This window comes from Paenibacillus sp. J45TS6, assembly GCF_018403285.1.
Lineage (GTDB): Bacteria > Bacillota > Bacilli > Paenibacillales > Paenibacillaceae > Paenibacillus.
The window spans coordinates 1-57,671 of sequence record NZ_BOSJ01000013.1; the positions used below are offsets into that span (position 1 = coordinate 1).

At 36.8% G+C, this 57,671-nt stretch carries 52 protein-coding genes and 4 pseudogenes (1 of these 56 running past the window's edge); 41 read left to right on the forward strand and 15 right to left on the reverse strand.

What is annotated here, in order from left to right:
• Positions 1-120: 120 nt before the first annotated feature.
• A complete protein-coding gene (locus KJS58_RS17605) occupies positions 121-369 on the reverse strand; it encodes a hypothetical protein (protein ID WP_213534414.1) in 249 nt (82 codons plus the stop codon).
• A gap of 737 nt (positions 370-1,106) precedes the next feature.
• On the opposite strand from KJS58_RS17605, the gene KJS58_RS17610 reads away from it, so the two are divergent.
• Positions 1,107-1,754 (forward strand): hypothetical protein, encoded by a 648-nt coding sequence (locus KJS58_RS17610; protein WP_213534416.1) that lies wholly within the window; start codon positions 1,107-1,109, stop codon positions 1,752-1,754.
• A gap of 674 nt (positions 1,755-2,428) precedes the next feature.
• On the opposite strand, the gene KJS58_RS17615 is transcribed toward KJS58_RS17610, so the two are convergent.
• Positions 2,429-3,613, reverse strand: a complete 1,185-nt coding sequence (locus KJS58_RS17615; RefSeq protein WP_213534418.1) for an IS256 family transposase — start codon at positions 3,611-3,613, stop codon at positions 2,429-2,431.
• Positions 3,614-5,150: 1,537 nt separating this feature from the next.
• On the opposite strand from KJS58_RS17615, the gene KJS58_RS17620 reads away from it, so the two are divergent.
• The 7 genes and pseudogenes from KJS58_RS17620 to KJS58_RS17650 form a co-directional block, all read left to right on the forward strand.
• Entirely contained in the window at positions 5,151-9,302 is a 4,152-nt protein-coding gene (locus tag KJS58_RS17620; RefSeq protein ID WP_213534420.1) for an Ig-like domain-containing protein, read from the forward strand.
• Entirely contained in the window at positions 9,262-10,197 is a 936-nt protein-coding gene (locus tag KJS58_RS17625) for an S-layer homology domain-containing protein (protein ID WP_213534422.1), read from the forward strand. Before KJS58_RS17620 ends, KJS58_RS17625 begins: the two co-directional genes overlap by 41 nt.
• Before the next feature lie 1,677 nt (positions 10,198-11,874).
• Positions 11,875-12,327 (forward strand): hypothetical protein, encoded by a 453-nt coding sequence (locus KJS58_RS17630; RefSeq protein WP_213534424.1) that lies wholly within the window; start codon positions 11,875-11,877, stop codon positions 12,325-12,327.
• A 171-nt stretch (positions 12,328-12,498) separates the two neighbouring features.
• Positions 12,499-12,726 carry a hypothetical protein gene (locus KJS58_RS17635; protein ID WP_213534425.1) on the forward strand — a complete coding sequence of 76 codons (228 nt, stop codon included), beginning with the start codon at positions 12,499-12,501 and terminating at the stop codon, positions 12,724-12,726.
• A gap of 1,111 nt (positions 12,727-13,837) precedes the next feature.
• Positions 13,838-14,080, forward strand: a complete 243-nt coding sequence (locus tag KJS58_RS17640; protein ID WP_213534427.1) for a hypothetical protein — start codon at positions 13,838-13,840, stop codon at positions 14,078-14,080.
• A complete protein-coding gene (locus KJS58_RS17645; protein ID WP_213534429.1) occupies positions 14,080-14,460 on the forward strand; it encodes a retropepsin-like aspartic protease in 381 nt (126 codons plus the stop codon). Before KJS58_RS17640 ends, KJS58_RS17645 begins: the two co-directional genes overlap by 1 nt.
• Positions 14,461-14,514: 54 nt before the next feature.
• A pseudogene (locus KJS58_RS17650) lies at positions 14,515-14,753 on the forward strand (IS30 family transposase); the annotation flags it as partial.
• A 226-nt stretch (positions 14,754-14,979) separates the two neighbouring features.
• On the opposite strand, the gene KJS58_RS17655 reads toward KJS58_RS17650, so the two are convergent.
• Both KJS58_RS17655 and KJS58_RS17660 read right to left on the reverse strand, forming a co-directional pair.
• Complete coding sequence (locus KJS58_RS17655) at positions 14,980-16,842, reverse strand: Z1 domain-containing protein (protein ID WP_213534431.1); 1,863 nt, start codon at positions 16,840-16,842, stop codon at positions 14,980-14,982.
• Positions 16,839-17,996 (reverse strand): restriction endonuclease PLD domain-containing protein, encoded by a 1,158-nt coding sequence (locus KJS58_RS17660; RefSeq protein ID WP_249717564.1) that lies wholly within the window; start codon positions 17,994-17,996, stop codon positions 16,839-16,841. Before KJS58_RS17660 ends, KJS58_RS17655 begins: the two co-directional genes overlap by 4 nt.
• 755 nt (positions 17,997-18,751) lie before the next feature.
• Between KJS58_RS17660 and KJS58_RS17665 the strand changes: the two genes are divergently transcribed.
• Together KJS58_RS17665 and KJS58_RS17670 are read left to right on the forward strand one after the other, a co-directional pair.
• Positions 18,752-19,852 carry a DNA cytosine methyltransferase gene (locus tag KJS58_RS17665; RefSeq protein WP_213534433.1) on the forward strand — a complete coding sequence of 367 codons (1,101 nt, stop codon included), beginning with the start codon at positions 18,752-18,754 and terminating at the stop codon, positions 19,850-19,852.
• Positions 19,853-20,166: 314 nt separating this feature from the next.
• A complete protein-coding gene (locus tag KJS58_RS17670) occupies positions 20,167-20,346 on the forward strand; it encodes a hypothetical protein (RefSeq protein WP_213534435.1) in 180 nt (59 codons plus the stop codon).
• A gap of 527 nt (positions 20,347-20,873) precedes the next feature.
• Here the strand turns inward: KJS58_RS17670 and KJS58_RS17675 are convergent.
• Complete coding sequence (locus tag KJS58_RS17675; RefSeq protein WP_213534437.1) at positions 20,874-21,743, reverse strand: hypothetical protein; 870 nt, start codon at positions 21,741-21,743, stop codon at positions 20,874-20,876.
• 354 nt (positions 21,744-22,097) lie between these two features.
• On the opposite strand from KJS58_RS17675, the gene KJS58_RS17680 reads away from it, so the two are divergent.
• Both KJS58_RS17680 and KJS58_RS17685 read left to right on the forward strand, forming a co-directional pair.
• A complete protein-coding gene (locus tag KJS58_RS17680) occupies positions 22,098-23,096 on the forward strand; it encodes a site-specific integrase (protein ID WP_249717566.1) in 999 nt (332 codons plus the stop codon).
• 300 nt (positions 23,097-23,396) lie between these two features.
• On the forward strand, positions 23,397-23,894 hold the full coding sequence (locus KJS58_RS17685) for a group II intron maturase-specific domain-containing protein (protein WP_249717569.1): 498 nt from the start codon (positions 23,397-23,399) through the stop codon (positions 23,892-23,894).
• A gap of 209 nt (positions 23,895-24,103) precedes the next feature.
• Here KJS58_RS17685 and KJS58_RS17690 read toward each other — a convergent pair whose 3' ends face one another.
• Positions 24,104-24,556 (reverse strand): replication/maintenance protein RepL, encoded by a 453-nt coding sequence (locus tag KJS58_RS17690; protein ID WP_213534438.1) that lies wholly within the window; start codon positions 24,554-24,556, stop codon positions 24,104-24,106.
• 235 nt (positions 24,557-24,791) lie between these two features.
• Here KJS58_RS17690 and KJS58_RS17695 point away from each other — a divergent pair, with 235 nt between their 5' ends.
• Positions 24,792-25,001, forward strand: coding sequence for a hypothetical protein (locus KJS58_RS17695; protein WP_213534440.1), 210 nt, complete (start codon positions 24,792-24,794; stop codon positions 24,999-25,001).
• 92 nt (positions 25,002-25,093) lie between these two features.
• Here KJS58_RS17695 and KJS58_RS17700 read toward each other — a convergent pair whose 3' ends face one another.
• Positions 25,094-26,152 (reverse strand): hypothetical protein, encoded by a 1,059-nt coding sequence (locus KJS58_RS17700; protein ID WP_213534442.1) that lies wholly within the window; start codon positions 26,150-26,152, stop codon positions 25,094-25,096.
• A gap of 593 nt (positions 26,153-26,745) precedes the next feature.
• Here KJS58_RS17700 and KJS58_RS17705 point away from each other — a divergent pair.
• From KJS58_RS17705 to KJS58_RS17765, 13 genes and pseudogenes are all read left to right on the forward strand, one after another.
• Positions 26,746-27,105: a hypothetical protein gene (locus KJS58_RS17705; RefSeq protein ID WP_213534444.1), complete on the forward strand. Its 360-nt coding sequence runs from the start codon at positions 26,746-26,748 to the stop codon at positions 27,103-27,105.
• A gap of 261 nt (positions 27,106-27,366) precedes the next feature.
• Positions 27,367-27,546 carry a hypothetical protein gene (locus KJS58_RS17710; protein ID WP_213534446.1) on the forward strand — a complete coding sequence of 60 codons (180 nt, stop codon included), beginning with the start codon at positions 27,367-27,369 and terminating at the stop codon, positions 27,544-27,546.
• Between the two features lie 1,127 nt (positions 27,547-28,673).
• On the forward strand, positions 28,674-30,029 hold the full coding sequence (locus KJS58_RS17715; protein ID WP_213534448.1) for a hypothetical protein: 1,356 nt from the start codon (positions 28,674-28,676) through the stop codon (positions 30,027-30,029).
• Positions 30,030-31,199: 1,170 nt separating this feature from the next.
• A pseudogene (locus tag KJS58_RS17720) lies at positions 31,200-31,298 on the forward strand (type I restriction enzyme endonuclease domain-containing protein); the annotation flags it as partial.
• Between the two features lie 101 nt (positions 31,299-31,399).
• Positions 31,400-31,993, forward strand: coding sequence for a TIR domain-containing protein (locus tag KJS58_RS17725; RefSeq protein ID WP_213534452.1), 594 nt, complete (start codon positions 31,400-31,402; stop codon positions 31,991-31,993).
• A gap of 261 nt (positions 31,994-32,254) precedes the next feature.
• Positions 32,255-32,473 (forward strand): hypothetical protein, encoded by a 219-nt coding sequence (locus KJS58_RS17730; protein WP_213534454.1) that lies wholly within the window; start codon positions 32,255-32,257, stop codon positions 32,471-32,473.
• A gap of 267 nt (positions 32,474-32,740) precedes the next feature.
• Positions 32,741-33,127 carry a hypothetical protein gene (locus KJS58_RS17735; RefSeq protein WP_213534456.1) on the forward strand — a complete coding sequence of 129 codons (387 nt, stop codon included), beginning with the start codon at positions 32,741-32,743 and terminating at the stop codon, positions 33,125-33,127.
• 513 nt (positions 33,128-33,640) lie between these two features.
• Positions 33,641-34,837, forward strand: a complete 1,197-nt coding sequence (locus KJS58_RS17740) for a toll/interleukin-1 receptor domain-containing protein (protein WP_213534464.1) — start codon at positions 33,641-33,643, stop codon at positions 34,835-34,837.
• A 154-nt stretch (positions 34,838-34,991) separates the two neighbouring features.
• On the forward strand, positions 34,992-35,162 hold the full coding sequence (locus tag KJS58_RS17745) for a hypothetical protein (RefSeq protein WP_213534598.1): 171 nt from the start codon (positions 34,992-34,994) through the stop codon (positions 35,160-35,162).
• 25 nt (positions 35,163-35,187) lie between these two features.
• The gene (locus tag KJS58_RS17750) at positions 35,188-35,367 is read left to right on the forward strand and encodes a restriction endonuclease (RefSeq protein WP_249717573.1); all 180 of its coding nucleotides are present in this window, start codon (positions 35,188-35,190) and stop codon (positions 35,365-35,367) included.
• On the forward strand, positions 35,364-35,912 hold the full coding sequence (locus KJS58_RS17755; protein WP_213534468.1) for a hypothetical protein: 549 nt from the start codon (positions 35,364-35,366) through the stop codon (positions 35,910-35,912). The genes KJS58_RS17750 and KJS58_RS17755 overlap by 4 nt, the downstream gene beginning before the upstream one ends.
• A 75-nt stretch (positions 35,913-35,987) precedes the next feature.
• Complete coding sequence (locus KJS58_RS17760; RefSeq protein ID WP_213534470.1) at positions 35,988-36,308, forward strand: hypothetical protein; 321 nt, start codon at positions 35,988-35,990, stop codon at positions 36,306-36,308.
• 209 nt (positions 36,309-36,517) lie between these two features.
• Positions 36,518-36,688 (forward strand): hypothetical protein, encoded by a 171-nt coding sequence (locus tag KJS58_RS17765; protein ID WP_213534471.1) that lies wholly within the window; start codon positions 36,518-36,520, stop codon positions 36,686-36,688.
• Between the two features lie 1,030 nt (positions 36,689-37,718).
• Here KJS58_RS17765 and KJS58_RS17770 read toward each other — a convergent pair.
• Positions 37,719-38,486 (reverse strand): toll/interleukin-1 receptor domain-containing protein, encoded by a 768-nt coding sequence (locus tag KJS58_RS17770; RefSeq protein ID WP_483874591.1) that lies wholly within the window; start codon positions 38,484-38,486, stop codon positions 37,719-37,721.
• A 687-nt stretch (positions 38,487-39,173) separates the two neighbouring features.
• On the opposite strand from KJS58_RS17770, the gene KJS58_RS17775 reads away from it, so the two are divergent.
• The 3 genes from KJS58_RS17775 to KJS58_RS17790 all read left to right on the forward strand — a co-directional run bounded on the left by KJS58_RS17775 (position 39,174) and on the right by KJS58_RS17790 (position 42,930).
• Positions 39,174-39,686 carry a toll/interleukin-1 receptor domain-containing protein gene (locus KJS58_RS17775; RefSeq protein WP_213534475.1) on the forward strand — a complete coding sequence of 171 codons (513 nt, stop codon included), beginning with the start codon at positions 39,174-39,176 and terminating at the stop codon, positions 39,684-39,686.
• 19 nt (positions 39,687-39,705) lie between these two features.
• Positions 39,706-41,154, forward strand: a complete 1,449-nt coding sequence (locus KJS58_RS17780; protein ID WP_249717577.1) for an SIR2 family protein — start codon at positions 39,706-39,708, stop codon at positions 41,152-41,154.
• Positions 41,155-42,489: 1,335 nt separating this feature from the next.
• Complete coding sequence (locus KJS58_RS17790) at positions 42,490-42,930, forward strand: hypothetical protein (protein ID WP_160036954.1); 441 nt, start codon at positions 42,490-42,492, stop codon at positions 42,928-42,930.
• A gap of 511 nt (positions 42,931-43,441) precedes the next feature.
• On the opposite strand, the gene KJS58_RS17795 is transcribed toward KJS58_RS17790, so the two are convergent.
• On the reverse strand, positions 43,442-43,816 hold the full coding sequence (locus KJS58_RS17795) for an EGFR-like transmembrane domain-containing protein (protein WP_213534477.1): 375 nt from the start codon (positions 43,814-43,816) through the stop codon (positions 43,442-43,444).
• 567 nt (positions 43,817-44,383) lie between these two features.
• Positions 44,384-44,722, reverse strand: coding sequence for a hypothetical protein (locus tag KJS58_RS17800; protein ID WP_160036956.1), 339 nt, complete (start codon positions 44,720-44,722; stop codon positions 44,384-44,386).
• Between the two features lie 493 nt (positions 44,723-45,215).
• On the opposite strand from KJS58_RS17800, the gene KJS58_RS17805 reads away from it, so the two are divergent.
• Both KJS58_RS17805 and KJS58_RS17810 read left to right on the forward strand, forming a co-directional pair.
• Entirely contained in the window at positions 45,216-46,160 is a 945-nt protein-coding gene (locus tag KJS58_RS17805) for an alpha/beta fold hydrolase (protein WP_213534479.1), read from the forward strand.
• Between the two features lie 41 nt (positions 46,161-46,201).
• Positions 46,202-46,314 (forward strand): annotated as a pseudogene (locus tag KJS58_RS17810) (IS3 family transposase); the annotation flags it as partial.
• 162 nt (positions 46,315-46,476) lie between these two features.
• On the opposite strand, the gene KJS58_RS17815 reads toward KJS58_RS17810, so the two are convergent.
• Both KJS58_RS17815 and aroD read right to left on the reverse strand, forming a co-directional pair.
• The gene (locus KJS58_RS17815; RefSeq protein WP_213534481.1) at positions 46,477-47,259 is read right to left on the reverse strand and encodes a copper amine oxidase N-terminal domain-containing protein; all 783 of its coding nucleotides are present in this window, start codon (positions 47,257-47,259) and stop codon (positions 46,477-46,479) included.
• 250 nt (positions 47,260-47,509) lie between these two features.
• Positions 47,510-48,118 (reverse strand): annotated as a pseudogene (aroD, locus tag KJS58_RS17820) (type I 3-dehydroquinate dehydratase); the annotation flags it as partial.
• A 130-nt stretch (positions 48,119-48,248) separates the two neighbouring features.
• On the opposite strand from aroD, the gene KJS58_RS17825 reads away from it, so the two are divergent.
• Positions 48,249-48,614, forward strand: a complete 366-nt coding sequence (locus KJS58_RS17825) for a hypothetical protein (RefSeq protein WP_213534483.1) — start codon at positions 48,249-48,251, stop codon at positions 48,612-48,614.
• Between the two features lie 159 nt (positions 48,615-48,773).
• On the opposite strand, the gene KJS58_RS17830 is transcribed toward KJS58_RS17825, so the two are convergent.
• The gene (locus KJS58_RS17830) at positions 48,774-49,211 is read right to left on the reverse strand and encodes a hypothetical protein (RefSeq protein WP_213534485.1); all 438 of its coding nucleotides are present in this window, start codon (positions 49,209-49,211) and stop codon (positions 48,774-48,776) included.
• A 484-nt stretch (positions 49,212-49,695) separates the two neighbouring features.
• On the opposite strand from KJS58_RS17830, the gene KJS58_RS17835 reads away from it, so the two are divergent.
• The 6 genes from KJS58_RS17835 (at position 49,696) to KJS58_RS25815 (ending at position 53,896) form a co-directional block, all read left to right on the forward strand.
• Entirely contained in the window at positions 49,696-50,019 is a 324-nt protein-coding gene (locus KJS58_RS17835) for a hypothetical protein (protein ID WP_213534486.1), read from the forward strand.
• A gap of 156 nt (positions 50,020-50,175) precedes the next feature.
• Positions 50,176-50,379 (forward strand): hypothetical protein, encoded by a 204-nt coding sequence (locus tag KJS58_RS17840; protein ID WP_213534488.1) that lies wholly within the window; start codon positions 50,176-50,178, stop codon positions 50,377-50,379.
• 682 nt (positions 50,380-51,061) lie between these two features.
• On the forward strand, positions 51,062-51,388 hold the full coding sequence (locus tag KJS58_RS17845; protein WP_213534490.1) for a hypothetical protein: 327 nt from the start codon (positions 51,062-51,064) through the stop codon (positions 51,386-51,388).
• A 262-nt stretch (positions 51,389-51,650) separates the two neighbouring features.
• Entirely contained in the window at positions 51,651-51,827 is a 177-nt protein-coding gene (locus tag KJS58_RS17850) for a hypothetical protein (protein WP_213534492.1), read from the forward strand.
• 436 nt (positions 51,828-52,263) lie between these two features.
• Entirely contained in the window at positions 52,264-52,920 is a 657-nt protein-coding gene (locus KJS58_RS17855; protein ID WP_213534494.1) for a DUF4085 family protein, read from the forward strand.
• 844 nt (positions 52,921-53,764) lie between these two features.
• Positions 53,765-53,896 (forward strand): IS3 family transposase, encoded by a 132-nt coding sequence (locus KJS58_RS25815; RefSeq protein ID WP_160037121.1) that lies wholly within the window; start codon positions 53,765-53,767, stop codon positions 53,894-53,896.
• Positions 53,897-54,063: 167 nt separating this feature from the next.
• On the opposite strand, the gene KJS58_RS17865 is transcribed toward KJS58_RS25815, so the two are convergent.
• A complete protein-coding gene (locus KJS58_RS17865) occupies positions 54,064-54,522 on the reverse strand; it encodes a hypothetical protein (RefSeq protein ID WP_160037120.1) in 459 nt (152 codons plus the stop codon).
• A gap of 236 nt (positions 54,523-54,758) precedes the next feature.
• Between KJS58_RS17865 and KJS58_RS17870 the strand changes: the two genes are divergently transcribed.
• Together KJS58_RS17870 and KJS58_RS17875 are read left to right on the forward strand one after the other, a co-directional pair.
• A complete protein-coding gene (locus KJS58_RS17870) occupies positions 54,759-55,292 on the forward strand; it encodes a hypothetical protein (protein WP_160037119.1) in 534 nt (177 codons plus the stop codon).
• A 12-nt stretch (positions 55,293-55,304) separates the two neighbouring features.
• A complete protein-coding gene (locus KJS58_RS17875) occupies positions 55,305-55,955 on the forward strand; it encodes a SurA N-terminal domain-containing protein (protein ID WP_160037118.1) in 651 nt (216 codons plus the stop codon).
• Positions 55,956-57,193: 1,238 nt separating this feature from the next.
• Here the strand turns inward: KJS58_RS17875 and KJS58_RS17880 are convergent.
• Entirely contained in the window at positions 57,194-57,394 is a 201-nt protein-coding gene (locus tag KJS58_RS17880) for a hypothetical protein (protein ID WP_160037117.1), read from the reverse strand.
• 160 nt (positions 57,395-57,554) lie between these two features.
• Between KJS58_RS17880 and KJS58_RS17885 the strand changes: the two genes are divergently transcribed.
• On the forward strand, positions 57,555-57,671 hold the beginning of the coding sequence (locus tag KJS58_RS17885; RefSeq protein ID WP_160037116.1) for a stalk domain-containing protein. Its footprint extends 537 nt past the window's final position; 117 of the gene's 654 nt are visible here — the first part of the coding sequence; the start codon lies at positions 57,555-57,557; its stop codon lies off the right edge, out of view.

Below are 57,671 nucleotides of genomic sequence, written 5' to 3' on the forward strand. Positions count from 1 at the left end.
GCTAAGATGTGAATAGCTCATGGACTGATTCTCCTGTGTGAATTTGGTGTGGTAACTTAATTCTACACGAATCAGGCCATGGGCCATTTTTATTTTTTGAGTAAGGTGTCGCACTTCATATTACAATTCGTCATATGATAAACCATTCATAAGATGACTATATCCAAAATAATAAACGATATGATCTTTAAAGGAATGAGTAGTAGTCCCCGTTTCAACAAGTTCTTTGTGAATTTTTTTTGCTAAAGTCATTAGCTCATCTGACAAGGATAAAACCATTTCCCAGTTTTCTACTGCATAATTTATTTGCATCAAATTCACAATAGTGTCCAAGTCTAAGGGCTCTTTATAGGGATGATGTACATTCATTAATGTCTCTCCTCGTCAATTTTATAGAAATATTTACTATATTTTACAGTGAAAACTGATAGATGGTCAATAAATTATAGAAAGGACTATGAAATTGTGACGAAATGGTTATAAGGAGCTACTATCCACGGGTCTGAAGTTAGTGTATTCAACCTCCGAAACATATGATTTATACAATATGTGAAAAATTCATAATAGAAAATATACATATCGCATACTATTTGAACATAATCACCTTTTTTCTAATCTCACCATACTTCAGACTGGAAAAAAGGTCCCTAATACGACAGTAAAAGCACATGGGTGGTCTTTACATTGGTTATAAAATGTAAGACCAACATTGTCTTTAATTCAAAGTATCAGCTATTACTTTCAGAACCGGGATGGTTGGGAAGTACTGTTACATTTCTTAGTGCACGATCAAGCAATATAATCGACTTACAAAGAAGATTAGTAAAAGCGATTTTTCATTACTAGAACTTTTAGAATCGTTAATATGAAGTGAATATAATTCTCATATCGACCTTGGGGCATACCTATTAAGGCTTGAACCAGATAAAAATATTCAATTAAAACTAGTAACTAAAGGGAATCAACTAATGATAGATGGTAGCTTAATAGTTAAACTGCAGTTTTTATGCCGCAAGTTGTCTGTTATAAAATTTTATAAAATAGAATATAAAAATTGTTATAATAGAAGCTTGCTTGTTAAATATTCTGTATGAAGGAGAAAAATAATGGGGTCTTTTTGGAGAAAATTCATATTTTATTTAGCCGTGTTTGTTTTTGTCTTATTCATGACAGTCAATGGATATTCTGAACTCCTCACATTTGGGATTGTTGCTGTTGTCTTACTATCATTTTTACTGCTCTATTATTATCCTCTACTCTTGGAAAAGCGCATAGATCGCTTAGAATCTTTTTTATTAAAACAGAAAAAAACGCCTGCAATTTACATCAACTATGTCCTTGCTAACAGGCTAGAGGATGAAGCAAGGTTGGTTATAGAGCAGCTTATGAGTAAATATAAGCAGCCAGAGACACAGGCTCCGTTCAAGGCGGCATTTGGTGTTTACCAAAAGGATATGGCTATTGTTCGGGAGGCTGTTCCGTATATCCGACAATCCGATTACCGCGCGTATTACGAAACGATCCTTCATATACAGAATGGGGAAAGAGATCAGGCGCAAATAAGACTTGAATCAATCAAGAAACAATGGATGAAATTAGCATTGCTTGTTGAAATGGAGAGTAGTGCAGGCAACCATGAAGCAGCCATTCAGTATGCTAGGAAAGCAATAAACTCTTCTAGGGGCGTTCACTGTTATGTGCTATATAAAGAATACGAAAGAGAGTTACCGCAAGCTGTTGAAGCCATATCGTAAACTCACTTGACACATTTAGCTAGGCATATTTTATGCATCAGATTCGCCACCAAACGGGTCGCGTGAATTAATTTTTCAGGCCTTCACCTTTTGATTAACCTAATATGACATGACAACAAACAAGAAGAGAGGGTTACCAAAATAATGGGCTCCGTCTCTTCAGGGTAACGAGTAGAATAGGTTTGGTAGGTGATATGCATTTTAAGATGTTTATTCAATAACATCCAATCATGATGCAGCAATCGTTTACAATCTTCTATTCGTAATAAGTAGCCGTATAGAATTACATTTCACTAAATAATTGAACAATATTGTACAGTAGCATTAAGAAAAGCGTTGTCATAAAGCAACGCTAAGTTCGAGGGTGTCTATATAAAGCTACAACACTAGAAACAAAGCCTATCAATCCAGTTATAAAGAATATATATGATACTACTAATGACATACCTTCTATGTTGTTAGTAAAGATTCTATATCCTCCTACTGTGCATATCCCAAAACAACTAATCAAACCAATGAATATGTTAAATTTACGTTTGTCTGCCAAAAAAACACCTCCGAATAATAATGTATTTATTTTGTTAACACAAAACTAATTGTTAGTTAACTTTCTCCTCAAGGTAGCGTCAAGAATTTTGTGTAAATGAAAATAACCTTCTCTTGTAGAAGTGATGTTAGTCTCTAGTGATGAACATCGCTTGGAGTTCGGCACGTGCTTGATCAAAGCCAATGTGACAACGAGTAGTAAATCGCTGGTTATAGATTTCAAACTGTGAAACCAGAAACTTCTCAAGAGCTTCTTCATGTGGGAATTGCTCTTTGCGCTTAGTATATCTCTTAATTTGTTTATTGAAAGATTCAATTAAATTGGTTGAATAAATGCTTCTCCATATGGACTTTGGAAAACTGTAGAATGTGAAGATATATGGATTTTCTCGTAGAGATGTAACGACCTTGGGATAGATGGGTTTCCATTTGTCACAGAACGATTCTAGAGCAGCTTTGCCAGCTTGTTCATGGTCAGCTCTGTACACCGATTTAAAGTCTCCACAGATCTCTGCACGGTCAGATACACGTACTTTATGAGCGATATTACGTGCCAGATGAACACAACACGTTTGGTATTTGGCTTGTGGATAGACTTGCTGAGTGGCATCTACTATACCTTTTAATCCGTCTGAGATAAAGAGGAGTACTTCATGCGCACCACGTTCGCGAATATCTTGCAGGAGTTCTTTCCATACATAGGCCGATTCGGTGGGCGCAATGGCGTACGTTAAGACTTCTTTTGAGCCATCTTCACGAATCCCCACTGCAAGATATACAGCTTCCTTAGACACCGTTTCGCGTTTAACCGCAATGTAAGTCGCATCTAAATAGACGCAAACATAACGTTTTGTTAGCGTACGCTTCATGAAGGCTTCTACATGCTCCACCATAACCTTGGTCATGTTAGATATCGTTTGAGGTGTGTAATGATGACCGTACATTTTCTCGATAAGCTCAGCAATTTCTGTCATTGTCACACCCTTTTGGAACATGTGAATGACGAAGGATTCAAGCGTATCATTGGTCCGCTTGTACGGAGCTACCGTCTGTTGTTTAAACTCTCCGTTGCGATCACGTGGGATGTTAAGCTGCAGTTCACCATACTCAGTGCGAAGTGTACGCGTGTAAACTCCATTGCGAGAATTTCCAGAATTCAATCCCAGCCGGTCGTACTTTTCATAGTCTAGGAATGCCGTTAATTCTGTTTCTAACAAGCGATTCATAGCTATTTCTAAGTGGCAACGAAAAACTTCGGTTATATCCTGTTTTGTGACTAGAGCTTGAACTAAATCTGTTGTAAAATGATTCATAGGGAAGACCTCTTTTCTGTGAATTGTGGTGTGGTAACTTCATTCTACAAGAAAAGGTCTTCCTTTTTGCTATTTATCTATTTACACATAATATTTTAAGCTCTCCTCCTCAACCTATAGTTTGATAATAATATTACACATAAATACAATAAAAAGGTATTACATCATTAAAATGTAATACCTTTTTATTAGTTTAATTTTAAATATTTCATTTTTACGTCTTTCTCAATTAAAACTCTTAAGATGGAAGCCCGGGGTGTAAATTTTATTAAATAAAATTACACAAAGACGATATTTAGCCCTTATTTTATTTGCCTTATTGTTGGGAAAACCTTTAATGAATCATTTTATTGCATTAAGGTGTGGATTTGTTAATACTGAACATATTTTTTCTTCGTTTGTGTTCGAGATACCAGCGGAAATTTTTCCTAAAATTTCGTAAAGAATCGCTGATGGTAGGTTTTCCTTCAACTGATTTTTTTACTTTTTTTGCTTCCAAGTGGTGCTAGCTTGTTATCTATTTATAAGAACCTGCTGAAGGGCTATCTTTGAAATTCATATGAATTTCAAAGATAGCTTTTTTTCGTAGTCAGGCGATCCTGGCCATTTCTTTTACGTGACCCAGCAATCGTAAAGGGCAAGAGTACTTTTTTATATCAAACTGTTAGATGTTGTACCCTAACCCCCGTTCCATTGAGTATTTTAAGACTACCACTCAAACTCTGTTTTGTAGCGGTAAAAAAAATACCAGCTCAAATACTTTATCAATGTACGAAATTCATTGCGATTCAAAGAGGAAATTGTCTTTCATAATAGGTTTACTTATGAATATGAAATATTTCTAGAAAAAAAGCAGGAATAATGTCGAATTATAGAAAAATAAGTCTATATTTCTGGATAAAATTGTCTTACAATAAAGTCTGAAAGTGACAAATTCCACTAAGTTAAAGAAGTAACTAGCACTTTTGACTTATTGTATGAGTTTGACACATACATCATATGATTTTAGGAGGATGGATGCAGATGTAAGTAAAAGTGAGTTGAAGCAAGTTGATATAGAAGTTTAGCGAAATTTTTTTATTCATCTTACCGTTGGAAGTTAATTTTAACATACGATCATTCTCCAACAGGGTATTTAGGCTGGATTACTGAGCCTACTATTATGAGAATCATTTTTAATTGGGGATATAGTTATTAACACATCAGAAGCCCCACTTATTGATGAAAAAAATTTCGAATATACTCTCACCGGTCATTCAACATTCCTAGATACATATGGCTAAAGGTTTGACTGTGTACACAAGAGTCATTTGTGTAAAAGGATTAGCCGAATTATGCCTGGTTTATCGTCCGTGCTTATCCATCGAGGTTCCTTTTATCAGGTAGCAGGCAGCTCGCAGCCGCATAATAACATGCATCCTTATACAGCATTAAATCTTATTATTGCACTCCGTCTTCCCACCAAAGAAATAATTGTTAAAGTAGATTTGCGATACTTAATACTAGCTGCAAATTTTCTACGAGAAAGGACAAACTGATGTTCAAGTTCTATGCTAAGAGTAAGGTTGCCGGAAAACTTTTTTTAGTTTTCACGCTTACCACCAGTTCGCTACTGTCAGGTCCGTGGACTGTAAATGCAGCAAGCCAAGATTCTCTTTTTGATACTCTTTTTAATGGCAGCTTGGATACTGAGGCAGAGTATTTTAGACCTCAGATGCCGGGCGATGTATCGTATGATGATGAAAATGAAGATAACTTTGATCCATATCTACTTGAAAAAACATGGTATTTTCTAGAGGGAGAGCATAAATGGTTTGACAATCCAGAATATATGGGTGCTGGAGAGCCATTTACAGACACAGTAAGAAAAGATGATCCTGATGGTTACAAGCGAAATTATTTCTATAGAATGATTACTCCCATACAAACTGGAGATTACAGTATTAGTGTCACCGAATCAACCCTAGAAGATACGGTCCTGTACTTATACAAAGATGATTTTGACTATGAACATCCATTACATAATTTGATAGCAGGTAATGATGATATCTCGGAAGACGACGATAATTATTTATCTCAGATCAGCAACATCTCACTTGAAGCTGGCGCAACATATTTTATGGTTATGACTGGATTTTCTAAGGGAGAGACAGGTAACGTAGCTTTTCGGGTAACTGGTCCTGATGAAGTTGGTTATAGTGATCCGGATATTTCTGGAGTTACTAATGTTTCGATAGATCTGAGCAATGCTGAAATGGTACAAGGAGAAGAACGCCAACTCACAGCTACAGTTATGGTGGTAGGTGATGCTGCACAGACAGTGGATTGGACAAGCAATGATACTTCTGGAAAAGTCTTGGTCGATAAAAACGGCAAGGTATCAGTAGCTTCGGATACAATGCCAGGTGATTACAAGATCACTGCAACTTCGACAGTAGATAACAGCAAGTATGCAACGACAAATATTACAGTGACAGCTGCACCGAATGAACCGGCAATTACGAATGTAAGCGTTGATCCGAGCAGGGTTGTAGTAGTGCCAGGAGAAGAGCAACAGCTCACAGCTACAGTTACGGTGGTAGGTGAAGCTGCACAGACAGTGGATTGGACAAGCGACGATACTTCCGGAAAAGTCTTGGTCGATGAAACCGGTAAAGTAACGGTAGCTTCCGATGCAACACCGGGTGACTACTCAATCACAGCCACTTCGACGGTAGATAGTAGTAAATATGCAACGTCCATTGTTACCGTAACACGAGCATCTGCGGTAACAAGTGTAAGCATTGATCCGAGCACGGCAGAAGTAGTGCAAGGAGGAAATCAACAGCTCACAGCTACAGTAACTGTGGTAGGCAATGCTGCACAAACAGTAAACTGGACGAAAAGTGATATATCTGGAAAAATCTCGGTTGATAAAAATGGCCTCGTTACCGTAGCTCCTGATACGAACCCAGGCTATTATACGATCATTGCAACTTCAACAGCAGATAGCAGCAAGTATGCAACGTCCATTATTACCGTAAGACCCGCTCCTGCAGTTAAAAGTGTGAGCGTAGATCCGAATGGCTTTGAAGTGAAGCAAGGAGAAAATAGACAGCTTACTGCTACAGTAGATGTGGTAGGCGGTGCTGCACAGACAGTGCATTGGACAAGCGACGATACTTCCGGAAAAGTCTTGGTCGATGAAACCGGTAAAGTAACGGTAGCTTCCGATGCAACACCAGGTGACTATATAATCACAGCCACTTCGACGGTAGATAGTAGTAAATATGCAACGTCCGTTGTTACCGTAACACGAGCATCTTTGGTAACTAGTGTAAGCATAGACCCGAGCAGGGCAGAAGTAGTGCAAGGAGGAAATCAACAGCTCACAGCTACAGTAACTGTAGTAGGCGATGCGGCTCAGACAGTAAACTGGACGAAAAGTGATATATCTGGAAAAATCTCGGTTGATAAAAATGGCCTCGTAACCGTAGCTCCTGATACGAACCCAGGCTATTATACGATCATTGCAACTTCAACAGCAGATAGCAGCAAGTATGCAACGTCCATTATTACCGTAAGACCCGCTCCTGCAGTTAAAAGTGTGAGCGTAGATCCGAATGGCTTTGAAGTAAAGCAAGGAGAAAATCGACAGCTTACTGCTACAGTAGATGTGGTAGGCGGTGCTACGCAGACAGTGGATTGGACAAGCGACGATACTTCTGGAAAAGTCATGGTCGATGAAAAGGGTAAAGTAACGGTAGCTTCTGATGCAACACCGGGTGACTATATAATCACAGCCACATCAACAGCAGACAGTAGTAAATATGCAACGTCTGTTGTTACCGTGACACCAGCTCCTGCGGTTACAAGTGTAACAGTAGATCCGAGCAGTGCTGAGTTGGTACAAGGAGAAAACCGCCAACTTTTTGCTAAAGTTACAGTGGTAGGCGGTGCAGTTCAGACAGTGAACTGGACGAGCAGTGATACTACTGGAAAAGTCTCGGTCGATAAAACCGGTAAAGTGACGGTAGCTTCCGATGCAATACCAGGGGACTACACGATTACAGCCACTTCGACGGCAGATAGTAGTAAATTCAGTACTTCTACGATTAGCGTAACACCAGCACCTGCGGTCACAAATATAAGCGTAGATCCGAGCGAAGCTGAAGTGAAGCAAGGAGAAAATCGACAGCTCACTGCTACAGTAGCTGTGGTAGGCGGTGCTGCGAAAACGGTGAATTGGACAAGCGACGATACTTCTAAAAAAGTCTCGGTCGACGAAAAGGGCAAAGTAACGGTAGCTTCCGATGCAACACCAGGAGAGTACACGATCACAGCCACTTCGACGGTAGATAGTAGTAAATATGCAACGTCCGTTGTTACTGTAAGACCAGCTCCTGGGGTTACAAGTGTAACAGTAGATCCGAGCAGTGCTGAAGTGAAGCAAGGAGAAAATCGTCAGCTTACTGCTACAGTAGCTGTGGTAGGCGGAGCTGCGAAAACGGTGAATTGGACAAGCGACGATACTTCTAAAAAAGTCTCGGTCGACGAAAAGGGCAAAGTAACGGTAGCTTCCGATGCAATACCAGGGGACTACACAATTACAGCCACTTCGGCGGTAGATAGTAGTAAGTATGCAACGTCCGTTGTTACCGTAACACAAGCATCTGCGGTTACAAGTGTAACAGTAGATCCGAGCAGTGCTGAGTTAGTACAAGGAGAAAACCGTCAACTCACTGCTAAAGTTACAGTGGTAGGCGGTGCAGGGGAGACTGTAAACTGGACGAGCAGTGATCCTACTGGAAAAGTCTCGGTCGATAAAACCGGCAAAGTAATGGTATCTCCCGATGCAATACCAGGCGACTACACGATTACTGCCACTTCGGTTGTAGATAATAGCAAGCATGCAACCACCAATATTACAGTGATAGCTGCACCAGCTGAACTAACGTACAAGATTGCTACAATTACTGATCAAAAAGTAATGTCTCTGATTGAAGGATACAATTCAGGAACTCAAGAAACAAAGAACGTTATCGTTTCAAACATTGGAACTGGGAATTTAACGAACTTGAAAGCAGAACTAACTGCTGGAGAAGTTAGCGCTTTTGAAATAACTTCAGTACAGGACACGTTAAAAAGTGGAGATACAAACAGCTTTGTTTTGAAAGCAAAAAATGGTTTAACAGCAGGAACCTATACGGCAATAGTAACCTTATCTGCAGATAACATGTCTTCGGTTACGTTCCAAGTCACACAAGTTGTGAACTTGCCGAGTGTTCCAGAAATTCCTCAAACGCCAGTTTCAACAACTCCTGTATCCACAACACCTTCTCAACAACCTGCAGATACAGAAGTTGAAGTTTTGGTAAACGGTGAAATCGAGAGAGCAGGAAAACTGGTTAATTCTATTTTAAATAACCAAACTGTCTCGATGGTTATAGTAGATCCAAATAAGCTTAATGAGAAGTTGGCGCAAGAAGGTGATCATGCTGTGGTGACGATCCCTGTTATTAATGGATCTGACGTTGTAATCGGGGAATTAGATGGACAGATGATCAAAAATTTGGAACAGAAGCAAGCAGTAGTGAAAATTCAGACAAATAATGCTACTTATACATTACCTGCTCAGGAAATTGATATTGACGCAATCTCTAAACAGATTGGACAGACTGTTCCTCTCAGATATCAAGGTTCAGATTAAAATTGCTTTAACTGAACCAGCGATAAACCAGGCTGTTCAACGTGCAGCAGACAAAGCTGGCCTGAGTATTGTCGCTCCACCAGTTGATTTCTCAATTGTAGGATCTTATGAGAACAAGTCAGTTGATATCAACCGTTTTAATGTTTATGTGGAACGTTCTATTGCTCTTCCAGATGGGATAGAGCCTAGCCAAATTACAACCGGTGTTGTCATCGATTCTAATGGCAATGTTCGTCATGTTCCAACTAAAGTGGTACAGATAAATGGAATCTACTGTGCAGTCATCAACAGCTTAACAAATAGTACCTATGCAGTGGTGTGGAATCCTCTTGAGTTCAGCGATGTGAGCCATCACTGGGCAAAAGAAGCAGTTAACGACATGGGGGCTAGGATGATTGTCAAGGGGACAGGGCATGAATTGTTCACGCCTGATAAGGAAATCACAAGAGCAGAATTCGCTTCTATTATTGTTAGAGCTTTAGGATTAAACGAAGAAAATGATTCCTCTAACTTTGGAGATGTGGGGTCATCGGCTTGGTATGCAGGAGCGGTACAAACCGCTTACGATTATAAGTTGATTAATGGCTTGGGAGATGGATTGTTCCATCCTACGGAGAAAATCACTCGTGAGCAGGCGTTAGTTATTATAACAAAAGCGATGCAACTCACGGATCTTAAGGTTGATTGGTCACAGCAAGATTCTGAAGAGATTTTAAATTCGTATACTGATGCTAAGAAGGTGTCTTCTTGGGCAAAAGACGCCACTGCAATCGTTTTACTAACTGGAATCTTAAACGGTAAGAGCGACCAAATCCTTGCTCCAAAGGATTTCATAACGCGAGCAGAAATAGCTGCATTGATGCAAAGGCTGTTACAAAAATCAGATCTAATTTGACCGTGATATTAACTATGATGCGTGCAGGATGAGTCTTTTCTCTTTCAGTTGTTTAGAGATACACGAAAGTCGACCTCAAGGCGTTTATCCAGAGGAGATACTTATTAAAGATTTTCACTAAACTACTAAATGTAGCGTAAAATATGAAAACCGTCTTCAGTGAATCACTGAGACGGTTTTTTGACTATTGTGCTCAAATCCGTATATTTTATCGGTTAAAAGTTTAAAAATTTATTTTCATAATACTGAACAAGCTCATCCAGATCATTAGTTGTTAACAATTTCAGCGGTTTCATCACCTTCAGATTGGATTATTAGCTGGATAAGTACATTATATATATATTGTTTAGTCAATTATTAAATATATGAATTTTAAATTAAGTGAATATTCCGTCGTAATAGCTTTTACATATATATCGCAATTTATATGAAGGAACTCCTCTATTTTCGTGTTTTCATCAAACATCTTACTTGTGTAAGGCTTGTAATTAGCATATAACTGATTCATCTAGCGCTTCTAATGTAGCTTCTTTCAAAGATAAAGCATGCTCTCGTGTAAAGATCTTCGTAATTAGTTTGAATTCAAATTCCTTCCTGAATAGCTTTTCTTCAGCCTTTCTCATATGCATCTCACTTCTTTTTAATTAGAGTGATTCCTGTATTTCTTAGTAAGGGTTTCCTCCAAGAACTATTTTTAACCCATCATACGCCTTTACCTCTTTTTACAGCATGCGATTATTATTCAGTTAAGAGCCGGTTCATTTCTTTCAAGGTTTATGCTGATTTAACATGCTGATTCATCTTCACCTGAAAATCTTTACTCTCGTGAATAATTTGCTCTAGCTCTTTAGTATAATTCTTCTTCTCTTTTGTGAGTTCTTGAGATCTTTTAATTCGATTTTTGAACCTGAAACTAACTTTTAAGCTTCCTCTTGATCCTTGCAAGAAAGTTAAGATCAGAAAAAATGTTACGTGTTTATTTCATGAAGTACTGAGTACTGAGGGCTGATGCTACCAGCTCTAAAGTGGCTGCGCCGCTTAAGAGCTGGTACGCACCGCTGGCGGGTTACTTCAGTCGATAACGAGAGCGCCTAAGCCGGAAAATTCTTCGGCTAAAGCGCTCTAGGTTCCTGTCTGTCGCTTTACACCACGCCACGGAGCCAAAGGCTAATGGCTTTGAGGTTAACTCAGGGAAGGCATGTCTGCATCATGAATGTTCCGCGCTACTCCACTTATCATCAAGCAGCCACGCAAGGTGAAGCACCATGATCCGCTGCGCTCCTTCATCGTGCAAAAGATAAGAGATATAGAGAAGGAAAAGGCGAGAACCGGCAGTTGCCGGTTCTTTTTTAATCTAGCGTTTTACGCCTTTTGCCTTCCGCATGGTAACAAGGGCAAAGCGACTAACCTTCCAGGAGGCCGAGCCTCTGGCTTCACCTCTCCACCTCCTGAAAGCTAAGTCGCTAAGCGGCATGTTCAAGGGGCCGAAAAGTTTTTTCTTCTTCTAGCAAAGAAAATGCGCTGAAAAAATTTTTCGGCTGAAACCCTTGATCATACCGCTATGCCCTTGTTTCCAAGCTACGCGTCAAAAGGCGAAAAAACGCCCTTTCGGGACCTGATCCCATGCGGCAGGCAAAAATGTGAGTGCTACGTAGCACAAGAAAAGGAGAGGTGAAAATGATATTTAATAAAGACTTCATGAAATTTTCTAGTTTGTATCAAACAGTTGAACGCACCTGTGAATGTAATCCAGCAGAAGACTGTCCGATCTGTGAGGGAGAGGGAAAGGTTACAGTCCTGGATGAAAGAGAAGAGTCTCAGTACTGGCACAGGATGGAAGAGGAATTGGTATACCGATTAGAGGCTGACTTTTATGAATCCAATTTCGTAACGGACATTTACCGAAAAGAAGACAAGCTATGTATTACTTATGTAGGCGGAGAATTTCATCCATCCCAAACGTTCTGGTTTGATATTAAGTTTTTAAATAAACTAGCACGCCATAGTGAAAGTCAAGTACATCTATGGACGGTTACGATTGGTGAAATACATGCTTTGTCTTCTGATGTGTATAACGAGGTCATCGTTCCTTTTTTTAAAGATGAGCTAGCAGGAATAGGGCATTTGTAGAATTTTTATATTTCACGATGGATGAGCTGAACGAACCCGCTTGGAAGATGCTATCTATTGTTAGGCGTAAGGCGCTGTGATTTTTCTTCTCATAACGAGCCGCAGGTAAAAACTTTGACTTTAGTGCATTTAAATAGACTATCCAACTAAATGAAGAGAGGGAGATTAGAGATGAAGGAAAGACAAAAAGGTTATGCACGAAAAGCGCTGGATAAAAAGTTTGTTCGATTAGTGCCAGATGAAGAAGAACAGCTAGATATCGGGTTTGCAGACGATATTGAAAGAGAAGATAGTTACAGCTGGGTATATGAGTATAAAGGCAAGTGGGTGATGCTCACTTACCATTTAGATACAAAGGAAGTTATGGTGTCGGTAGCAAAAACTCGTCAGGCATTCTGATGAGTTTTACGCTAAAAAGATACCCCGCCTCTCCTGTAGAGTTTTCAATATTGATTAGAATTTTAATTGGCTTTAGGAAGGCTCTTTTTAGCCCTTAACTCTTGACTATCGCTACTTGTAGTTCTAAAATGAAGTTAAGTTAGTCATTACTAGCCGAGTAGTAGTCATTGTAAACTTAAAGGTAATACCGGGAATTCCCGTTATCTTCATATTTTTTCCAAGGCGAAAAGAACCCTAACGGCCAAAGTAAGGGTTCTTTTTGTTTTGTATGAATTATTCAGGTTAAGTGTAGAATAAGAATATAAAAAAGCCCCGGCAGGGGCATTCCTAGCTTACAGTGCAGCGGTCATATTTATGGCGGTCTTTTATACCTAGCTTAACGGCCAAGTAAAGCTAGGTATACGGCCGGACTTGCCTTTTCTGCCGAGTCTTTCTTATCTTACAGTGGGAATCCTAGTAGCAATGCAAACAACCGGATACCCCAGTAAAGTCCATAAAACACTGGTCCAAGTATAGCCACCCATTTGATGATCTGCTTTCCAACAGTTCGAATGGGGGCTATTTTGGTTTGTATCCAATTTTCTGCTTTGTTCGTTATCTTCTTCATATTTTTCCCTTGAAGCTTACGCTGTAAGCCCTACCGCCAGTTATGATTATACTAGATACCAAGTATTTTCAGTAGTGTTATATAATAAATCTTATTTCTTCACAGGCATATAACGAATATGTTTACATACGTAAAATAAGCTACCATAAGTTCTTCTTAGATTATGCTGTAGGATTAATGTAGAAGAGGGTTTGTTCTTGCAAGTCTTACTATGGTGTAAGACGAACCAAACGTTTATTTAACTTTCTCTTGTAGGAATACTGCTAACGATCTTTTATCCATAATCCCCCAAGACTAAAAGTTGCTTTTGCAGATATGCTATCTTCATTTGAACGATACTTACTTCTACGGTAATTGGACTTTTTTTATTAAGACAAGAAATGAGTGGAGGTAGATCGGATCGACACTTTCATTTGGTCCTAGGTAACTCAATTTCAATTGCTAATACAGAATCTATAATATGATACAATTAGAGCAAATCCAGTACGATTGGAGGAATCCAATATGAAGTGGGAAGAAGTCAGAAAAATCTACCCGAATCAATTTGTGAAATTTGAAATTTTGCATTCGGAAGAAAAAAATAATGAAGAAATCATTGACGATGTAGCCGTTATAGGACCAATTACAGAAGAGAATGCTACGAAGGAATTGTTAAACAGTAAGAATAACACATTAATTTACCATACTTCAAAGGATCAAGTAGTAGTGAAGATACGTAGAGCAGTAGGTTTAAGGAGAACCATCTAATGAAAATTGAGTATAGAGATGGCTTATTATTTACTTCAATTAAGATAAGATACAAAGGTAGAGAGAAACAGATTCATAATGTGGTTATTGATACAGGAGCAAGCCATACATTAATTTCTCAGGACGAAGTCGATGATATTGGAATTAGAGTGTCCATGGAAGACGAGATTATCACTAGTTATGGAATTGGTGGTAAAGAACATGCATTTGTTAAGAAAGTGGAATCAATTGAATTAGGGGAGTACAAACTTGAAGATCATTTTATAGACTTCACATCGTTTCCGTATGATAATATTAATGGTTTATTGGGATTAGATGTTTTATTAACAGGGAAATTTAGCATTGATTTGAATCTATTAGAATTACGGAGTCTGCAATAAGATTGCGGACTTTTTTTGTGATATTTTGCTGAGATCTAAAGATTATACATATCTCAGAGCAAGGCTTGTGTTGCTACATGTATCGAGCGAAAAACAAGACTGTACACCGCTATTAAAATGCTAGACCGTACTTCATTATCCATGGTAATGGCTGTAGGTGTAGCACAGTACCCTTTTCAAACGGCTACCGTTCACCGCGGTAAAGAGTTTGCATGCTTTCGTGAACTGGAAGAATCACATGGTATGAAGGTGTATTTGCAGATCTGTATTCTTCATGGCAGCGCGGCTCCCATTTCAAGTTGGTCACGCTGAATGGAAGATTGTTTCGTTAGCATGTCACCTCAATGAAAGTAGTTACTGCTGTTGTAAAATAAAAAAGACTGCAGACAAACTAGTTTAAGCTAGTTTGCCTGCAGTCTGAACCCGCTCCTTGAGCAGGTTTTACATTTGTAAGGACAAGATTTTAGACGGAAAGTTGACAAAGTCTTGCATAGATAAAAAATTCTAAGGTTTTTAGACTTAGTTGCTACATTGATCATCGTCGTTTACATCATAGTAAACAACATTACTAGGGAGCTTGATATTGGGAACCCACAATTTTCGTCCCCCCCAGCCTTTCTCACCTGTCATTTGATAAACTGTCAATACTACTTTATCTTGTATTGATGCACCTAGTTGCCAATCGTTTGAAGACAGCATTGCACCAGTACCTTTAGCAACATTCCTATTTCTTCGAACCAAGAGAATACCCTGTGCAGTAGGATGGTCAGCTAACATAGAGTTGATAATGCTCACAAAAGCTTTAATTCGAAAATCTGATTCGGAAGTAATGTGTCTAAAAATTTCTATTATTAACCGCAAACTAACTTGATAATAGTCCTCTGAATCATCAAACTGACAAAGAAGTTGATCGAGCTCTTCTATAGTATCGTTTTCTGGAGAGAATGGATAATAGTTAGTCCCTCCTGAGATAATTCCCACCTTTTTATTGTCCAATACATTCTTTCTTGTAGGATTTACACCTTCAGGGTAATAAATCTTAATATCCTTCAAGCCACGTTCTACCTGAGAGATAATAGAGTTATTCGTAGAGTTAATATCAGAAAACAATTTATATAGTCTCTCGCCAATAAAAACCCTCATTAAGCCTTCGTCTCGATCATATCCAAACATCCGACTATGTTGCCACATAGTATCAGCCTGAGGTTTTTTTGCAGTTCGAGTATAGTAAATTGTTTGCAGACCAGGGAAAGTAACTCCTCTTCCTAGTGTATTTCCACCTATTACAATGTTTGATCCCATCTCATACTGATCACTGGTAACAGATGAAGAGCCATTCATCACAAGCACCTTTATTTGATTATTCAGCAATAGATCTTTAATTTTCTTGTGTACTTCTTCGAAAGTCTTACGTTCGTATTTCTTAGGGTATGCGCGATCAAACTCGTTTCTTAACTCTAACATAAAAGTAGGATCATCAATATTATTGGTACAATACTGTAATTCCTTATGCACATCATTTTGGAATTGAGTATGAACTGCTTGGCGAACACTGGGATGAATTAAGAAATTACATACCTTACCGCTGGATATCAGTATTTGAGCCGAGGCAACAAGATGAGAAATAATAGCTGATTTTAAAGGGTTTTCATTCGTGTCAGTAAATACTACTGATTTCGCTTCTCCCTCTTTTGGGAAGAAAAAATCACCCCCAAGGTAGCCACTACCTGGACGGAAATAGTATGTAAAATAGGGATGCCAGCCTGAAACCATGGATTGCAAAAGTATAGCTTGTGGTGTCCCCGTAACCTGAAGATAAATGCTACATGCCGACTTTGTTTTTATTTCATCTAAATACCTATTGATTGAGGATTTTCGATTTTTGTTGACAAGAGTATTTAAAGAGGCTGCATCCGCTTCATCATCGATGATAAACAGAGGATTTCCTCTCATAAAGCCTGTTGAAGCTAAAATATTCGACCATTGCTTCAGTGTGTTAACATTTTTCTTTAAAACAATAACTGTTGGTTCCATCAAACAATTTTTTGTGAATATCTCTGAATCGTATTCGTCACAAATGCAGAATCCTTTTAAATCAGCTCTAACTCTATCGATAGTTTGTTGCTGAAGAACAACATTGTCAGTTGTTAGTATAATAAATACAGGAAATCCCAAGTCTGAAGCTGCAGAAATAATTCCAAACATTTGGCCTGTTTTTCCAGATTGCACATTTCCGAAAAGTAAACCTACCTCATGGTCGCAAAATGAGAATTTTTCTAAGTATTGGGGTGCAACGTCCCCTACAGTTTTTTTTATAGAATCTGCGAGCTGATGATTACCTCTATCTATAATGGTTTGGAGATATGATTCTAAGTATTTCACAATGCTACCTCCACAACACCTGTGTTTTGGGGCAAAAACGAGAGCATCCAAACATCCATTTCTGTACCCTCTTCAGTTGTTGTCCTTAAAGTAGTTTTGGTAAGCGTAATGCTTTTTCTACCGTATTTTTCAAGCATTTCTTCTGTTATCAAACCTTCAAATGCTGTGTCTGCTTCAACTTGATTTACTGGTTCGACTAACCCTGCTGCCACAAGACGGCCTTTTATCCAACGTCCCATGATTTTCAAATCATCCTTAGAGTACAGATTCTTATTATTCTGTCCACAGGTCCACGCCTTAAATTTCCACCCATCGTCAGTAACAGCCATAAAAGGTACTTGGTATTCAGGGTATCCTTGTAATTCTTTGATTTTATTACTTACTACTATTTCTATTTCCCACCATACTCTTTTACGTCCCTTAGCATAACAAACATTTGTATTAGAACCTCGCATTTTTGGATCTTCGTGGTTAACAGGAACTTTCAAAGGAATTTCAAAAGATATGTCAGTCATTTTGCTTTGATAAGCATTAATCTCATCTGAAGTGATTCTTGTAACAAATTCTTGGTCAACCAATGCACTATTAACTTCTCGAATAATCGGGATGTTTACCTCCTGAATGTTAGCAGAGCAATTTGGCTGTTTTAATTTGTTAATAATATTTGATATTTCTTCTATTTCTTGTGGAATCTCAGTAACAGTTGATACCTCATACTGTCGTCGATTAGATGCCTCAAGTTTTATGGCGCCTAAGTTATGTGAACCGACAATTCCTGCTATTGGTTTCCCTTCTTTGTAGAATGTATAAAGCTTTCCATGATACTTGAATGTTTTAACAATTCGCACTTCACCATCAATACCTGACTTCCGCCATGCTTCATTAAGTGATACAGCTGCATGATATGTACCCTCTGGCATACCTTCTAAAAAATACATTCCTATATTTAAACACACCTTGTTAATACGATTTTCTTCAACAATCTTTCTCAATTCTTTAAGAGATGCCTTCGAAACATATCCAACTGCAATTTCTAAATAATCACAATTTGAAGCTGCTTCATTGAAATATTTTATGAATGCTTTCTGAGAATCTTCTATACGGAGCGGTAATATATCTGAACATAGTAATCTCATGTTTATTGTTTCCCCCATTGATATTGGTTATTATAAGCCGATCTTTTTAACCAATCTATTAAACTTCTCTATAGATTACTAAGTGCTTTCTGAAAGATCTGATTCTTATATCCTAATTTCAGTTCAAAATATTATAAAATTATACTATATAAGACCCATGTTGACTACGAATCGGATATTAAAGAGTCTGTTTCATTCTTAACTATTAATTAAGACTGAAATAAATTTGAAGGGTTTTATAGAAAATTGTAGGATTATAATATAGTTTAATCACAATAGATGGGGGTTCATTAAATGGACTTTGAGAATATGTCTTCTACAGAAAAAATGTTTTTAGTTAATCTATATTTCGCTAAAAAAAATCAAGTGATCCAGAATATAGTAAGAGGAAAGCTTTATACGATGAATTATCAAAACGATATGGTAAAAAGTTTGTTACTTTAAAGATTATGAATCAATATACTTAAATGAGAATAAAGTACTCAAGGGTTTGCTAGTTGGATGGTCTGGCATCGAAAAGCAAAGTGCATTCAAAGAACAAGAGATATATATGAGCGGTTGGTTAGGACTGGAGCAAAGTATAAAGGACTTAATGGGTATATAAGAGATATAGTCTGCAGCTTACCAAATATAAATGTTATTAAATCATGAATCCGCGAAACTGTATGCTTATATTTACATATTATTATCCATATATAGTTTAAAATGTAACCGGTAATAGCGAACAAAAGTGTGTTATAATACGAACATCTAGGTTGGCAGGAGGGATAATTTTGATATTTAAAAAGGGCGAGTTATTTAACGGCCCGGGCGGCTTCGCGTGGGCTGCAAAACATGCCAAAGTAGAAGCGAATGGTGAAGTTTACTCGATTGAACATGCATGGTCCAATGATTACGATGTTAGTGCTTGTGAAACTTATAAACATAACATATGTCCCGATAAGCCGGATACGGTGTACCATGGAGATGTTCGTGAACTAGACATAAACAGTCTAAGCGACATTGATGCTTTCATATATGGTTTCCCATGTAACGATTTCAGCGTTGTTGGAGAGAAAAAGGGGTTTGATGGTGAATTTGGCCCTTTGTACACTTATGGAATTAAGGTTTTAAAAAGATTTCAACCTAAATGGTTCATCGCAGAAAATGTTGGTGGTCTGCAAAGCGCAAATGAAGGTCGAGCCTTTGCTCGAATTTTGAGAGATATGGTAGATGCTGGTTATAAGGTGACTCCACATTTATACAACTTTGCTAACTATGGTGTCCCACAGTCAAGACAACGTATTCTAATTGTAGGTTTTAGAAATGACCTAAACGTACAATTCAGAGTACCTGCACCAACTCATGGTCCAGGTTTACCGTTTCCTTTTAAAACTGCATATGAAGCAATAACTGATCCACCAATACCTGAAGGGGCTTTAAACCATGATATGCCTAAGCATACAAAAAAGGTCATAGAGTTTCTAGAATCCATTCCACCTGGACAAAATGCTTGGTATGAAGGTATTCCTGAACATTTAAGATTAAATGTGAAAGGTGCTAGAATGAGCCAAATTTATCGTAGACTTGATACAGTTTCGCCATCATATACAGTAACCGGTAGTGGAGGCGGCGGTACCCATATGTATCATTGGGAAGAACCACGTGCATTAACAAATAGGGAACGGGCTCGACTTCAAACATTTCCTGACTCCTTTGAATTCAAGGGTCCAAAGGACAAAGTTCGCCAGCAAGTAGGGATGGCTGTACCTCCTAATGGGGCAAAAGTTATTATAGAAGCTGTTTTGAAAACATATGCTGGAGTACCATATGATCATATAGCTCCTAAGTGGGACATTGATGAACTTCTTAATCAAACTACTATTTTAGTTTAAACAAATGGACATGACCTAGCTCTTTGGGTCATGTCCATTTGTTATTAGATTGAGAGTTGGAGGATATTAGATTAAATTCAACTCTGAAAAATTTACTTGCCATATCCCTTGGCAAAGATGAAGAAAATGAGATTATTAATGGTGTTTTTAAGTTGCTATCAACTAGAGCTCTGCTAATGTATGTAATAGAAAATCCTCGATAAGTATCTGCGCATATTTCTCCATTTCTTCTTCTGTTAGTCCTTTTCAAGTTTGTATATTTTGTTCTACAATACAGAGTAGATAGTTTCAAGTCAAAAGGAGGGTGTAAAATAATGGATTCTTTTAATCAAACATTAGATGACGCTATTTCATCATGGATAAAGTTAAGTGAAGAATGGGAAAAGATTGAGAACACAGAATCTGATATGTTATCGGAGAAGTACCCATTTGACAAGGATTTTCGAGAGGTACTACATGACCTTATTGAATGGAGAGAATCGTTGAAAAAATAACACAGCAATACTCCGGTTATATTATTTTGGTTGACACAGACTGGGCGCGTATCCCTTGAGATGTGCTCGTAAAAAATCAATCTCTATTCGTATTTGGCCAACAACCAGCCAAGCGAAAAGATGCTCTCTACAGATGCAACCAATTTACTGTGCAAGACATGCTGATTTCGGCAGGTAGGGTCTAAGGTGCTTGTGTATTGATTCTAAGAGGGGATGTCAAGGGCCACATTACCTTACTACATTATTGTGGTCCATCCTGACATCCTCGTCCTAATAGATTCTTTGAATATCTACCGTGCTTTTGTTCCTCTTCCATCCTGATCTTCAAGTGCCATTTAACATCTCGGCTCCCTCTTTCAACACTACTTACTCCGTACCTGTACCCATTCCTGATCCATTTTTTCTGTCGTCCGTGCTGTTCCAGCTGTACGAATACTCCTTGTTTTCAATCTGTCTTAAACCTGAATCTTAAAATGATCTGTAATCGATCGATACGAATGGGCGATACGCGAACAAAAAACATATTATTATTCTTCATTCATTTCTTCTATTTTTGTTTTTAATTCGTTAGTATTTGTCTGTTTTACTACATACCTATTCATTTCATAAATTTTTTGAATTTTTTCTTGCCAATTCATTTTTTCTTCTATAATGGCTTCTTTCAGAGATAAATCATGTTCTCGTTTTAAGTTTTCTATAATCTGTTTAAATTCAAATTCTTTCCTGTCGAGTTTTTCTTCAGCCTCTCTAATCTGCGTCTCATCTTCGCTTTTGATTTGAGCAAATTCCTCTTTTTGCTTACGCATTGTTTCCTCTAAGGATTTTATATCCTCTATATGTTTATCCTTCAGCTTCTGCATTTCAACTCTCAATTGCTCGTTATCTATTTTTAGTCCTTCATATGCCTCTACCTCTCTTTGTAGCATTTGATTTTTATCAGTTAAAAGTCGGTTCATTTCTTCCAAGGTTTCTGCTGCTTTAACATGCTGATTCATTTTTACCTGAAGATCATTATTCTCGAGAATAATACGCTCTAACTCCTCAGTATATTTCTTATTCTCTTTTGTTAGCTCTGCTACCTCATCTTTAAGATCATTCAATTCATTTTTGGAAGCATCAACTAACTTCTTAGCTTCCTCTTTGCTCTCACTTACCGCCGTATCTCCGCGCTGATAAACCCTGATAAACAAATTAAAAATAATATTCATGTGTTTTTCTAGATCTTTTAAATCGTACTCCAGCTCTGGGTTCGTTTCACGAATGTTATGGAGTGTTTCTAAAGTCATAAGTGTTTTGAGCCACTCAGCGCCTTCCATACCAGATTCTGCAATCTTCTCATTTACTAATTTTTTTAAATCACTATCCATTTTGAATGATTTTACATCATCTTTAGCCATCCGAAAATTCTCCTTTTGGTAAACCGGTAAACCCTTGATATACAGTGTAGTTTACCGGTTTACCATAATATTTAGTATAACTATATCATAAAAAACGAGATGAATATAGCATGAAATGTACCTGGAAAGGTGGTATAATAACGATAGATACCTAAGTTCCGATAAGATAAGCGTATCGGAACTTAAGATAAAAAGAAAAAAAGAGGGAGAGGAGAAAAAAGAGAAGAAAAGAAAAGAGAAGGTGGTGGGTATGTGAGTAGTAAGAAGTTCGGTTCGATCAGTTGTTTGAAAATTAGAAGGAAGGAGGAAGAAATAAGACGAAGAGATAAGATAAAATAGTAAGAGGTGAGAATAATGAACGATAATATACATAATGCTGGATCATTCTTAGCTGAAGATAAGGATGGCAGAATACAAGAAGCAAGCGAGATATTGCACGCTCTTATGAATGAGGCAAATACATATGTCTCTAATGCAAAAGCGAAAAATACCGTGCGTTCCTACCAATCCGATTGGAGACATTTCACGTCATGGTGCGATAACTTTGGATTACCTTCGTTACCTACTACGGAGGAGACTTATGCGCTCTATCTTACGAGCCTTGCTAAAGACGGATATAAAGCAAGCACAATCCAAAGAAGAATAAGTGCGATTACCCAAGCACATACGGCTGCAGGTTATGAGTCACCTACTAGTAATAAGATTCGATTAGTTTGGGCTGGTATTAAACGCACGATTGGAACAGAAGAGAAAGGAAAAGATCCTATTATCCTAGATACACTTAAGCAAATTCTAGATGTACTTCCTGATCGGCTTTTAGGTATAAGGGATCGAGCCTTACTTTTACTTGGATTTGCAGGTGCTTTTCGAAGAAGTGAACTAGTAGGTATTGATGTAGAGGATATTAAACCGGTTAAAGAAGGAATTGTAATCTCTTTGAAGACTTCTAAGACAAATCAAGAAGGGAAAAAGGAAGTAGTAGCTATACCATACGGAGTGAATCCAGATACCTGTCCAGTTCATGCTACTAATAAGTGGTTAGAAGCAGCGAATATATCCGAGGGAGCAGTATTTAGATCCATTAATAGACATGGGCAAGTTTCTGAAAAAAGATTATCTGATAAAGCGGTTGCTATTATAGTAAAGCGATATATTGATGCGGTAGGTCTTAATGAAGAAGATTATTCGGGGCATAGTTTACGATCTGGGTTCGCCACAACTGCTGCCATACTAGGAAAAAGTGAAAGATCGATTATGAAACAATCTCGTCATAAATCTGATTATATGGTTCGGAAGTATATAAGGCACACTTCATTGTTCGAAGAAAATGCAGCAAATGATATTGGATTATAAAAGTAGCGCTGGATAGCCCCCTGCAAAGAGCCTTGCTTTGTTCATGTTTTTTTTAGGAGGTACGAATTAGTGAATGCCAAACGGCTAACGACACCAAAGGAAAACGTTCAACAACTCCAAAAGAGACTAGGTCATGCGGCCAAGGAAAACAAGAAGCGCAGATTCCACGCATTGTACGACAAAGTCTACTGAATGTATTAGGAAGCCTGGCGGAGAGTACGAGCTAACAAAGGGTCGGCTGGCGTCGATGGAGAAACTCTTTCTGATATTGAGGAGAAGGGAGAAGCATTTTTCCTTTGAATGCCAACGATGCTTGAAGGAAAACAAATACCATCCACAGCCCGTACGACGGCATTATATTCCGAAGAAAGATGGCAAGCAGAGACCGCTGGATATCCCAACCGTCCGAGCCGCGTCATTCAGATGGCAGCGAAACTGGTCATGGAACCGATCTTTGAAGCGGACTTTCAGGAATTTTCATTTGGATTCCGTCCAAAACGAAGTGCGAAAGGGGCAATGGACCGCATCCGGGAAGTGGTAAAAGAGCGCTTAGTTCCGTCCAGCCAGAGACATAAGTCACTCGCGGAGCACGTAGGTTGGCTGAACCCGAAGATTCAGGGGTGGCGCAATTACTACCACACGTTCTACAGCCAACGAAAAATGGCGAAGTTAGATTGGTACATTGTGTTGCGTTTGGCAAAATGGTATGCAAAGAAAAGGCAACGTTCTCGGTGGCAAAGTGCAGTCCAAGAAGTGCGGTACATGACGAGACAATGTGGACTCAAAACGCTTTTGTAATCTGTATGCACATGAATGACGAACATCGGAAAGCCGTATGAGGGAAAACCTCACATACGGTTTGATGAGGAGGGGCTGGTTTACCCAGCCCTTTACTCTAGTGTAGTTTCACGTTTAACTCGGTCTTATTAATTGAACCTGTACTGTTATAGCAACTTAGAGCATGTATGCAGGTAAGAACCTTGAATACATACTCTATATAAATAAATCTATGGTCGATTGAACGGTGCATCATATTTGTTATAATCATCCTCCTGGGGATATTCGACTAATCTTCTGAAATCTTCATCCATAAAGAAACGGGCAGGATCGCTGAGGAGATTATAAAAGTTTTCCCGAAGATTTTCACGATTTTGAAAACCATTACCTCCATAAAATAAATTCGGATTGATCATAAAACCATCAGATGCTTTTACAATAAATTGCTTGGAGCATAGTTTCTTAATACATTTAGAAACATTACCTTTATCCATGGAAAGATCCTGAGCAATTGTCTTCTGCTTTACCCGAGCTATATTGTCATCGGTCATCATCTTTTCGCACAAATAAAACATTATTCGATAGTCAGAGGAACTTAAATCATGATCCTGCAGATACTTAAACCAATCTAGGACAAAGGCTCCCCAGAAAACATTACGTACCCTTCCTCGTGCTCTTGCCATTTCAATCTCCTTTGAGTTGTAATATTTACAATAATTATGCCATTTTGTTGAAAAATAAACAACTAAAATATGTATTTAATACAACTTTTTAAGGGTTGAAATTAAAAGAATTCCTTTAAAAACCTAAAAAGAAAGCGCTTTAATTTAATATTGTATCGTTCGACGTATATATATAGGGATTGTACAATTTAGATATTGATAAACATACATGTTTTTTTGGAAAGGAGAATACGTTATGAAGCAATGGCTTCAGAAGAATATTTGGTGGTTAAGTATCGTTATTACACTGATAATTGCCTTTTTCCCTGGGCATTTTATGCTGATCGGTAATTTTATCATTGAATACTGGTCAGTATATTGGTTACAAGGTTCTCTTTTAGTTATCGTTGCATTGCTCATAATAATCCTGGTACGGCTTAATAAGAAGGACAGGCCTGCGCCCTAATTGTGTGCTCCCAAAAAAAATTAAAGGAAAGAACCGGCAGAATTAAGCCGGTTCTTATCAATATTGATTGCCCGATATAAATAGAGTCTTGATTAATACTTAAAATACAAAATATATTTTTTGTCGTATAACAAGTAGAAACCAGTAGAGCTTGGCCACAATATAAATATTTTTTCAAATGGAGGCCTAATAATCCATACTTCCTTATTATTTTGATCATATCCTTTTATCGTATTATCATTTGAATCAACTTTGACATTAATTTGAGTTTTATTGGATGTTGAATTCTTATCTTTCTCTGGATAAACAAATTTATCTATTTCTTCTTGATCTACTTCCTCATACATTTTGCTCCATACAATTTGTCCAGTTTTCGTGTTGTAAATATAAAGATAATCATCAGAAAGGGCTGTGCTATTTTCTCTAAGTTTTGGAGCTAACACAGCTGCAGCATGGGTACTTGCTGAAAGAAATTCAGAGTCTTGAAAACGAACTAATCCAGTATCAAGCTCAACAGCAAAAAACCAATCATAACTAGAGTAACGCTTGCCTGACAACTTAACCTTACCTACTCCTTTTATATAAGCAAGGTCACCTATTATCAGAACATTATCTGTAGTCCAATATTTAAATGTCTCGGGTACGTCAAACGTCCAAAGATGGTTTTCATTTTTTGTAGCAGTTATTGATGTGTTATCTTTATAATCAATTTTTACGTTGCTATTTTCATCATACACGGTTGTTGAATGTACTTCGGGTATAACTTCTCCGGTTGATAGGTTTATTTTCTTAGTATCTTCTTGATTACTTTCCCACATAACTTTCCCGAACTTATCAATTGCCTTTACCTTTGAGGACAAGTCAGAAAATTCGTGCTTAATGATGAGTAGTTCTGGAGATATTGTCTGTTCGATTGAGAAATAACTTTCATTTTTTGCCTTAGCAATCCACTGGAGAGTAGGAGCTTCAATTAACAAACTCTCAGCTTTAAGCTTGGTATCAGTTTCTTTTTGTAAAGAGGCAAGAGAAATAAGAGGAATTTGATTTTCAAAATGATTTGATATTTTGAAAACAATCAAACCTAGCAGCATTACAATCAGAAATATTAAGGCCCCAACAAATTCTGTTGACACTTTTTTACTTGTATACACTTAATAATCCCCTATCTATGTATTTCATTAATTTATATATCGGCTTTCTACTACGTGTGAATAAGTAGTTTAAATGAATAGATGTAGGGCTGATGCTACCGGTTCTAAAGCGGAAAAAAATGCCACTTAAGAGCCGATACGCACCGCTATCGGGTTACTCCACCCGATAACGAGAGCGCCCGGCATGGGCGATAACTAGGTGGTGCAAGTCCACTACAGGCTTGGGCAGTAGGAACTGTTAGCTAAAGGCAATGGTGTCCGCCGCGAGGCGGAATCTGAAGGAAGCCGGAGGCAAACCCTCGGTCTGACGAACAGAAATCACATAAAAGGCATGATGAAGCGGATGAGCTTGCACGTCAAAGCAAAGTCCAATACTGCCCGAAGCTCATCATGTAAATGTGGCAGATAGATGAGGGGAAAGTTATCGCTCTTACCCGGGAAGATCTCACAGACATGAAGTAGGAAAAAAATCCGAAAGACGGAGTAAAGCTTGCTGTGAGCAGTCAGCAGAAGCTATAGTACCGAGAAGTTTTTTTCGGGAAAGGGTGAACAATCGTAAGTCTCGAGTATAAGCAAGAAATAGAGTCGACGCAATGAAAGCAGAATACCGAAAGGGCTGCCCGCAAAGGGATAGCGTGGAACGCAAAGAGTATGTGGGAGCAAGGAGTGTCGTCATTCGGGAATGTGGAGAAAAGGACGGTGCAACAGACCTGTTAGAGCAGATACTGAACAGAGACAATCTGAATAGAGCCTACAAGCAGGTCAAACGCAACCATGGAACGCCAGGAAATGACGGGATGACCGTAGAAGATGCGCTGTCATGGCTGCAGGAACATAAAGACGAGCTTTTGCAAAGTATTCGGGAAGGCAGGTACAAGCCAAGTCCCTTACGGCGCAAAGAAATTCCCAAACAGATGGAAGTGGAGCACGAAAGCTTGGCATACCCACAGTAGTGGACCGAGTGATCCAGCAAAAGGGGCTAGAGGGTTAAGCCAATTCTAATTTATAGGAGTTTTTAAATATGACAAATCTAGTGAAAAACATAGAGATGGAACGGTTAGCAGACAGATAACTTCAAGCAGTTTTTAGAAGAAAGAGGACTTTGGAGAGCGATCCGGATTTACTTTAACGGCATGGCTTATGACAGTGAACAGGGAGTCATTGAGTCTATCAATATTGGTGAATAAATGGCTTTTTATGATTAACATACGCTTATGGTTCTTCATGAGGGGAGCCCACTTGGAAAGTTTTTAAATATCCGACAGGTTGATCATGAAGCGAAGGTTCGATTATGGAATATCTATTACACACTGAAAGCTTTCTTTGAAGGACACGGCTTTATGATTGAATACGGAACAGATTACAGCTTTACAGTTTGTCCACAAGTAGATTAATACGATGCTGTGGGCTTCCGAGGGGAAGCCCACAGCAAAAGGAGAGGAAATTTGATGGATATCCGAAACGGTCAGCCGGGTGTAGCAACAGGGAGGAAACCTAAAAGTATATAAGTTCTTGTCGTCCGACATCCGACAGATGATGATATGTAACATGTTATCTTTACTGTTTGCCATGAGGGGAAAATACTAGCTATCCATTAGCTTCTTTATTTTTTTGCCATTATGCTTAGATATGTAGCTCACAGACTGATTCTCGTGTGTGAATGTTGATGTGAGGAAACTAATCTATATCATAAGTCTATATAATTTGAACAAAGTTTCGCGCTTCATATTACAATCCGTCAATTTAATTGTTCAACATATATGATTCCATGTTAGCTCCCTTAAATTCACATGATATAGATACCATTTTTCTACCTCCAAAAGCAGTAGCGACGGAGAAGCCTACAGTCATATTATAATTTTTTTCTTGCAACCGATACAGTCACATCTAATATATCATCGAACTCAGCTAGTTCAGGTTCCGTAGCATACGATTTTCCTGCAGCCACACAAATGTTATATGCCGACTGCTTATCGAACTCTTGTTCTCTTAATACAATGCTAGGATCCCTAAGGAGATTTAGTGATTGTACAAGATGTGGCCCTTTATAAACTGCGACTACTACAATGATCCCTATAATAAGTGATAAATTTATGATTTCTTATGATATAATGCTAGCAATATGAAATAGGAAGGAAAATGGCTAATGTTTAAGCAAATTGATGCTCTTCGAATAGAGGTCGATAAGAAACGCCCGATTAATCCCATATTACTTATGAACACCATTGCTTAAAAATTCGTGAAGTGTGGACTTAACATACGAATGCAATTGAAGGCATATATTCACTTCACGTGAAACAGCATTCTTCTTAAGAGAAGGACTGACCCCATTCCGGTGACAAAGAAGGAGGCTCTAGAGTTCCGTAATTCACCTCCTCTATAAAAAATGATACAGCTACTATTAATAAAATATTCTAGAAAACAATACAAAAGGTGTGAGTTTTCAAAATTAGAAGGGTAGAGTGGAGAAATGAGCAGAGACCTTGGAAACTTCGACTTACATAACAACATTAACATTAATGTGCTAGATGAACATGATTACGGGATTATGACAACCATTGTTCATGAAATCTTACATGTCGTATTGACAAAGAATACTGACTTCGGCCAGCTATCTAGCTTTTTGTTAAAAGTATCATCTTTTTCGAAAAGATATAAAAACACCGCATTGTTTCTTGTAGATGAAATGAGATACGTACAAGAGGCAATTGCAGTCTTTTATGAATTTTCTTATTTAAAAGAATCGTTAGAAAGTTCAGAAGAGTTTAAAAAGGCTTTACGTGACCTAGAACGTGGTAATAAAAAATATTACAACTATATTAAACCGTTGCTTTTTTTGTTCGATATTAATGAAGATAAAAACGATATATATAAACTGGTTAAACTAATTGGAGTGTGTTCTTTAAATGTTTCTATTCCGCCATTTACTCGCGATCAATTGATCAATACAGGGAAGTTAAAAACACTATTTACAAAGCATAATATTTCAACTAAAAATAAATTCCTGGAATATGTAAACGATGTAAAAGAAAAATTGAAGACTGGCGAATCGATTGAGGATATTATTAATGGAATAGCATCTAAACAAGAGGAAGATGTAGAAAGAGGTAAGGATCTTCCTAAAATAGATATCATGAAAATAATTGAAACTGATTTAACCGATGAGAAAAGAAGACATCTAAGCATGCTTATAAAGGCGGATGAATATCTTGTTGCTCCTGATTCAAGCCTTTTTGATCTAATCTCTGCATCGTCAATGAATACTTTTAAGTGGACATATACAGATTACGTAACTATGATCAATAAAGTGACAGAGCCAGGTGGGACTCTATATATTAAAGCGATGCTTTTAAATAATGGAGAGCTCTCATATTCAATTGAGTTCATTGTAATTCAAGAGGAAAAAAGATATTTGCTTGATTTTGTATCGAAGCAACAATTGAATCGTTTGATTGAAGAGACATATGTGTTGAATGCTATTTGCTGTTCACCATTATTAATCGATCAAGAAACCAAGGAGTTAAAGGGCATAGCTAAAAACTGTACAAGAAACATATATGTCATGTTCAATAATTCCTTTGCTTTCACCGAGAAGATTTTTGAGCATATTTTAGATGAAAATGTATCATACGAGATAACCTCTCTCAACTTTGATAGCTTTGATGTATATCTTTTACCATATAAACCCAAGGTACCTATCTTATTCATTGTATTTCCAGTTGTTAAGTATGCTTTTAAGCGTGAAATGGAAAGTAAATTTAATCTAAAACATACGGATTTTAGTGTGCTATTGGAGCAAAAGAAGGTGAACGATCACACATTCGATATGATCGAACTTATGGTTAATACGGTAATGCAATTTCCAACTCTTAAATGAGAAGGTTCATGTTAATAAATCATTTTAAGAGTTAGCTGTAGGAGATTTACGGGAATTAATAATCATGACCAACTCCAACCTGCCGGTTGTTATTTTGTTTCGCGCGTTTTTTCGTGTCGAGGGACAAGAACATGGTCTCATTGAAAGTCGCTAATTTAGCGGCTTTTTTATTTTATCGGTACAAGTTCTTGTCCCGAGCCAAGGACAAGAACTTGTACCGATTGCCGGAATGGACAAGAACATAGTCCGATTACCGATTTGATGCATATCTAAAAATGAACAGATACTCTTTAACCTCATTAAGTACCATAATACAGAAAGTGTTCACATACATTGTTATGAAACAACTGACACATGAGAGGTAAACACGGGCGGTTAGGTATTTAAAAAGTGAAATATTGGTACTGAAACTAGCTGTTCAGGACAAGAACTTGTACCGATTACCGAAATAGACAAAAACATGGTCCCATTACCGGTTAGACGAATATCTAAGTATAAGTGGTGGGATCTTTTGAATGACTGAAATGCTAAAGGCTGTTTTATCGTCAAGAGACCAAATTCAATGCTTGGAAGTATTTCAACTGAAACTGTAATCTCATTTGAAATGGATAATACAACTCGTCAATAAGCATTTTGGCAAAGAAATAGAGAGGACAGTAAAAACAAGAGTTGAATCATATAAGTAGATCGTACTTTTTGCTAGTTATGTTCTTGTTGAAGGACAAGAACTTGAACCGATTAGGTATATATCTAATTAATTGATTCATTAAGCTATACAAGCTTGTCAAGAATACCAGTAAAACGAAATTAAGTCATGTGGCAGTTTAGCGCAACAAACACCACTCAATAATTGTCTGAAAATGATATAATATACAATGTAATTAACAGTATGGAAGGATTAAAGGAAAAAGTGTTATTGTTGCTGTTCTAATGCTAGGTGCTACAGGAAATGTATATAGTGCCTATACCAATTTGCCAAAAGATTACCCAGCCTTCGCGAGCTTTTAGTCTTCAAGCAGTGAATTCAATACTCTTCCTGATAAACTGAATTATGACTCTAATCATATATACATAAGTAATGATATATTAAAAAAACACTGAACGCTTAATCATTGCATGCTAAGCCAGCTTAAAAAGGTGGACTCAACTTTCGGGAGAATGTACGGGCCCATTAAGGTTAAGAGACTGTTGAAGAAATACGGGTATCCGCCTGATCTTGAAAAAATGGAAATTGATTTTGTGCTTCAACAAGCAGAGTTAATGGTGTAGGCGGAAGATTTTAAATATTAACACACCACTTCAAGGTATAACTAACAGTAACTTTTGGTTTTTGATTATCTATATCTTTTTGTCTGAGAGGAGTTTTTTTGTTGGCTCGCAAAGTTTTCTTTTCCTTTCAATATAAAGATGTTGCTAGCTTTCGAACTAATGCGGTTCGAAACAGTTGGGTTACTAAGAGAAGTGAAGATGATTTTATCTTTTATGATTCCTCGTTATGGGAACAGGTCAAAAAAGAAAGTACAATTGCTATTAAACGAATGATCAACTCAGGACTACGAAATACTTCAGTCACAGCAATTTTGACTGGGAGTGAAACGTATGCAAGACCATGGGTAAGATATGAAATTCTAGAAAGCTTTAAAAGGAGTAATGGACTTATAAATATTCATATCAATAGTATTCCTGACAAAAATAAACTCACATTTGCAAAAGGACCTAATCCACTAGATTTTTTTTATTTTCGTATAGAGAATGCCAAAATACATCTTTGGGAGTGGGATGTTGTAAGTGGAGATTGGAAGTTTAAAGAGAGCATTAATAAATCCGACGTTAATTATAAATTTAAAAATATCTCTGAAGGAAAATTCTCAATGGTTTTTGATTCATACGATTGGGTGGTAGACGGCGGATACAACAATTTTTCTACATGGACAGAGAGAGCAGCTGTTCTTGGAGGTAAATAATTTAACGGAGGTGAGTGGTAATATGGCATTATTTAATAAACAAGACTTGATAGCAAAAGCAGATCGAAAGCTGATTAAAAGGGATTTCATAGAAGTGTAGGCACGATACTAGAAACCGCGGCTAATCAATTTAATGAATCAAAAACCAACCATATCTTTCTGTCACACAGTTATTCTGTCGATAAATTATTGCTCGGAATAAAAAGTGCTATGGAAGAGTTAGGATATTCAATTTACATTGATTGGATTAATGATCGACAAATGAGCCGTAATCAGGTCTCAAAAGAAACAGCTAATACGCTTCGTAAAAGAATGAGACAGTGCGGCTCTTTGTTGTATGCTGTGTCTGCTAGTTCGATAAATTCAAAATGGATGCCTTGGGAATTGGGTTATTTTGATGAAATTAAGAATAAGGTAGAGATCTTGCCGATTACCGATACCGCTCAAGCAACTGATACGTATCAGGGCCAAGATAAATAGCTACATCACTAGGAGAACTGTTCAAGGAAGTAATGAGATGGCACTTTGGGTCCATGATTCGCAAAATGTTTATTCAATGGCTACAAGGCTCTATGCCTAGAGCTCAATAAAGGAGACGAAATTATGGGCGGGGTAACAATTCATTCTAAATTTATCATCAATGATAATACGAAAAATTTATATTAAAGTGAAGCTGTAATCTTCGTCGATACACCACTCTCAAGAGAATCGATCTGGGTTGAGAAGGGACTTAGGATTGCGTTAGGATTGAATTTACCAATTGAATGGGTAAAGTTCGGGCCCGACACTGACAGAGCATTATTGAATGACAAGCCGGGGGATAGCCCGCATTTTTCATTTGAAAATTTAGAAGAACATCTTCTTACTCAACCTTCAATAATTGACAACATTATTCACAAGGCGTTTCAAATTAGCCGAAGTAATGCGATGTCCGTTATGGATCATTTTAACCGACTGCAAAAGCTTTCAAACTCTAAAAGTACCGAACTTATACCAATTCATAGAAAAACCATGCTGTATCAAGTGAGTATCCCACGGAAATATAAAGAGCTCCATTATCATCAGCGGCCTTTGATTCACTCCTTACAGCTATTTGGAAGAAAACCTAAAGTTACGGATAAAAGCGGATTTTGACCCATTACTTTCCGAGCTTGCCTTACAGGCTCACCCGCAGCTTGGATATAACTTTGATACAGGTTTATTTCCTGGGGCCTCAAGTTCCCCTGAAGTCTGGAGACGTTTACGAACCAACTTAGTGTTGATTCTATTGATGGATATGTGACCTCTTTACAAAAGTACCTGACACTAGAATACAAACCACCTCCAAGGAAAGGCATCATAATTTCAGGGGCCTTTCCGGATGTAGGCCCGGAACTTCAGCATAATATCGCCAATTTATATCGATTGTAGTAATAATAGCAAATCTAATATGATATATACGGGCAAATCATCTCACATTCTAGCTGTTAAGTGGACTGATTTTAAGATGATATCGATACTTATATGCAAATAGCATATGATATTAATGAGAATATTGAATATTCAAAAAAGTGTTTATAATATGCTCGTAATTAGCTGAGTTGTAAGTATGCCTAATATAGCCCATTGAATTGGAGGGGAAATATAATGTCGGGATTTACTAAACATATGTACACAAAAGAGCTTGAGAGTTTCAAAATAAATTTCAGTAATTATGTTAAAAAAATCAGTTTAGTACTGCCTAAAGAATATGACTTAGAAACTATAGTATCATTAATAAAAAGGTATTATCCGTTTGAGTGGCAGATATTGAACGAAAAATATAAATATTATTGTGCTAAGGATAAAAAATTAAAAGTATTAGGAAAAAAAGTTAGATTTGCTATGATGGAACCGATCCTATTAGTTGAAAGTTTGGATATTACGAAGAAGTTGTTGTCAAAGGAGTATATTGATTCGTATAGGAATAGCTTTATTATTGAAGTGAAAATATTGGCTGAAGACGATTTTAAGAAAGAAAGAGATCCCAAAATAAGAAAGAGACAAGAAAAAATCACGAAAGCAAAAATAAAAGCTCAAGAAGTTGAACCACTGTTTCTTGATGAATTGATGGGATTATATGATAGAAAATCAACATCACAAAAAGATAGGATATACATCTTAAAAGAACTTCAAAAATACTACTGCACTAAAGTAATTGACTTTTTTAAAAGGAAAGTAGAATCAGAATACAATAGACAATTGCGAGAAATGGCCTTTTATCATTTGCAGGAGCTTGGACATCTTGCTGTATTAAGAAAACAGAAGTATATGCGTATTCCAAGTAAGAACAAGAAACGACGAGAAATCTTAAGAAATGTGTATGCTAACGAAAGATTTAATATTAAAGAAATACCTGAAGAACTTGAGTATAGAATTCAAAACTCAAAAGAGCAAAAAATCAAGACTTACGATTATTTCATTTCGCACAGTAGTGCTGATTTTAAAGAAATTCAACATTTAATTGTAGAATTAAATAAAAGCAAGAGAAATGTCTATTGTGATTGGGTAAATGATAATGACTACTTAAAACGAAATTTAGTTGGACTAGCCACTAGAACAGTAATAGAAAAACGAATAGAACAATCGAAAGCAATCATTTTTGTTAAATCGGAACATTCTATGCAATCCTTGTGGGTGAAATATGAATTAAATTACGCGCTAGAACTAAATAAACCTATATATGAAATTAAGAAGAAAGACATTTTAAATGGTAGTTACTCCACTGAAAAAATAATTGATCTATGGTTTCTTGAAAAGGAATATAAAAACATCATACTGTTCGAAAATCAACTCAAGAATGAGAACAGAAACGTAGCCAACTGAAGGGTGAGCCAATAGCGGATTACGCGTGCGGTCCAGTTCGGAGGCGGAAATAAAAGACTATCCAAACGTAGCGGTGAATTCTACGAGGAAATTTAAATGAAGCGCGAAATGGACCAAGGCGGTTCTTAGGCTAACAACACGGGAGATAAATGATTTGGCGATCGTTAAAGGGCGTGAGCTCGAATACCTCATTAATTTGCTTCATGCGGGAAGAGAGAGCTCCATTGTCGATATTAAGAGCGAATGGTATCGATTCGAATATGAGAACTATAAATTTGAGTTTATCAAGGACTGCATTTCCTTTCTCAGGAGAAGGTGGGGTTGATATTATTGCATACTCAAATGCAGCTATGTTTAAAGGGAAGTATCTTGTTCAGTGCAAGCGTTGGAACAGTTCAGTAGGCGAACCTGCAGTTCGAGATCTGTATGGTGTTGTATTAAGTGAAAATGCAAATAAAGGTATTATAATTACAAATTCCTCATTTCAAAGCAAGCTATTGAATTCGCTGATGGTAAGAACATTGAATTGATTGACGGTACTACGTTAGCAAAATTACTGAAAAAATATAACCTGGATGCAACAAATGAAACTGCAAGAGACTACAGAAAGTCATTCTACGAGATGGATAACTTTGAGTGTGATAAATATCTCTATCTAAAATCAAGGATAGAGGGCAATAGAAATGAAAAGCAAAACTATGATTCACTTCGAAAGTTTTTGCATTCTTATATCGCGAGAAATGAGATAGAAATCAATAAAAATGGTTTGATCGACGAGTATATTCAACTGAATAATGAGTACATCAAACGATTTTGTAAGAAGTCTAAAATTAATTTAACGGAAAAAGATATCGTTACTTATATAAACGGCATATTGTACATGTTAAAAGGTGAGGTTTTTAAAGCAATCGAAATATTCAAAGAAGATTTGAAGTTGTTTAACACTAAAAGAATGAATATTTTGTTGTTTGATTACTCGTTGAATTCATACCTCTACGGTGAAGAGAATGGAAACACAGTAGGGGAGTTTGTAGAAAGAATACGGGATGGCCTTAGCACATATAACATAAGATAGAATTTTAACAAATCGTCTGAGTTAATGATAATTAATATCTATCTTATATTTTTTAAATTAAATTATAGGGAATGAATGAACTCAATCGTTTCTCATGTAAATAGTCTCAATGAAATAGCTCAAAATGGAAACCACTTTACTGCTGCAGGTAAATATCGACTGTATCTCTTATTTCAAGATATAAGAGTAACTTTGAAAGAAATCAGTCAAGGTACGTACAACAAGCTCTATATTCCAATCGATCTTGACTATAAAATAGAGAAGGATTGTAACAAACAATATTACTACGAGTTTACATTTGATGAGAGAGCCTATGTAAATGTAGATGAGCTTATTCATCAATATTGGGAAAATAGATCATTAGAACAAGAAATAAAGCACCTTGAAACTCTATAGATGAAATACATACTTATCTTCGGCTTTACGGGTAGAATCTTAAAAGATCGAGTAAGTGAAGCTGGTTGCATTTACACCTGCGATTTCAAGCAACTTGCTGCATAAAGAACACGCCCCAGTATCATGTGGATTTCTTTCTCGATCTGTTCAAGTTGTTGCTGAGCTAGATCATACTCTTCTAAGAGTTGCTCTAGATGGAGTTTGTAGGCGTGAAGTGCGTGCGTGGCATCCTCACTGCATTTTGCAAGTGCAAAGGAGTTGGGCCAGTTGTTTATCTTTGTCCTGACAAGCAACTTGTGGAACAAGCCATTGAACAGGCTGCCATACACAATATACCTGTAGTGACAATCAATCAGGAACCAAGTCAAGCAGCAGAGTGAATGCTCAATAGTTCATTAGAGGATCATAAACATTGTACTTCTTTTCTAATGGAACCCAAAAAAGCAGATAAATTTGCTGAATTCCCAGTAATATGTCCATACGCGTATGCTTATGATTTTTGGAAAACGTCCCTGCTAAAAGAAGAAAAGTTTTACTGTGATAACTTGTGCAGATCGAACAATACTTCCTATAGACCACCATTAATCATATAAGATCATTTAGAATTTTTTTGCAGACCTAATTGTCAATCATCAAATGAGAAAAACAGGGGAGAGATTAATCCAAACGTTATTTTCTGGGTACTAGAAAAATAGTGACTCAATTTTGTATTAATTTCTTTAAAGCGTGGTTAAGGATAGCGGGTAGTAGAAGTCAAGAAACTAGTGTTCCTAGCTGGACAGAAATCGAAAAAATGCGAGACCTTTGTTTCCCGAAAAAAGCTTAATTCATCATGATTATCATGCACATAATCTGTTGATTCAAAACAATGTATTATGCCAATTGATTGGCCCTTAGCATATTTGAGTCCTCATCTCGGTGACTTATGTTGCTTAGTCAACGAGGCTCTCTCTTTGGGAGTCGTACAAGATAGGAAACAGTTGTGTTAGAGATGGGTATTTTCCATTTTCGATATGTAGATGACATCCTTGAACCCTATCGTCAGAAAGAAATTTAAGAATTGTCGTAGCAATAGCGGAGTTTAGTCCTACGATGGTGTGTGTGGAGGAAGTTCTAGAGTGAAATGATGAGCTTAATAAAGAATACCAGAAATTTCTTTCAGGGGATTCAGAACTATTGGCAGACGAGATTCAGCAATTAGGATATCGCACTCAACACATGTGGAATGCCTAATATTGATGGTACGGAATGAGATGTGACAGTACTTTTCAAGTCTAAAGTAAAGGAGACCTTGCTATATGCAAGGTCTCCTTTACTAAGCCGTACAACGGTGTCTGCGAAGTAAACTAGAAGCGATAAAGCATCCTAACAGCCCCAACTGAACAGCATACTTTGGTAGATTAATAGAGCTTAAAGGGAGACTAACTCTGCGAGCTTGGCCGCGACGTCTGCCATAGGCTCTTCTGTAGTGTTCAGGCCGCTTCGTGATCCGAGTAAGGGACTGACTTCGCGGAGAGCTTCATACGTTGTATCATGCACAATCGGAACGAGCCGATCACCTGCCAGGAGTGCCGAAAGTTCTTTGTCAGCGATGCCCTCTGCTGGGAGGCGGCGTAGCAGTGCAGGGGTCACAAGCACAATTCCAACTCGCGAGTTGGCCAAGCCTTTGTCGATAGCGCGAAGCAACGGCACACCGAGGCTAACGTCTTTCTCGCTAAACCAGACGGAGACACCGTGTGACTCAAGCAGATCGTGCAACTCCTTGGCGGCTCCCTTCCGGTCATCCCATGCATGGCACAGGAAGACGTCTCGAAGGTCAGGTTGTTTTGCTAGAGTTTCGACGTTGTTGCGGATTGGTGTTAATGACCGAATTTCTTCAGACGTGTACAATATGGACGAACCTACTCCTGACCAGCGTGGTTTTGAACTACGGACGGATCCGCCGCCGATACTTCGACCCCCTCCACTTGTCAAGGACGAGGAGTAAGATGAGGGCGAGTACGGATTGTAGCCACCCCCACTACCATAGCGGCCATAACGCCCTCTGCACGCTGGGCAGTTGGCTGCGGCACTTGCTGAGCGATGTCCGTTTACTGGAGCTGTACAACTAGCCATGTCCCTACCTCCTAATTTGATTTTCCTAGTATTATAGTAATTTAAAACAGGAAAAAAATCCATTTATTTGATGTGTTATGTCGAATCTTGATTCGTAGAGCTGTCCCACCACGTTACTTTTCTGTTTTAACTGTAATATATTCAGACGTGTGCTCATTCGCCTCAGCAAGGAAACGTAGAACTGTATCATCGATAGTGTGATAAAGCAGAGGGTTGAGTTGAAGGTGGGGGCGGCAATGCTTAATCTGCAAATAGTAGCGTAAATGCTCCACACATGTGGAATGCCTAATATTGATGGTACGAAAAGAGATGTGACAGTGACTGCTCAAGAAGGTTGTTTATGCGTCGTTTGCTGAAATCGTATATATTGCACCACATAATCAGCGGCAGAGTCGATGTTTGTCGGTACGAGATCAAGGTTCACTTCAAGTAGAAGATCAGCCAGTTCATTGGTACGATGTGCGTTGAGGGAGGAAATCAGGTGGATGCGGATAAAGTGATTTAATAAGGTCTATAGAGCTAATAAAGTTGAGACTCCCGCTACTTGCAGGGAGCTTTTTTGGTCGGAATTGGGAATGATTTCTGGAATTCTTCTCCCAAAAGAGCTATCATTATAGTAACAATTTAATTTAAAAGCGATTGAGAATTACGTATTAGATTAAAAGAAGATGTGAATTTTGGCGTATACACTTTCCATTGAACAATATCACTCAAATAAATATAAACACTATCGAAATGAGGAGAATTTCTATGTCTTACCTAACATTCAATAAGTTGAACAATATGTCTCAGTCGATTCAAAAGTCTCTTAATGAAAATTACCAATTCAGCACGTCAAACACGGTATTTCTGTCCCATCGTCATGATGACGAGCAGCAAGTAAAACAAGCAGTAGGTTTTTTGGCACAATTCGGGCAAAGAACTTATGTTGACTGGCTTGACAATAATATGCCTAGCCAAACATCGTCTGAGACGGCTCAGAAGCTGAAACAAAGAATCAACCGCTCTAATAAATTTGTACTGCTGGCGACACCAGGGAGTATTCGATCGATTTGGATACCATGGGAGCTTGGGTTAGCCGATGGTGTAAAGGGTCTAAATAAAATTGCAATTCTTCCACTCGTGAAAAATGAAGGAACATGGGACGAGAGAGAATACTATGGGATTTACAACTATATTGAACAATCATACGATGGCAACTGGTATGTTATAAAACAAGGGGAATCACGAGGGATACATTTAGCCAATTGGTTTGAATCTTGAATTTGAGGAGGGTGAACTGGTGAGCAAAGAAATAGCGGAGTTTCAGAAAATGTTTAAAACTGCTATTGAGGAGTCTAATGCGGCTGTATTTGCTGGCGCAGGATTGTCTAAACCTGCGGGATTTGTGAACTGGAAGGAACTGCTTCGAGATATCGCTGAAGAAATCAATTTAAATATCGATAAAGAAAGTGATCTTATAGCAGTAGCGCAGTACCATGTTAATGAGAATGGTGGAAACAGGGGGAAAATAAATCAAGCATTAATTGACGAATTTACAAAGGATGCCGAAATCACTGAAAATCATAAGATATTATCAAGGCTGCCTATAGATACATATTGGACAACCAATTATGATACCCTGATCGAGGATGCCTTAAAAGCCGAAGGGAAAAGGATCGACTCAAAAATAACTACGGAAAACTTAGCGGTAACAAAACCGAATAGTGATGCCAAGATTTATAAAATGCATGGGGATATTTCATTACCCCATGAAGCCGTTCTAACTAAAGATGATTACGAAAATTACAACAACAAGCGGCAGCTATTTACTACGGCTCTTCAAGGCGACCTCGTTTCAAAAACGATGTTGTTTATTGGATTTAGTTTTGATGATCCCAATTTGGAATATATTTTGAGTCGCATAAGAATCCTTTTGGGTCAGAATCAACGCACCCATTACTGCTTTATGAAACAAGTGCAGCGAGATGATTTTAAGGAAGAATCGGATTTTTTATATGCTGAGATAAAGCAGAAGTTAAAAGTGAATGATCTGAAAAGATACAGCATTAAAGTGCTTCTAGTAAGTCAATATGAGGATATTACGGCTATACTCAAGGAAGTGGAACAGCAATATAAGAGAAGAAATTTATTTGTATCCAGTAGTGCTTCTAACTATGGAAATTGGGGAGAGCAACGCTGCTTAGAATTCGCAAGTAACCTGAGTAAAAAAATAATCCAAAACGGGAACAATATTGTAACTGGTTTTGGTCTCGGAGTTGGCAGTTGTGTAATCTCGGGTGCGTTGGAAGAAATCTATAAAACGAGAAGTCAGCGGGTTGAAGATCGTCTGATTTCGAGACCATTTCCTCAAAATACGACTGGTCAAATCCCTATAAAGGAATTATGGACTAAACACAGAAATAACATGATTCAAAACGTTGGGATTTCCATTTTTATGTTTGGTAATAAAATTGATGATTCATCAGGTGCTGTAATAGAAGCAAATGGCATGATTGAAGAGTTCGAAATAAGCGTGAATCACGGTGCAATACCCATTCCCATTGGTGCGACCGACTTTACTGCTAAAAAAATATGGGAGACTGTTATAAGTGATTTTGGCCGATATGTTCCCCAGGCTGGGCTAGAAGATAAATATCAATTACTGGGCGATGTGAATCAGACTGACGAAGCATTGATTAACACTGTAATTGAAATTGTGAATATGCTTGAAAAAAGAAAAAGGCAATAAAGAGGGAGGCTCAGGTAGGGCACGTAAAACATTCATTTCTTATAAGTACAGCGAAGCTCAACATACAAGAGATCGAATAATTAAGGCTCTTGGCACAGATGCTCGTTATTATCAGGGTGAAACCAGTACTTCACCTAATTTGACGGACAGAAAGACAGAAACCATCTAAAATCATCTTAAAAGCATGATTTTTGATACTACGGTAACTATTGTTGTTATCTCTCCAAATATGAAGCAGAGTAACTGGATTGATTGACTGGGAGATTGATACTCTTTGAGGGAGATTCCTAGGGAAGACAGGACGTCAAGAAGCAATTCATTGTAGGTGTAATCCAAAAAGATTATTATTTTGGTGGGTATGGGCGGATACTTAGCTCAGTTACAATGATGATGGCTGCAAGTCAAGAAGCATTTATGAAAGTAACTTATATGAGATTATCATCAAGAGTCGTACAAACCAAAAAAATTGCCAAAGTGTATATTCTCTAAATGGCTCGTATATCTCCTTGGTAACTGAAGATGATTTTGCTGATGTTCGGGGGACAAGAATATGTACCGAATAGTCATATATCTAATCGGTGATATTCTCCACCTTAATTCATTAAACTAACGGGCAGTATAGTTCAATAAATGTGTGTCAGCTGTGTAGTATACTTAGCCTGAATATTGTTTACATAAAAAGCGGATACATGAGACAAAATGGCGGGTATTTTAAATAGGTTACTATGAAAGTATAACCTAGATGTTTTGTGGATGAATGCGTGTTTGTTAATATTATCCCCTATTACTAAAGAGTCATTATAGAAATTTTATTAATATTGGTAAATTATAACTAATAAGTGTGACGATGACGTGATATACTTCTCTAGTATTATTTAAAGAGCAAAGCTATTAAAATATTTATGGATGGAGTGTCAAGGTACATGTTGGGGTTTATAGGAACTGATACAATTTTTTCTGTTTTATGTATAGTCTTCTTCATTTGTTTTGTTCAGATTTTTAAGAGTCAGAAGCACTACAAGATATATTTATTGATTGCCTGTATAGCACTGGCCTACATTTCGAATGATCTTTACAGAATCTCGCTTCATATCTATTAATTCTTTAATGTCATGTAAGAAGAACTAATGAGCATAAATCACATCTGGGTATATCCTCTTGGCATGGTTATGATAAGAAAGAGGAAGCTTCTATTGGCTATGAGATAAAGTGAAATGCCATTAATATTCTATACAACAAATATTTTAACGAGCTACTTCTCACGATTTTAGTGTTAGAAGATTACCTTGGTATAGTTGCCTGGGATTAGAACAAAGTAAAGGAGTTTTTTAGAAAATGCATAATGTTACAATTAAGCCTGGAGAATATGTTGGACCACTGAAATTAGGTATGCCTGAAACGGAAATTAATCATATTTTAAACGATTTAGAATATTCTTTTTCGGTTCTTACAACCAGCTATACGAATTCAAGTTTAACTGAACTTGAAATTTCAAACGATAGAACGATTGCAGCAGTCTTAGAAGGGTACAATATCGATTTATTTCAGACAAAAGTGGAAGACTTAATTCCAAAATTAAATGAAATTTCTCCATACGCTATTAATAATTTTTATAGCGAAGGGTGTCAATATGATTTTCCTGAGCTAGGTCTAAGATTGTGGAGAAGTATTGAATTGTACTCGAAGGATGTAGAGAACTTACCAGAAGATGAGAAAGAAGAGCGAGCAGATAAATTATATTTTGAAACCTTCGTAATTTATCCGTCTATTAAATGATATAACTCTTAAAGAGAGCAAAGATTCAATATTGATCTGAGAAATATATAGTGGATGCTTAACAATTGTTCGATGTTGTAGCGAATGGATTTTTTATCACAAATTATGAGATAGATGACGAAGATGAAATCAGATAATTTGGATACAGTACTGGAAAAGCTATTAAACATAGGACTATTAAATAAAAGACGCTACCAGTCATGGCAACATCCTTATAATATTAGTGAATTGAATTAATTTATCATTATCTGCTATTTAATGATATGTATCATGAGCTAGTAAAGTTATAGTGTTAGATCTACTTTATTACCTCTGCCACTAGTACAGTCAAAAAAAGAAAAAAGCACAATCCTTCCGGCTAAGAGAAGAAAGCGCTAGGGCGACAAATACACTATTTGCTGCTCTTATAACAGTTGCACTATTTCATACCCACTTGTGCTCTACATTCTTTGTATCTGTTTATGTATAAGTAATAGATAATGGAAAATTATACATTATACAATCTAATATTTTATGGAAAATTTTTATGCTTAATATCTGTTCCAGTAATTCCAAGTTGTTCAATTTTATTTTCATCTTCATCAACTATTTCATAATAATAAATAGTATCGGGTTCATCTGAGAATACAACTAAAACTTGATATCCAATTGCTGTTTTATCTTTATCCTTTGGTTTTCTTTTTGAATTAACACTTAAAATATCACTCTCCGAATACCCTTTCTCCTCAATTAAGTAATCTTTAACCTTTTCCTCAGTATAGGCAACAATCTCTGGATCACTCTTCGGTGGAGTGTTAAGAAGGTGAAAAACATAGAACACAAAACCAATTACAAGAATTAAAAGCCCTAGAACAACTCCGCCACCAATCATCATTATTTTCTTCAAAAAAATTCTCCTTTATCTAAAATCAATTAATATATATTAACAAATCGCTTCTAATAAAAGTATAATAAAACTAGCAATATTTAGAATATTATTACATAAAAATATAGAAAGTTATTTATGTCAGTAAGATATCCCGTTAACTGTGTTTTTTGTGAGCTAATATGAATTTACAGAAGCTGACTATAATGGACTAAACAATACTCTTATCTTCGTTTCAACTAACGGAAAAACGTTGAACAGCAGGGAGCAGCTAGCAGTTGGCAGCTACTTCCTTTTTGTTGTGCAAACCGGCAGATTAAAGCAACTATTCAACCATCGATTCAATCATTTTAAATCAGTCTATGGGAAGAATGAAAAGTAACATGTCGATTTAATTTATTTAGGAGAGATACTACGTCCTAGTGGGTGGTTAGGTTATATAATGTAGCATATTAATGGATGGCACCTAGATCTTTTTAATCAAAAGTAAAGGCATTAGTATCAATATCTTAAGAAAATAAATGCATCCGAACAGTAAAATTCGGCTGCATTTTGTCTACTATTTGAAGGCATTAACAAGGGGATTCTTTATTCTGTGGAGGAAAGTGGATAAACCGAGATCGACTCAAAATATAAGCTTTTGAGTTCATCTTCTTGAATATCCTTACTCAATGATAAAAAACGCTCACTATTCAAATCATCTTCTGTTAATATGTTTGGACGCCAAAAGGCAAGTCCGAGTTCATGAAAACGATAGGTATATCCCACTTCTGGATCGTTCCTATCAAATTTTGATTCATTATCAATTATTTCTATCAAGCGATCTGCTTGTGTCTGGAAAGGATTAATATTCTCCATATCATTTAACTTTATAATTTCACATTCAAAAAAATCTGTTGCACCGTATGGTATTTCAATGAAATTCACAAGGTCATTTGTGTCATATTAAAGTAAAACAAATGAAGGAAACGTTTCTAATATTCGATCTGCGTGTGATTTTGACATACCTAGTTTAAATTCACCAATAGATTTTCCAGGTTCAATGATCAGCTTTTCCATGATATCAACCTTCCGTTCTTTTTAGCTGCTTACAAATCCAAAATACTTTTCACATAGAACAATTAAGTTTAGAAGCTCTGGGATCATATTTTACAGCTAAACTTGAATATTTACCATCTGGCGTTTTTAAATTTATTAAAAGGTTAATGAAACCAACCTGAAGTCCATTCAACTAACGATAAAACGTTAGCTTAATTATACCAAGAAAGCAGCTGTTCAATGCGATCGGTTGCTTTTTTAGCTCAAGGAAGCTTTTGTTAATTAGTTCTTAAATAAGAAAAATCAACTTGAAAAGTTTCTCTTTTTTAAAGTGAAAGTCACCTTTATCATATAATAAAGCATTAGAGAGAGGTGTAAAAGTTTGACCAAAATAAATGCAAAAGAAAGGGTTCTTCGAACAACAATCTCAGTTATTGGTTTCCCACTAGCATTCGTTCAAACTCTTCTTTCAAAATATGCAATACATAAATACAAGCGAATGGGGAAGTTGATTAATATCGGTAGCCATAGCTTACATGCTATTGTAGCTGGACAAGATAAAAATGGACCGACTGTTATATTAGAATCAGGAATGGGGGGCTGTGCATTAGATTGGTCACTAGTACAACCTGAATTATCCAAACATACAAAGGTTATTTCATACGACCGAGCGGGATTTGGGTGGAGTACACAAACGATTGATGAACCCACATGTGAAAATTATGTCCATGATCTTAGAAAGTTATTAAGTAGATTAGAGCTAAAACCGCCATATTTACTTGTTGGGCATTCGTATGGTGGAATGATAATGCGATTATTTGCATCTGAGTTTCCTGATGAAGTAGTGGGTATTATTCTTGTCGATTCAACTCATGAAAAGAGATATTTTGAATCCAATTCAAGTGAAAAAAGAAGAATAGAACGACTAAAAAATCAAAAACGCCTTAGGCTTGGTTATCTATTATCACCTATTGCAGTTCCTCGAATGATAAAACAGCATATTGGTTCTAAAAGACTGCCTCTCGATATTCAGAAAAAAGCCGCTGCATTAGGATATAGAAATAATGCATATAAGGCAGCATATTTAGAATTCCTCTGTACCATTAAAAGTGCTGAACAGTTACATCAATCACAGCCACTGAGATCGGATATCCCTCTACTAGTATTAACTGCAGGCAAACAAAGTGAAGAATGGAAACATGGACAAAAAGAGCTTTTAATTCTGTCTAAAAAAACTCAACATATTATTGTGGAAGACAGCTGGCATTCTATACAAATTCACAATCCTCAAGTTGTGATTAATTCGGTAATTAGTTTAATACGCTAACGAAAAAACGTTAGCTTAATAAAAAAACAGCCGATCGATTGTACGGCTGCTTACCGATTCGCAATGAATTAGTCAATCGAGGAAAAAAGTGAATCATAAAAAGGTTCAACGTCTTATGCACGAACTCGGTTTAAAATGCATGGTACGCCGGAAGAACATGAATTATTTATCATTCTGATCAAGGATGGCACTATCAAATGAAAGTATATCGTCATACAGTCAAAACTAAAAATGAGTCCGGTACAATACCGAACCCATTTTAAGCAATTTGCTTGATAATAATAACCGTGTTTAACTTGTAGGTTACTTCTGCAATCTATAAATATAAATATTTAAAATCTATTTTTTGTATTTTCCAGCCCTCATCTGTAAATGTTAACTGCATCGTACGTGTAAGCCAAACAAGACTAACAAAGTGAGTACTTTGTGAAATCGTCGCTTCAGAATTGTATATATCTTTATAAGTAATCATACTATTCTTTTCCGCATCAAATTGTGTATCAAATGGCAGACCTTTATACCAAATAATATTCCCCAGTAACTTGTCTGTAAAATAAGGTTTAAAATATGCTTTAGCCTGTCGAATATCCGTTATTACCGCAGCCTCATTTGCGATTTGAGAAAAGGTTTTAAACTGTTCATCCGTTACTAAAGGAATCGGCTTTATCTGAGTGTAAATTAGGATATTGATTTTCTCAAACGTTACATGAGCTACCTTAAATGATTGATTCCACTCCACGCTTGCCCCAAACGCGTGACTCAAGAATTTGAGAGGTACATACGTCGTTCCTTTATGGATCTGAGCAGGAACATCCAAAGAAACCTTGTTTTCATTAATAGTTGCCTCTTTAGAGTTCACTTTTAAAGTTATTTTCGTTGTTTTATCACTAATTACAACTGTCTTTAGATTTTGATCCCATTGTACTTTAAAACCAAACTTTTCAGAAACAACTCTTATCGGAATTAAAGTCCTACCGTTTACTATTTTGCCCGTATCAATAACAATGGGTGCTTCTTCAGAATCGGCAAATGTCGTGCGAGGTAATTGGATTGAAAATAATAAAATGGCTATTACTAGTGACGTGAATATTCTTCTCATGATGTCTTCTCCCTGCTGTTAATAAATAAAAAGCTACATTTAAAATGTTTGATCGGGTCTTAGCGAACGATATAGATAATATCAGGCTTCTTCAGTAAGTCGTTTATGATTAATTTCGTATAATTTGTATAAGCCGTTTATATCAGTTTTTCCATTATAATATTTCGCGTGAAATAAATGAAACCATAATTTAACTATAAATAAAAAAACGCTTGAACCCCAAAAGGCTCAAACGTTTCTCATTCTTCATTTACATATGCTTGTGCAGCGTGTTCAGTACACTACGAAGTTCTTCAACAGGCACCTGACCAGGAGCGGATGCTTTTTTGGCAGCACCAAAAGTGAGTGCAGAACCAAACAGTTCACCCGCGATTCGGCTGATCACACCTTTGCCCGCCATGGACATGGTAATGATCGGTCTGTCTGCATACTCTTCTTTCATCGTATGAGTTGCATCCATCAGCATCAGCACATCAGAGACGCTTCGCGGCATAGCTGCCAGTTTTGGAATATCCCCGCCGAGTTCTTGTGCCTTACGAAGACGGGATACGATTTCTTCTTTAGAAGGTGTTTTGTCAAAATCATGGTTCGAGATGATCACATAGACATTATGCTTATGAGCTTCTTCGATTATTGCTTTTACTTCTGCATCACCTGTAAACAGCTCTGCATCCACGATATCCACTTGGCCAGTAGCCGCAATGGCTTGGTTCAGTTCTACATAATAAGCGGTGCTGACTTCTTTTTCTCCGCCTTCTTTTGCGCTGCGGAACGTAAAGACAATCGGCTGGGAAGGAAGAATCAAGCGGATCTCCGCTAGAGCTTCTTTCACTTTTTCAATATCTTCTACATGTTCAAACGATAGTTCAAGAAGAACAAGTAAGCAAACGGATCAGTAGACCGGTTGCTTTTTCATGCTATTGGGCAGTATAACTTGGTCAAGTCACGGAAATTTGAATATGAAGAATGTTAAGGGGTGTGTTATTAAAATGAGCCTACAGTTGGTGCCATTAAATATTCCGTCAGAATGGACTGTCGTATGGAATCATTTTTTCGAAATTAATCCCGATGACTTTCATGATGACTCATTTCCTTATGTATGGGAACTACATGAGGATATATTCTATTTTAGAAATGAAAAGATCGGATTGATTTTGGATTTAGGATGGTATCCAGCTATGAGTTCAGAGGGTGCATATACATTGAATTTAGTAAAAATAGGTGATGAAGAAACTGGACCCGAATATTGGGCTAACCCTATTTTGAAATATCGTTCCCGCAACATTAACGAGATAACAAATAAAATCCATGAAGTCCTCGATAAAGAGCAATCTGATTCGTCCGAAACAAAGTAAATCATTAAGCTAACGGAAAAACGTTAGTTCAATTTACAGTTTATAATCTTTATTTATAGTAGCAAACTAGAATTAATCGCTCTAGTATGCCTGTTAGTTGAACGAAGTTGATTTTAACGCAACTCAACTTGACAGCTAGGAAAGTGAAATTTGCATCTGTTACTTCCAAATAAGATCTCTTATTTGGTCTGCATCTTTCACTTCAATACTGTATCCTTGCTCAGTGTCTGATAACGCAACAAGTAATCCAGAATACCCTTTACTTTTAGTTAATGAAAGATGATATCCTAGGACCGTTTGATCTTTGTAATAAATATTCAATTCAAACTCTGCCCCATAATCCAACGAGCCCTCCATTGGTATTGAGTCTCTAATGGCAGTTCTATAAATATCTACTGATGTTTTATCTGTATAATCTCGATCTAGGAAAGGCTTATTTTCCCAATCTTCGCATAACTGAATACACTTAAGTTTGATTAATTCGATTTGTTCATTTTTGAGCACTTTATTCTGATTAATACTTCGACATGCAGTATAAGCAAGGGTTATGCCTATAAATACAATGATAATAGTAATCAATCTTTTGCTAAAGAACATGCTTGTCACACCTTCTTTTCAAAATTATCTTATCCTTTGTAAATTTCCGCACATTTAATTAGACGTTGACTGCGAATTATTGTTGCGCAAAACTACTCTTTAGCTGTCTAGTGCTTTATTTCCTCAGTCTAATACTTTATTTATACAGAAATGGTTCCGTTAAATGATGCACAGTACGAAGATATTGTGAAATAAAAGAAAGCGCGCTTGTTCAACTAACTGTAAAACGATAGTTTAATTAGAAAAAGTAAGCAACCGATCAATAGACCGGTTGCTTTTTCTTTAAGCTCCTGGACAGTTTAGGACCCATATTCACATTGCATGGATTAATAATGAAACCTAGAATTTTAATCGTATTTCCATATTTTAACCTATAGTTATAAACAGACGATATGTTAGAATCTACGATTAAGTAAAAATTGGAAGGGAAAATTCATTAGTTCACAATTACAAAAGAAAGTTTAATAAAATAAAGGAGATGCTTATGTTTAAATTAGTAAAGGTTCATTATCAGAGAGATGCGAAAAAAATTTTATTTACATCTTTTATAATATTTTTTTTACTTTATTTGTTTTTCTATAGCTCAAGTATAACTACTATTACAAAGGTAGAAGGTAAGGAAGTTGGGAAATTCAAGAACTATATCACAATTACTAGTGGGAAAGGCGAACGAGAAAAAATATCTGTGCCTGAATCTACATATAGTTTGGTAGAGACTAATCAAACTTACTTCATTACGTATTACCATAACTTTATAAGAGGTAATTATATTAAAAATCTCAAAATTACTGAGCCACTTAGAAAATAAATTAAAGAAAAAGTTTGTCGGATGATGGGATCTTCTACATAAATCCGTTGGACTATAAGCGTACGTAAAACTTTAGATAAATAAGATTACAGTCGATTAGGCTGTTCGGGTTAGTATAGGTAGCTGGGAACTGGTATAAACCTAGGAGGTGAATTTGTGAAAGAAGTTATTAAAAATGCTCTATTGGGTTTTGTCGTTTTTGTTGTTGGCTTTGCCATTATTTTAGTTCTTACAAGATCCGGTATTGAAGCTGAACTGACATATTATGCTGCTATAGCATACGCTCTTTTATACTTAGCTAGTGTTATATCTGTCTGTGCAGTAGTAATTCTAAGAAAAATTACTCAATTAAAAAAATGAACTACTCATTTGAACTAACGGAAAAACGATAGTTTAATTAGAAAAAGTAAGCAACCGATCAATAGACCGGTTGCTTTTTCTTTAACCTACTTGGCAGGTTAACGCAACATAACAAATACTGGTAACGTATAAAGGATAAACGATTGTGAGGTGTAAGATGATTTTTTGTTAGTTTGTTTGATATTTGTTACTGTTTCAATTTCCGTCTTAAGAAAAACGGAGATACTCTACCCTTATTCAAAGGGTGCCGCTTTGGCTACTGGTTTATCCCTGTTCATCGTTGTTTGTCTTGCCCAAAACTACACTCAAAGCTTAATTCCAAATGTTAACGATGGGATCGCAATATCAAATCAGATAGCTTATTGGATAATAGGTGAAGATGGTTGGTCCCATGATTTGTTTTTTGAGATCGTTTAAACAATCGATTTACTTCACCTTGTTTTTATTTGTAGCTTATCCCATGATCCTTGTGGCTGAATCGAAAAACAGGACCAGAACTTAATATTTTGCGATTACGCTATGGTAAAACTTATTAAGATGACTAAAGCAAAAAATGCGATATATGTCTCGTATACATTGTGATCTATAGAGGTTAATATGTAATTTAAAACCAAAAGCTAATTAAACCAACCATAAAAAGGTGATGCTTATGTGGGTACATCTCTCGAATACTCAAATCAAAATGCTGAAGAAAAAGTTTAACAACCTTTATACGCAACTATTACCAATTATAAATACATGGGACCCAATTGGTCTCGTTGGTGGTGGGGCACCTGATGATGAATATGACTGCATAACAGTTCAATTAATTACTTTATTAGAACAAGGGAAAAGTCAAAATGATATTTATGAATTTATTATCCATGAACTCGACGATCATTTTAGCATGGGAATTGACTCTATTCCTAATGATTACAGGGAAGACTTTATAAAAAAACACAAAGAATTCAGCTCCGACTTAATCAATTGGTACATATCTTACAAAGGAAATACAGGCGAAAATGATTAAACTAAAATGAAAGTTACCTATCTGAAGAACACAGAAACTTTAGAGATTCATTAACAGGAAGCATTGCACTTACGCTAATGGAGAATCAATCGGCTTAGCATTCCTCATCGCCGTATATACTGGACATTGGAAGTTAGCGGCTTTGTAAAAAATACTTTTAGTGCAAATTCATCGCATCCCTTTCGTAAACAAGTTGCAAATACGCTTCGACATAATGGTACAATATACCTGTTACACAAGAATAAGGGAAGGGGCATCAATATTGAAAAGAACTACCTTTCTCGTCGTTTTATTACTAACTTTCACTAGTATAGTAATTGGCTGCTCTTCTAACGGGAGTACTGGAAAAGAACCTGCTTTTGAATCGGTTATAGAAATTTTCGATGCGAAGTGGTCAAGTGACACGGATGATGGAGAAACGAAAGAAATTTCCGAGTGAATGGGGTAGTCTATAAACAATTGAGCCACCCCGTAATATACTAGAGTGGTATTTTTATGTCTATCACAAATCATCTCGTGTAAGCACATGCGATTGTAATCAGACTTCATCTAACATTGCCCACAAGCAATCGGGTCCTAACGGTGAATTCGTTTGATGTATAAGCTCGGCTTTTACAAGGAAGGTGTTTTAAGGCAACATGAGTTTGAAAAAGAGAAATATGTTGATCTTGCTATCTTCTTCAAGTTGAAAAGTGAGTATTAACCTCATAGATACCAGCAATTACAAAGAAGACGCTGACAAACGTTAGATGAAAACAAAAGAGAGCAGTTTGCCAGTTGGCAACTGCTCCCTTTTTGCTAGCCATCAGATTAGAGCAACAAAACATATATACAAGTCGTTATGTTTAATAAGCGAACTATACTAGGAGGAACGAATGAAATATTTCACTAAAGAATTGTATGAGGAATCGCAGATAAGAGGTTTTTTGATTTTTCATGAAACGGAAAAGGACTGGGAAGACGACATTGCCTGGTATGAATCTGAAGGTTTGAATTTCAAAGAAATTTGTAAGAACAACTTGGAAGATCAAAGAGCTGATTTACTCAAATATCTTCCAGCATCCTTTCATCCCTATATTCAAGACGGAACGCTAAAATCAGAATTTCCTTCTGAAAAGCTTAGAAAAATGGCTGACAAGTGGCTATTGGAGTATCACGAGAGAGTAGAAGCAAAAGGGATTGCATATCGGAACTACTACAACTCCATTAAAAAATCATTACCCGAGAATGTTATTCATTTATATGAGAAGACCTTACACGACGCACAGGTAACCTCAATTGAGCAGCCTTTGAAAGATACGATTATCATGACATTGGATTGTAGAGGCAGTTATCACTATTTAACGGATATCAGGCTAGTCTTTACGGGAGTACAGAATATTCAACCTACTAACTTAAGTGTAGGAAGTGGCTGGCTTTATGATGAAGTTTACCTCACAGAAACAGGTTTTGAACTTCATGTGTTACTAGATGGTCCTTTAATGGAACTCACTATATCTGCTGAGAACGTAAATATTGAGGTTATTTCATAATTCATTGTTCAACTAACGGAAAAACGTTAGTTGAACACAGCAGGGAGCAGCTTACCAGTTGGCAGCTGCCCTTTTTGTTATGCAAACTGGGCAGTATAGCGTAATTAAGATTCATAGCGGAGAATCATCTGATTATGTTCGAGCATAGACCATACAGGACATCTGCCTTGAGAGATTTAAGAACGGTGAAAATTGAATTGGAAGGTAAGAGAGACGTGCGGCTTGGATTATCACACATTCAAACTATGACATTGTCTCGAGAAGTCGACGAATTGCACAACGAACTCATGCGTATTGAATGCAGTAAAAACCAAGGGAGCAATGTTGTTACGGTTGAAAGGGATTAATTATCTTTTCCTGCACGGCTGGTTCGGATTGGTACAGAAATAATTGATTGCCATCTTTCGTTTCTGGAACTCGGACAGGTGGAAGTGATCGTCGATCGTTTGGATTGTTTATGGAACATTACTATAATCAATTTGATATACAACCCTCTCTATCAAGATCCTCACTTGCTTTGCATCACTTAAGGGCTGATAATGCATTCCCCTCATAATCAACCATTCCTCGATCCCTCTAGGAACCGAGAACGAAAAGAAGGAACAACTGCTATAAAGGACCTGTATAATAACGAAATTATGTCTTATCAAATCAGTCGAAGAAATGATCTAAAGCTTGTAATGCTCCTTCACAAAGACAAGAAAAAAACAAAAAGTTGAAGGAATTCTCCTACATAGTGACCAAGGGGGTCCAGTATACCTCTCGCCAATATAACCAACGTCTTATAAGATACGGAATGATAGCTAGTATGTTGAGTAAAGGAAATTGATGAGAAAACGCATGTATGGATAACTTTTTTAGTCATTTTAAATCGGAGTGTTTTAATCTATACACTTTTCGTACTAGTAAGGAAGTAGAGCATGCCGTCCAACGGTACATCCATTTCTACAACCACCATCGTTTTCAACATCATTAAACAACCTAAGCCCGTATGAATATCGGACTCAGGTTGCTTAATGATGTTTTTAAATTACTGTCTACTTGACAGGGGGCAGTTCATATATTAAGGGGGTACTTTTTTAGATATATTCTTATATTATACCAATCGGAATTATTTGGTGATTTAGACTTAAATTATTTGTTTCATTTAAAATAATCCGCAAGTCTATTTAAATTATAACCATCTTCAATTTCGTATCTGTTAAGTCGATTATTTGAATCTTGGGCATCATATATTTCTAAATTGTACTCATCTAAAAAAGTGATTCCAAACCTTTCCTGCCGATTTACTTGTATCAGTACATCATAGCGGTACTCTGTCCTTGGGATATATTCGTTATATTTTTCTAATAATTCTATATTGTTAAGATTATTTATTAGAGAACTTATTTCGTTCGATTCAGAAATAATTACTTCTTCACGATATAAAGTGCCATAAGCTATTCGAGAAATCTTGATCTCGTTAATATCCTCTTTTTGTATTTGTTTAGATACTAATTTGGGAAATGAAGTGTTATTTTGAAATGAGTACACTGAAAAAATTACAATAAATATAAATAAAATGGATATACCTATTGCTAACATTCTACGTTTGTTTTTCATTTAACTCACTCCCTCGTTTTAATCTGTTAATTAGTGGTACTCATCTAAAGTATTTATTGATAAGAAATGGGCTAATTGGTTACAGCATCCTGAGAACACATTGTAATATATGTTCTAATTAAAATCGATCATTATATACTTTTTTTACTTTTTTTGTTTTATTCGCTGCTTTTATGGAATAATAGCGTCTAAGTAAATAGAGGGTCCAAATTATCTAGTAAATAGGAGGTAAACTATTGAAGAAAAAAATTGCACTACTCTTAGCCGCATCCTCTATGATGGGTGCATTGTTTATTGGGGATTCTATTATTAGGAATGATGTCGCTTTAGCTGATCCTATTGTTAGTCCTCAAGCAGTTAGTCCTTCTGATACAGATTTAATTTCTATGTGGATGGTTGATGATTCTGGAGCTCGTATTTATACACCTGTTAGTGTTACTACAAACGTTCAAATAAATGCGACAACTTCTGGATCGAACTGGGTTGCCACTAGAAGGGAATTAGTTAGTTCCACACATAAGAATGCCTTTTTAGCTTATCCGAATGCAACATGGGGAGCAGGAACGTTAGAGCTTAGAGGGGGGAATGTCTCCCTACCGAAAAAAGGTGCATATATAGGTCATACTGAACTTAGATATTCGGGTAAATACAATGACGCTCGACAGACATATAGCTCTACATCTGCTCCTGCAGCTGGTTCTACTGTATTCTATGGAGGATTTGGATCTTTTCAACTTGATAACACGGCTTGGGTTAATTTCAACTGGTAAGGAGGAGTATAAATGAAAAAGAATAATAAGTTGATCGTATCTTTAGGAATTTTATTAGCAGGTGTCTTTACGTTTGGGGCTTTATCATCTTCTGCAATTGATCCTCTTACTTCAGATCTTAATCGAATCAAAATTAATACTGAAATTAATAATAAAGCCGAGGAAAAGGTATTGGTACAGGTCGGGAACCAAGAAATTACGAATACGGATGTTTTAAACTATAAAGAGTATAATCGTACTTCCCAATCAAATTTTACTGATTCCGAAGTTCTTGAACACATGATTAAAGAAGAGTTGTTCTTGCAATTAGCTGAGAAAGAGGGGGTATCAGCAACTTTAGATGAAGGAAGACAGGAAGCCAAAAAAATGAAAGATTTATTAAGTCAACAGCCTATAGAAGTACAGGAAACTCATAAAAAGTTTATTGCTGCTGATGGAGTTACTGAAGATGAGCACTGGAAAAAAGTCGCACCACCTCTTTATCAGGAACTCTTATCAAAGCAAAACCTAGCCGAAAAGTTACTGAATGATCAAGTAGTTCTTTTAAAGGAATCTTCCGATATTGCTTTAGTCTTAAACCAATATAAAGAACAATTGTATAAATCGTCACTTTCAGATGGTACAGTCAAAATAATGGATAAAAGCATAGATCTGAATGAATAGAAGCTGGAGTTTTTTCTCACTCTCACTTTTTAATACCAGAACTCAAAAGATCAATAATACAGCAAGGCAGCCGTCTTGATATATGCTCCCCCTACGGTAGACAGGTTAAAAAATAAACCTTTCTGCAAGGGGGAGCTTTTCATGTCTAGAGGAAAATATAACGCTCTAGAGAAACTCGTTATTCTTGAAGAGGTCTCTAGTACCATACGGAGAGAATCCAGATACCTGTCCAGTTTATGCTATTAATAAGTGGTTAGAAGCAGCCAATATATCAGAAGGAGCTGTATTTAGATCCATTAATAGGCATGGGCAAGATCCCATGAATGGAATAACGAAGTAGGATACAATGTAGATGTTGATTCGTTAAAAACTTATAATATCAAATTAACCCCGTTTAAAGAATGGGCACAGAAATATAAAGACAAGATTAATATCGGTTAGTACCCTACTGGAAAACACAATAACACGAAAAATCCTCATCATAAAACAAAAAGATGAGGATTTTTATTATACGGTTTAATATATTATGTTTTGTTATTTGGGACAGTACTAAGCTCCCTCGAAATGATTTGATTACCTCACCCAGGCTCATGAATTCGCAGGATTTCTCCTTAGTCAAATTGAGAAAAATGAAAGAATAGGAGAAGCATGTAGCCGAGGCGACGTAAAAGGGCATGCGGAAACAAAGGTATTTACCTAATACCCATAACATTCCATATATGCGCACGTCTCAACTTCGCCTTAGCAATTCTCACTCCCAAGTCTAACGGTAAAACGTTAGTTCAAAAACAGAATGGAGCGGTTTGCCACTGGGCACCTACTCCATTCTGTAAGCTAACGGGGTTATGATTAGTTAAAAATAATTGGGGATTAATGTGTAGTTTAGGCCTGGAATTGAATATAATACTATACATTGATATATTCATAAGTGTAACAAAATATATGCGGTTTATCGTACAGAGGCGAATTGATTTGATCCTGAAAAGGTGATGATTGATTCGTTTTTGTTTTATCGGGAAAACAGACCTGTTAAACCTGTTTCGTTACAGCAAAGTTTAGACCACATTTTTATTCTCATGTGGTTTTTGACGTTAAAAATGTGTCTTTTCAGGTTAGGATTGTGAAGATATCAGAAATTTGAAAGCAGTCGTTTGTTGGACTAAGGAGAATATCTAGTTTCCATCCAAGATATTAGTATTAAGTAGTAAGTATTTCAAAGTAAGTGCCTCAAATCTTAGTTATCCTTCGCATTTAAACTCGCAAACCCCGCGCATATAATATTCGCCCTTCACTTTTATGCTATCCTCAGTAATCCTCTCGATCACACCTCTTCCATAGAGCTTCTTATTAAAGTATATAAAGATGGGTTTAGCCTCCATCTTCGCCGTGTATAACTGGTCATCCGCAGTCAGTGTCTTCATAGAATGTCTGTTTTGCAATATCATCGTGCTCCTTTTATGAAATTTTTGGGATGATTTAGACATAATAGTGCACTATCCCTGTTTAATTATTTTTACATTTCTTGTTAATTATATCGTCTGATTAACCGATATTTTTAATAGATGTAAAAATAATACATAAAAGGAGTCAGTAAGAAAGATGAAATTGAAAAGAGTAACTGTTTTGCTATCCGCATTTTTATTACTCAGTAGTTCGGTGGCTTTCGCAGCTAACACGCAAACGGTCAAGGCGACGGTTTCGAATCTCAAGTACACG

Excerpts from the sequence above, each read along its gene's own strand:
- KJS58_RS17605 (WP_213534414.1), bottom strand. The coding sequence starts at position 369 with ATGAATGTACATCATCCCTATAAAGAGCCCTTAGACTTGGACACTATT.
- KJS58_RS17610 (WP_213534416.1), top strand. The coding sequence starts at position 1,107 with ATGGGGTCTTTTTGGAGAAAATTCATATTTTATTTAGCCGTGTTTGTT.
- KJS58_RS17615 (WP_213534418.1), bottom strand. The coding sequence starts at position 3,613 with ATGAATCATTTTACAACAGATTTAGTTCAAGCTCTAGTCACAAAACAG.
- KJS58_RS17620 (WP_213534420.1), top strand. The coding sequence starts at position 5,151 with ATGTTCAAGTTCTATGCTAAGAGTAAGGTTGCCGGAAAACTTTTTTTA.
- KJS58_RS17630 (WP_213534424.1), top strand. The coding sequence starts at position 11,875 with ATGATATTTAATAAAGACTTCATGAAATTTTCTAGTTTGTATCAAACA.
- KJS58_RS17635 (WP_213534425.1), top strand. The coding sequence starts at position 12,499 with ATGAAGGAAAGACAAAAAGGTTATGCACGAAAAGCGCTGGATAAAAAG.
- KJS58_RS17640 (WP_213534427.1), top strand. The coding sequence starts at position 13,838 with ATGAAGTGGGAAGAAGTCAGAAAAATCTACCCGAATCAATTTGTGAAA.
- KJS58_RS17645 (WP_213534429.1), top strand. The coding sequence starts at position 14,080 with ATGAAAATTGAGTATAGAGATGGCTTATTATTTACTTCAATTAAGATA.
- KJS58_RS17660 (WP_249717564.1), bottom strand. The coding sequence starts at position 17,996 with ATGGGGGAAACAATAAACATGAGATTACTATGTTCAGATATATTACCG.
- KJS58_RS17670 (WP_213534435.1), top strand. The coding sequence starts at position 20,167 with ATGGATTCTTTTAATCAAACATTAGATGACGCTATTTCATCATGGATA.
- KJS58_RS17675 (WP_213534437.1), bottom strand. The coding sequence starts at position 21,743 with ATGGCTAAAGATGATGTAAAATCATTCAAAATGGATAGTGATTTAAAA.
- KJS58_RS17680 (WP_249717566.1), top strand. The coding sequence starts at position 22,098 with ATGAACGATAATATACATAATGCTGGATCATTCTTAGCTGAAGATAAG.
- KJS58_RS17685 (WP_249717569.1), top strand. The coding sequence starts at position 23,397 with ATGCCAACGATGCTTGAAGGAAAACAAATACCATCCACAGCCCGTACG.
- KJS58_RS17690 (WP_213534438.1), bottom strand. The coding sequence starts at position 24,556 with ATGGCAAGAGCACGAGGAAGGGTACGTAATGTTTTCTGGGGAGCCTTT.
- KJS58_RS17695 (WP_213534440.1), top strand. The coding sequence starts at position 24,792 with ATGAAGCAATGGCTTCAGAAGAATATTTGGTGGTTAAGTATCGTTATT.
- KJS58_RS17705 (WP_213534444.1), top strand. The coding sequence starts at position 26,746 with ATGAAAGCAGAATACCGAAAGGGCTGCCCGCAAAGGGATAGCGTGGAA.
- KJS58_RS17710 (WP_213534446.1), top strand. The coding sequence starts at position 27,367 with ATGGTTCTTCATGAGGGGAGCCCACTTGGAAAGTTTTTAAATATCCGA.
- KJS58_RS17730 (WP_213534454.1), top strand. The coding sequence starts at position 32,255 with ATGAGCCGTAATCAGGTCTCAAAAGAAACAGCTAATACGCTTCGTAAA.
- KJS58_RS17740 (WP_213534464.1), top strand. The coding sequence starts at position 33,641 with ATGTACACAAAAGAGCTTGAGAGTTTCAAAATAAATTTCAGTAATTAT.
- KJS58_RS17750 (WP_249717573.1), top strand. The coding sequence starts at position 35,188 with ATGTTTAAAGGGAAGTATCTTGTTCAGTGCAAGCGTTGGAACAGTTCA.
- KJS58_RS17760 (WP_213534470.1), top strand. The coding sequence starts at position 35,988 with ATGAACTCAATCGTTTCTCATGTAAATAGTCTCAATGAAATAGCTCAA.
- KJS58_RS17770 (WP_483874591.1), bottom strand. The coding sequence starts at position 38,486 with ATGGATTTTTTTCCTGTTTTAAATTACTATAATACTAGGAAAATCAAA.
- KJS58_RS17775 (WP_213534475.1), top strand. The coding sequence starts at position 39,174 with ATGTCTTACCTAACATTCAATAAGTTGAACAATATGTCTCAGTCGATT.
- KJS58_RS17790 (WP_160036954.1), top strand. The coding sequence starts at position 42,490 with ATGCATAATGTTACAATTAAGCCTGGAGAATATGTTGGACCACTGAAA.
- KJS58_RS17815 (WP_213534481.1), bottom strand. The coding sequence starts at position 47,259 with ATGAGAAGAATATTCACGTCACTAGTAATAGCCATTTTATTATTTTCA.
- KJS58_RS17825 (WP_213534483.1), top strand. The coding sequence starts at position 48,249 with ATGAGCCTACAGTTGGTGCCATTAAATATTCCGTCAGAATGGACTGTC.
- KJS58_RS17830 (WP_213534485.1), bottom strand. The coding sequence starts at position 49,211 with ATGTTCTTTAGCAAAAGATTGATTACTATTATCATTGTATTTATAGGC.
- KJS58_RS17835 (WP_213534486.1), top strand. The coding sequence starts at position 49,696 with ATGTTTAAATTAGTAAAGGTTCATTATCAGAGAGATGCGAAAAAAATT.
- KJS58_RS17845 (WP_213534490.1), top strand. The coding sequence starts at position 51,062 with ATGCTGAAGAAAAAGTTTAACAACCTTTATACGCAACTATTACCAATT.
- KJS58_RS17855 (WP_213534494.1), top strand. The coding sequence starts at position 52,264 with ATGAAATATTTCACTAAAGAATTGTATGAGGAATCGCAGATAAGAGGT.
- KJS58_RS25815 (WP_160037121.1), top strand. The coding sequence starts at position 53,765 with ATGGATAACTTTTTTAGTCATTTTAAATCGGAGTGTTTTAATCTATAC.
- KJS58_RS17865 (WP_160037120.1), bottom strand. The coding sequence starts at position 54,522 with ATGAAAAACAAACGTAGAATGTTAGCAATAGGTATATCCATTTTATTT.
- KJS58_RS17875 (WP_160037118.1), top strand. The coding sequence starts at position 55,305 with ATGAAAAAGAATAATAAGTTGATCGTATCTTTAGGAATTTTATTAGCA.